Raw genomic sequence first — 57,671 nt, 5'->3', positions numbered from 1 at the left:
GTCTAAGCCGAGTGTGGAAAATAGAGACAAAATGTGCCTTTCAAATACAGGCCGTGTGGCCAGCCCCAAAATTGTTGTGGATGAGGGCGATGCGAAGTGCACGCGCCTCTGGAGGGATCAAGAATACTACAGGAAATCCGCGTTCCAATGGTGGCCTTTGGGCGTTTCTTTGCCGCTTATTTCGCCGCAAAGCACATCGGATGAATCTTTAACTACTTCGACGCAGCGATCCAACGGATGATTTTGCTGGCGAGGCGGTCAAAAGCGACCACGCAGGCCTCCAGATGCTCTTCCTTGGTGTCCTCGATCTTGTTGTGGCTGATGCCGCGCAGGCTCTGCACGAACATCATGATGGTCGGCACGCCGGAGCGGCAGACTTCCGCGGCGTCGTGCAGTGGACCCGAGGGCAGGCGGAATTGCGTGTTGGTGGTTTCCTTGATGGACTCGTCGCAGAGATCCAGAAGTTGCGGATGAAAAGGAATGGGCTCGATCTGCCAGAGTCGCTCCCAGGTCACGGTTACATCGCCTTCGCGGGCGAATCGCTCGCTGGCCTCGCGCGCCGCCTGCAGCATGGCGGCCAGCGCCACGGGATCAAGGTGCCGCTGGTCCAGCGTGATGCGACATTCCTCCACCACGCTGGTGACGATGCCGGGCTTCGTCACGCACGAGCCGATCGTGCAGACGCCGCCGTGCTTCGCGGTGATGTCGTAGATCTCCGGGCTCATCCGCGCCGCGGCAAGAAATGCGTCGCGCCGCCGGTTCATCGGCGTACTGCCGGAGTGCGCGGCCTGCCCGTGAAAGGTGATGGCGTGGCGCTCGACGCCGCAGGTTCCCAGCACCGTGCCCAGCACAAGGTCCTTGTCCAGCAGCACCGGCCCCTGCTCGATGTGCAGCTCCATGTAGGCCGCCGCGTTCTTCAATTCCACGCGGCTCTCCTTGACGCGCTCAAGGTCGATCCCGACTCCCTTGAGCGCCGCAGGAAGCGTGACGCCATCCTTGTCGACGAGTCGGCGCGCTTCTTCCATGTTCAACGAGCCGGCACAAGCCGAGGAGCCGAACAGACTTTTTCCAAATCGTGCACCTTCTTCGTCGGCCCAGTCCACCAGCCGCACGGTCACCGGCGGCTTGCCTTTGAACTCGACGTTGATGCGGCGCAGGATTTCAAGACCGGCCAGGACATTCAGGCATCCGTCGAGCCAGCCGCCGTTGGGCACCGAGTCCATGTGGCCGCCGATGAGCAGCTCGCGGGGCGATTCGCCGCGCAACGTGGACCAGAGATTGCCCGCGGCGTCGCGGTGCGTCACCACGGGTAGAGCCGCGAGCTTCCGTCCCAGCCAGGAACGCGTGGTGGACCACATCGGGGTGAAGGCGACCCGCTGAGCCCCCTCCGAGTCGCCGGTGAGAGCGCGGAGCTCCTTGAGTTCGTCGATCGTGCGTCGGGGTTGAAGCGTGTCGGCCATGCGCCCGAGTGTGACCGCGAAGCTCGCGTTCGTCGAGTCGGCGGAAGGGCCGACGCCCCGAATTCTTTTGCGTCCCTGCGGAGTCTGCCGATACTCTTTCCGTCGACACCGATCCCATGCCGCTCCAGCCCCTGCTCTCAGCCGAAAAAGCCGCCGCCAACATGGCGGAGATTCATCCGCCCATGCGTCCGCAGGAGGCGCTGGTGGAGGCCGAGCGCTGCCTCTATTGCTTCGACGCGCCGTGCATCGCCGCCTGCCCGACCGGCATCGACGTGCCGGCCTTCATCAAGAAGATCGCCTCAGGCAACGATGCCGGCGCCGCCCGGACGATCCTGACCGCCAACATCCTCGGCGCCTCCTGCGCCCGCGTCTGTCCCACCAAGGTGCTCTGCGAAGGAGCGTGTGTGCTGCACGACCGCGACGAGAAGCCGATCGAGATCGGGCGACTGCAGCGCCACGCCACCGACTTCGTCCGCGATCACCATTTGAAGGTGCTCCAGCCCCCCGCCAAGCGCAACGGCACCAAGGTCGCAGTGATCGGCGCCGGTCCCGCGGGATTGGGGTGCGCCGCGGAGCTGGCACAGCTGGGGTACAGCGTGACCATCCTTGAAAAGGAAAAGCTTCCCGGCGGATTGAACACCTACGGCATCGCCTACTACAAGATGACTCCGGCTTTCAGCCTGGAGGAGATCGAGCTGGTCAAGAGTCTTGGCGTGGAGATCCGCTGCGGCGTCGCCGTCGGACGCGACGTGAGCGGTGCCGATCTGCAGCAGGAGTACAAGGCGATCTTCGTCGGCATCGGACTCGGTGAAGGCCATCGACTGGGCGTACCCGGCGAAGACCTGCCCGAGGTGCTCGACGCGCTCGCCTATATCAAGCGCGTCCACGCCGAGCCGCTCGACCGCGTGCCCGTTGGCCGCCGCGTGGTGGTCATCGGGTGCGGCAACACCGCCATCGACGCCGTCTCGCAATCTCTTCGGCTGGGAGCCGAACACGCCTGCATTATCTACCGCCGCGGTGCGAGCGACATGACCGCGTACGACTTCGAGTACGAGCTTGCCAAAAAGGAAGGAGCCGAGTTCCACTTTCACGCAGCGCCCGTCGAAGTGCTCCATCGCGAGGGCCATGTCAGCGGCCTCAAGCTGGTGCGCACCCGCGTGACGGGCGCTGGAACACTTGAGCCGATCGCCGGCTCCGAGTGGATCGAGCCCTGCGACATGATCCTGAAGGCCGTCGGCCAGGAGAAGCAGGTTCCGCTGCTGAAGAAGCTCTTCCCGTCGCTCAAGCTGAACGATCGCGGCGCTGTCGCGATCGATCCGCTGACCGGCGCCACCAACCTGGCCCATGTCTTCGCCGGCGGCGACTGCGCCAATGGCGGTCGCGAAGTGGTGAACGCCGTCGGCGAGGGGAAAAAAGCCGCCCATGGCATCCACAAGTTCCTGAGCGGCAAGTCACAGCCTTACCCGGAGCAACCCTCAAGACTGGGCGCCCAAAGCGGAGCTTCGGGCTCGGGTCTGCTGCATCCGATACGCGCCCACGAACTCGAAGCGGAGCTCGCCCGGAAGAATCACGCACCGCGCAAGCCGGGGGCGCCGCAATAAATCATGGCCGATCTTTCCAGCAATCTTGCCGGCATCAAGTCGCCCAACCCCTTTTGGGTGGCTTCGGGGCCGCCCGCCAACACCGCCTATCAAAGTCACCGCGCCTTCGAAGCCGGCTGGGGCGGCGTGGTGTGGAAGACCATCGGCACGCCGATCGTGAATGTGGCGTCGCGCTACTCGGCCCTCAACTTCGGCCGGCAGCGCATGATCGGTTTCAACAACATCGAGCTGATCAGCGACCGCGCCCCCGAGACCAACTTCAAGGAGATCGCGGAGGTGAAGAAGCGCTGGCCCCACCACGCCGTCATCGCCTCGCTGATGGTGGAGACCCGCGAAGAGTGGCATGAATTCGTCAAGCGCTCCGCCGACTGCGGCGCCGACGGCATCGAACTGAACTATGGATGCCCCCACGGCATGTGCGAGCGCGGCATGGGATCCGCAGTCGGGCAGCAGCCGGCCGTGGCGGAGCGCATCACCGGCTGGGTCATGGAAGCCGCCACCATACCGGTGATCGTGAAGCTGACCCCCAACATTACCGACGTCACCGCCGCGGCGCGAGCCGCCAAGCGGGCCGGAGCCAACGCGATCTCGCTCATCAACACGATCAATTCCATCACCAATGTGAACCTGGACACTTTCGTGCCCGAGCCGACGGTGCGCGGCCAGTCGTCGCACGGCGGCTACTGCGGCCCCGCGGTCAAGCCCATCGCATTGAACATGGTCCAGAATTGCGCCGCCGACCCGGAGGTCGGCCTTCCCATTTCCGGCATCGGCGGCATCGCCAACTGGCGCGACGCCGCAGAGTTCATCGCCCTTGGCGCCACCAACGTGCAGGTGTGCACCGCTATCATGCACTACGGCTTCCGCATCGTGGAGGACATGAAAGAGGGCCTGAGCGCCTACCTCGACTCAAAGGGGATGAAGTCGATCGCGGGCCTGTGCGGTCTAAGCGTGAAAACCCTCGATCAATGGCAGAATCTCGACCTGAATTTCCAACGCGTGGCCCGGATCGACTACGACAAGTGCATCGGCTGCAACCTCTGCTACATCGCCTGCGAGGATGGAGCCCATCAGTGCATCGATCTGCTTGATCCCGCATCCCTGGGCGTGGGCTTGGGCCCGGGCCGCGTCCCGTTCAAGGTCGTCCCCAAGGTCCGCGAGGAGGATTGCGTCGGGTGCAACCTCTGCTCGCTGGTCTGCCCGGTCGATCAGTGCATCACCATGGTTGAGATCGACAATGGAAAGCCGAAAATGTCCTGGAGCGACCATCAGGCCAAGGTCGCCAGCGGGCAGATGAAGCCACTTCCTCCGCATCCGTGATCATTTGCGAATTCAATCAACAAGGGGTGGCCAAATGATTTTCAATAAAATTTGAAAATTGCTTTGACTCCGTATGTTTCAGTGTTATTAGTGGTTTGCGGGTCGAATCCGACCGATCCGGCTGTTCCCAGTTGTCGGACGAGTGAGCTGGTTTAAAGGGTATTGAAAAATTATTCGGGTTTGGAGTGCAAGGTTTGTGACTTTTTCTTTGAGTCACAGACACGACTTGTTCTTTCAATCTCAGCCGGAGTGCGTGTGGCTTTCGCCTTCTTAAAGGGAGAAGGTGATTGATATCGCTGTGCTATCGACTGGACTGAAAGACTTGGCGACGTAACAGAACTCCAGCACGCCGCTGCCGGAGATCTCAGTGAAAGGGACTGAGATCTCCGGCGATTGCGGTGCTGCTGAAAAAGTTTTGTTTCAGGCGCCGTCGGCTGCCTTCCAAATTCATCAAGGTTCACTTGCGGATCATTCCCCGATCCGCGCATCGTGCTTGGCAGACTTTCCCCCTGCCTCAATCCCCGCGAGTCTTTCGCGATTCGCAGTTCCCCTCACTCTTTTCCCAAAGGTTTCGATCATGAATAAGTTCCTTCTCAGCGCTTCCTTCGTTCTCGCAGCAACATTCGCACCGTCCTACGCCGACGACCTGACCCCGCCCACCTGGCGCGGAAATGCCGGCACAACCGTTCAACACTGGGATTTCAGCAGCGGCCCCACTGGCACCGCCCCCGACGCCGGCCCGTTCAACAATCCAAACGGCGTGCCGTTTCTCACCGCTCCGAATCCCACCAATTGGCTCTCGAGCTTCGCCGGCCGCAACGATGTCTGGGCGCTCAATGGAACCGATTCCCTCAGCTTCTTGGTTCCAAACTTCAACCAGCCAAACCATCAAAAAGAAGTTGTCGTCCAAATCACCTTCTGGGCACTTGCGGCGTTCCCGCCATCCATTGGAAGCACCCTCGCCGGCCCAGGCGGACTCTTCACGCCAATCAGCTCCAGCATGACCGCCCTTGGCAACGACTGGTTCCATGAAGTGACCGTGTGGCACACCAATGTCTGCCCGCCTTTCGAGCGGCTCACCATTTCGCCGCCAATCCCCGGGGTCACTTCGTGGGTTGATCAAGTCGTCATCGACACGCGCTGCTACCCGATCCCGACTCCGGGAGCACTGGCCTTGCTGGGCGTTGCCGGCGTCATGAGTCGACGTCGCAGGATGTGATCTCCAAGCCATTCCGTCTGCAATCCCGCGAATCCTTCCCGATTCGCACCTTTCCCTCACACTTTCCCAAAGGTTTCGACCATGAACAAGTTCCTTCTTAGTGCCACTCTCGTTCTCGCCGCAGCAATCACTCCGGCATTCGCCGACGATCTGACTCCGCCCACCTGGCGCGGCAGCGCCGGCACCACCTTCCAGCACTGGGATTTCAGTGCCGGTCCAGGTGGCGGTGCTCCCGACGGCCTGCCGCCCTGGATCAATCCCAACGGCACTCCGATTCTGACGCCACCGGCGCCATTCCTGTGGACGCCATCGATCGGTGGACGCAATGATGTCTGGGGCCTCACAGGTCCAAACGCCATCCTGACTTTTGACATTCCCAACTTCAACCAGCCCACGCATCAAAAGGATCTGGTCTTGCAGATCACTTACACGGATTTCACAGGTGCGCCTCCATCGATTGGCACCTTGGTCATGGGACCAAGCAGTTTTTTCACCCAGGTCGGCGCGTCGGTTCAAACCTTTCTTCCGGGCGGCTGGGTTCATGAGGTCAGCACATGGCACCTGAACACATGCCCGCCCTTCGAGCATGTCCAAATCTTCTCGACGTTGGTCGGGTCGACGACTTATGTCGATCAAGTTGTCATCGACACCCGCTGCTACCCGGTTCCAACCCCCGGGGCCCTGGTTTTGGCCGGCATCGGTGGATTGGCGGGCCGTCGTCGTCGATTGAGTCACTAATCGGTTATTGGCCGAGATTTTCAGGATTTTCAAAAAGGCGCCTCCAAATTTTGGGGGCGCTTTTTTATTGAAATTCCAATATTTTTGCTTTGACAGGGTGGTTTCCGGTGTTATAACTGTCCCTGAGTCGGGATCCCTTCCTGATTCGTTTCCCTAGTTTGTCCCTTTCTTTCCCTTTAACTCGAGAATAAAAATGAAGACATCGTCCCTTTCCGCATCGATTTTTGCTGCTGCCATTTGCGCTGGTGCATCTGCGGCAACCGTTGATCTGCAGTACACGGGCATGGGTGCCAACGAAATCGTCAACCTGATCTCCCCCGGATACAACGGCCAGGCCTACACCGGTGCGATCATGGTCACGGCCACCAACAGCAATGCCATTGGGATCCCAAATGGCAATTACCTGATCTATTGCGCTGACCTGTATCAGGACTCCAGCCCTGCAGTGAATACCTATTCCGTTGTTTCGATCTTGACGATCCCGACGTCAGCTCCAATGACTGCACTCGCGGCTGGCTTGCTTTCGAACATGTACGCATTCGCCGGCGGAGCGCAATACGGTGCCAATGCTGCCTTGAACTGCGGATTCCAGTTGGCAGTTTGGGATATCGTGACCGATGCCATCGCGGGACTTGGACTCAATGTCGGTGCCTTCCAGGCCAATGGAGAGTCGGCGGCAGCAGATGCCTTCTATAACGCCTTCATTGCTGCGGCTTTGGGTGGCCAGCAAGGTTCTCCGCTTGTCGGACTTTCCAACGGTGAGTACCAGGATTACATCTGGGATGGTGACCATATCGTTCCATCGCCAGGTGCCTTTGCCCTCATGGGTCTCAGCGGCTTGGTGAGTTCGCGTCGTCGTCGGGCCTAAGTCCGCCTGACATCTCATTGCAACCCTCAGCGAGAGGCGGTTCATCCCGCCTCTCGCTGTCTTTTTCCCCCTGGCTGACGACTGCCTACGACCCCTGGGCATTGACCCTATCTTTTACGCGGTCATGATTCGATCCGCTACGACAAACGACGCCCAGGGCATCTGCGACATCTACAACCACTATGTCGCCAGGACGGTCATCACCTTCGAGGAGGAGGCCGTGCCTTCCTCTGAGATGCAATCACGGATCAAGTCGGTGGTCCCCACCCTGCCCTGGCTGGTGGCAGAAATCGACGGGGTCGTCCAGGGATACGCCTATGCCTCTCCCTGGCGAGCACGATCGGCCTACCGCTACGCCGTGGAAAGCACGGTGTATCTGGCGCCGGAGCGGTCGCGCCAGGGACTGGGGAGCGAGCTCTATGCCTCGCTTCTGTCCAAACTCAGTGAGCGCCGCCTGCACTGCGCCTTCGGCGTGATCGCCCTGCCAAACCCAGCCAGCGTCGCCATCCACGAGAAATTCGGATTCCACAAGGTCGGTGAATTGAAGCAGGTCGGCTGGAAATTCGACCGCTGGGTTGATGTGGGCTACTGGCAGCTCATGCTGTGAGCCTCTCGCCGGGTCGCGACTTCCTGAATTGATCCCAGGATTCCTTTGACCCGACCCCATTCAGTGCCATAGTGATTTGCGGACAGCATTCCATGCGGCCTGTCCTGCGAGTCGATTCCCCTGCATATGAAGAAAGAACATTCCCATGAAGAACCCGATGTCGTGCCGTGCCTTGGTCCTGTTTGTGGTTGGCCTGACCGCCTTGACGGTCTTCACCCCCGCCGCATGGGCCAGGCCGAAAGTGCCGCGCAATATTCTCAAGACCTATTTTGAGACCGGCGATAAGCCGTCGTCGGCGCAATTCGCCGTCCTGATTGATTCGAGCGTGTTTCAATTTCAGATCACCAGCGGAGTCGGCGGGGCGCACACGATCGAAGGACTCGAGCCCGGCAACGGCATTCTCATGGACACATCGGGGATCAAGCGCTTTGGCATCGGCGACACCATTCCCACGGACTCGCTCTATGCACAGGCGGTCAATCTCTCCGCCTTTACACTTGACGACCGCTATCTCATTGGCATGCGGTTCATGCAGAACAACCAGGCGCACTTCGGATACATGGATGTCTCGGTCGATTCGCCCCTTCCCGGCCAGGACGGACACTTCGGACTGACGATCCATTACTGGGCCTACGAGGATCTGCCGAATACGCCCATCACCGTGGTGCCGGCACCAGGGGTGCTGAGCGGTGCTTTGGCGGGTGCGGGGTTGATGCGAAGGAGACGAAAGGTCTAGGCTCATGTCGTTCGCCTGCACATTGCAGGGAACGAGCATGACCATCACCGAAAAATCCATGTCGGGCAAGACCTGCCTGATCACCGGCGCCACCGCGGGAATCGGCGAGGCGACGGCGCGGGAACTCGCCCGGCGAGGCGCCCCTGTCATCATCGTTGGACGAAACCGCGAGCGGTGCGAATTCACTGCCGAATCGATTCGGCGGGCCACGGGCAATCCTCGTGTGGAATTCATCGCGGCGGATCTCTCATCGCAGCGAGAAATCCGGCGACTTGCGAGGGAGTTCCATGAGCGGCACGACCGATTGGATGTCCTGGTCAACAACGCCGGCGCGCTCTTTGCGCTGCGCCGGGAGAGCGTCGACGGCATCGAGATGACAATGGCGCTGAACCACCTCGCCTGTTTCCTCTTGACGAATCTCCTGCTCGACACGCTCAAAGCCAGCGCTCCTTCACGGATCGTGAATGTCTCATCCTCGGCCCACGATGATGTCAAGGGTTTTGACTTTGAAGATCCGCAGGTCCGGACGGGCGCATCCGGCCGGAAGTATGGGGACTCGGAGTTCATGAGCCTGATGTACACCCTCGCAATACCCATGAAGCATCCCGGTTTCATGCAGTATGCGCAAACGAAGCTTGCCAATCTTCTCTTTACTCATGAACTTGCGCGACGCCTTGAAGGGAGCGGTGTCACGGTCAACGCATTGCATCCTGGACTTGTGGCGTCAAATTTCACCTCTGGAAACGGCGCCTTCGGATTGTTCATGCGGGCCTGGACTCGCCTCCTGGGCGTGAGTGCGGAGGAAGGAGCGAAGACGCCGATCCACCTGGCCTGCTCGCCGACGATGGAGGGAATCAGCGGGCAATACTTCGTCAAGGAGAAGTCCGTTCCTTCATCACCGGCCTCGCTCAACGCGTCAGCCGCTCAGCGGCTTTGGGAACTCAGTGAAGCCTTGACCGCGAACTCCGGGAGCGGCCGTTCAATTTGACCCAGACATGATCCCTTCAAAGGCATTTGGTGCGCCATCGCATCTGCACGAAGGCGCCCCAGCAGACGATGGCGAGGGCGAAGTACACCAGGGCCGTGTTCGGGGACTCGATGATGAGCCAGTAGGTCTTGTCGCCGGTGTGCAGGAATGAAAATGGCACCATGGTGAAAAAAATCGCAAGGGCTTCAACCCACGAGCTGAGTCGCACGCAGCGCTTCGCTTTCCGGAGCGACTGCGCTTCCCCGAGGTCCGTAGCCTGTGGCGCCGTGCCTGGAATCGAGGCGTTCAAAATGCGCTTGAGCTCCTCGGCGTGTCCGGGGTTGAGTCGCAAATACTCCTCCACCAGCGCCTGGGTGTCGGCGCTGCATTCCATCTCGGCATAGAGCGGGTAGAGGTCGGTGATGACATTCTTGGTCACGTTCATGTTGATTCTCCAGCGTGCGATTTCAGGATCGCGGCAAGTTTTTCACGGGCACGAAACACTTTCACCTTGGCGGCGGTGACGGAGAGGCCCGTCACCTCCGAGATTTCCTGGTAGGAGAGCTCCTCCTTGGCGCGCAGCAGCAGCACCGCGCGGTCGATTTCCGGAAGGGCCTGGACCGCGGCCATCGTCCGCTGGAAGTCATCCCGATGCTCCGCGACTTCGTGGGGCGCCGCGGCGACCTTGGAAAGTCCTTCATCGAGCGCTTCGTATCGCGAGGCCCTGCGAAGCTGCTTGAGATGGAGATTCCTCGCGATCGCGAAGAGATAGGCCTTCACGGACTCCATCCGGGGCTCGCCGGGGGAGGTCCAGGCGCGCACGAAGGTCTCCGAGGCGATGTCCCGGGCGTCGTCGGCGTTGCCTGAAAGCCAGTGGGCGAATCGGTGCACATCCTCGGCGTACTTGGCATACAGCTCGTGGAAGGTCGTGGCCCGGGCGCTCATGCTGACAGTATCCCGCATCGGCGGATGGGTGACCGCGGACGCCGCCAGGTTTCGATCTTCAAGAGTTGGCGGGTGGCCGTCAAGATCGATCGTGGTCGCGCAGGTGCCCATGCCAACAAGATCCCGATGGTGAGAAATGGTTACAGACAGCCGCGAATTTCCCGCCCGCGGTCTTCAATCAAACGCCATATGGAACACATATTCGGTGATCGTGTGTTCGGAGGCGATGCAGCAGGCGTAGAGAATAAGGGCCACGGCGAGCGGCCAGAGATGCAGGCCGTGGTCTCCCGAGGGATCCGTGCTGTGCCTTACGCGGGTGCCCCCGATCCAATCACCGATGCGGCGGGAGTCCCGCGCATCCAAGAGCGAGCACAGACCCTCGACCACCACGAAGAACGGAATGAACAGCAGACTGTTGCGGACGATGCGCGACCACACGGCCGCGGGCGCATCCGTTCCCTGGCGCACCACGCGCAGTCCCATCAGCTTTTTGCCCCATGTGAGCCCGGGGATCGCATCACGCATAAGGAACCAGAGCAGATCGACACCCGCGTGCACGATGATTGCGGTGGTGGCGCCGATCAACTCGCCGCGCTCGCGCGTCCACGGGTCGTAATGGCGGATCGCCTGGGCGATCACCGGACCGCAGGCCACGGCGCCGATGAGTTGGATGGGCAGAACCTCGAATAAAAACGCCGCGGCGCGTGCGTTGAACAGGCCGATGCGCTTTCTCCAATGGCGGATTTTGTCGGGCGCCTTCATGCGTGTCACGATGCTAGGCCACCGGCGCAGACCGCAAAGTGCCGTGAGGAATGATTAATGTGGCTATAAATGAAATAATATTATTCCTTGACTCAGAATTATAATTGTGCTATAGTGGGCGTTCGTCTCTATTAAGCCATGCCGTCTCGTTGATTTTGAACGAGGCACACACAGCGCACTCATCGCTCACGCGCGAGGCGCACTACTGAAGGACAAAAAATGTATCAGAATATAACTTCTCTTCGAAGGTTGGTTGTCTCATGCGCTGGGATCGGGGCCCTGGCTCTGGTGTCGGTCACGGCATCGGTGGCACGAGCCGATGACGCCGGCATGGTCGCAGCCTGGGGTGCGGGAACCACGAGCTCGGGCGTCTGGGAGGAGTACGGTCAATCCGTGGTGCCGGAGACTCTCGGCTCCTGCAAAGCCATTGCCGTCGGTTACTACCACAGCGTGGCTCTCCAGGACAATGGAACCGTCGTGGCATGGGGCGCGACGGGCGATCAGAACTACGGTCAAACCGCCGTTCCTGAGACTCTTGAAACTTGCAAGTCCATCACCGCGGGCGATTACCACACGGTCGCTCTCCAGGACAATGGCACGGTCGTGGCCTGGGGTGCAGGAATGACCGACACCGCGGTGCAGCCGGAATTCGGGCAATCCATCATCCCCGTCGATCTTGGAGTCTGCAAATTCATTGCGGCTGGCGGCTATCACACGGTCGCCATCCAAAATGATGGAACGGTCGTGGCTTGGGGATTCAACGGTTACGGACAATGCAATGTGCCTGCCGACCTGGGCCCCTGCAAGGCAGTTTCCGCGGGCCTCTTCAACACCTTGGCTCTCAAGGAAGATGGAACGGTCGTGGCCTGGGGTTCAAACACCTACACGGAATGCAATGTGCCTGCCGATCTTGGCGCCTGCAAAGCCGTGGCTTCGGGTCGCTTCCACTCGGTGGCTCTCAAGGAAAATGGAACGGTCGTCGGCTGGGGAAACAACCAGTACGGTCAATTCGACATTCCTGCAAATCTCGGTGCCTGCAAATCCGTTTCAGCCGGCTATTACCACACGGTGGGTCTGCAGGAAAATGGTGTCGTTCTGGCTTGGGGCGCCAATCCCTTCAGTCAATGCGACATGCCACCCGACCTTGGCCCCTGCAAGGCGATTGTTTCGGCCGGCTCCCACAACATTGCGATTCAAAATTCCTGCCCGACCGACCTCGACGGCTCGGGTGAAGTGGACGGCGGGGACCTTGGTTTGATGCTGCTTGATTTCGGCCCCTGCAATGGCTGCGCTTCAGACCTGGACAACTCGGGTGAAGTGGATGGCGGCGACATTGGTTTGGCGCTGCTCAGCTTCGGACCCTGCTCCTGATGAACTTCTGAGATTGGTGCGAAGCTCGCTTGGTGATGGCACCAAGCGAGCTTTTTTGTGCGCCCCGGGAATGTGATTGCCGCCATGCGAACCGTTCAACCCGCGTTTTTCGTGTGGCGGCGATTGAAGTTAAACTGCCTCCTCGCATCTTTCGAGGATTTCCCATGTCAGCCACCATGACCGCGACGCTCACCCCCTGCCCGATGTTCCTGGACGGCCAGTGGATCAATCCGCGCATCGCCACCACGCCGGTCTTCAATCCCTCCACGGGAGACGTGATCGCCGAGTGCCCCGCGGGTGGAGCGGCCGAGGTGAATGCCGCCGTCGAATCCGCTGCGGCGGCGTTCCCCGCCTGGCGCGACACGCCCCCGATCGAGCGTGCCCGGGTCTTCTTCAAGTACCGCCAGTTGGTCGAGCAGAACTTCGACCGCCTCTGCAAGTGCGTCTCGCGCGAGCATGGCAAGACCTTGGCCGAGGCCCGCGGCAGCATCTACCGCGGCATCGAGAACATCGAGTACGCCTGCGGCATCCCCTCGCTGCTGATGGGCGACACCTTGGAGATCGCCCGCGGCGTCGACTGCGAAACCATGAACCAGCCGCTTGGAGTGTGCGTCGGGATCACCCCCTTCAACTTCCCCGCCATGGTCCCGCTGTGGATGTATCCGCTGGCCCTGGCCTGCGGCAACACCTTCGTCCTGAAGCCCAGCGAGAAGGTGCCGTTGAGCGCGGTGATGCTGGTGGAACTCCTTCACGAAGCCGGGCTGCCCAAGGGCGTGCTGAATCTGGTGCACGGCGGACGCGAGAGCGTCGACGCGCTGCTGCGACATCCCAAGGTGCGGGCGATCTCCTTCGTGGGATCGACCCCGATCGCCAAGTACATCTACGAAACCGGCACGCAGCACGGCAAGCGCGTGCAGGCCAACGGCGGCGCCAAGAACTACATCGTGATCATGCCCGACGCGGACATGCCCAAGACCGTCGAGGCGCTCTCGACCGCGGCCTTCGGCTGCGCCGGCGAGCGCTGCATGGCGGGCTCGACCGCGCTGACCGTCGGCGCGGCGGCGGACAAGCTCCTGCCCTCGCTGGTCGAGGCGGCAAAGAAGATCAAGGTCGGCCCCACGGACCGCGCGGCCCAGCCCGACATGGGTCCCGTGATCACGGCGCAACACCGGGACAAAGTCCTGAGCCTGGTTTCGGGGGGCGAAAAGCAGGGCGCCAAGGTGATCTGCGATGGCCGCGGCGTGAAGATCGCCGACGCCCCCAAGGGGTTCTACGTGGGCGCCACCATCGTCGACCATGTGGCCGCCGGCATGACCATCGCCGAGGAGGAGGTCTTCGGACCGGTGCTCAACGTGATGCGGATGCAGGATCTGGACAAGGCGATCGAGCTGGCCAATCGCTCGAGCTACGGCAACGGCGCCGCCATCTTCACCCAGTCCGGCGCCGCCGCCCGCGAGTTCAAGCAGCGCGTGAAGGCCGGCATGATCGGCATCAACGTGGGCGTGCCCGCCACCATGGCCATGTTCCCCTTCACCGGCTGGGACGAATCCTTCTACGGCGACCTGCACATCCAGGGCAAGGAGGGCGTGCAGTTCTTCACCCAGCAGAAGGTGGTCTCGACGCGATGGTTCGGCGGCGATGTGGGCGACGTGTGGCGCAAGTGATTCAAAGACAAGCAGCATGAATCTTCCGATGCGCGACCTGATGCGAAAGCCGACACCATGAGTCTCCTCATTCGCGGCGGAGAGATTGTGACGGACACGGGGCGGTCCGTGGCCGACGTGCTGTGCGAGGGCGAGACGATCTCCAAGATCGGAAAGGATCTGACGGCGCCCGCGGGCGCGACCGTCATCGAAGCCAAAGGCAAATTTGTTTTCCCAGGCTTCATCGACCCGCACGTCCACATCTACCTGCCCTTCATGGGAGCCTTCGCCAAGGACACCTATGAAACTGGAAGCCGGGCGGCGCTCATCGGCGGAACGACCACGCTGATCGAGATGTGCTGCCCGTCGCGCAAGGACGACCCGCTGGAGGCCTTCGACCTGTGGATGTCGCAGGCCGCGCGCAAGTCCGCCTGCGATTTCTCCTTCCACATGGGGGTCACCAAATTTGATGACTCCACCGAAGCCAAGCTGAGGAAGATCGTCGACCGCGGCATCAGTTCTTTGAAGGTCTTTTTGGCCTACAAGGGCGCCTTTGGCATCGATGACACCGAGCTCTACCGGACGCTCAAGCTCGCCAAGAGCCTTGGCCTGATCGTGACGGCGCACTGCGAGAATGAGACGCTGGTCTCCGAGCGCTGCAAGGAGTTGCTCGCCGCCGGCAAGACCGATCCCGGCATGCACCACGAGAGCCGCCCGCCGCGCGTGGAGGCGGAGGGCGTCCACCATCTGATGACGTTCGCCGAGCTGACCGGCGCCGCGACCTACATCGTGCATCTCAGCTGCCAGGAGTCACTGCAGGAGGCGCTGGCCGCCCGCGCTCGCGGCGTGAGGGTGAGCATCGAGACGCTCATCCAGTATCTGGTGCTGGACAAGACTTACGCCGAGCGGCCCGGCTTCGAGGGGGCCAAGTTCGTCATGTCCCCACCGCTGCGCGACGCGAAGAATCAGGCGGTGCTCTGGCGCGGCCTGCAGAGCGGCGACATCGACACGGTGGCCACCGACCACGCGCCCTTCGACTTCGCCAAGCAGAAGGCCATGGGCGAGAATGATTTCACCAAGATTCCCAACGGCATTCCCTCGCTGGAAGAGCGCATCAATCTGCTCTACACCTTCGGCGTGAAAGCGGGCAAGATTTCACTGGAGCAGATGGTGAAGGTTGCCAGCACCAACGTGGCGAAGAACTTCGACCTCTATCCGCGCAAGGGCGCCATCGAAGTGGGCTCGGACGCCGACCTGGTGGTCTTCGACCCCGGATATCGAGGCGTGATTTCCGCCAAAACCCACTCCATGAACGTGGATTACAGCGCCTTCGAAGGGTGGAAGATCGAGGGCCGACCCAGCGTGGTGACGGTGCGCGGAGAAGTCGCGGTGCGCGAAGGAAAGTTCGTGGGCACATCCGGCCGCGGGCAGTTCCTGAAGCGAAAACCAAGCCACTTCTAAACGCCGGCGCCGGCAAACGCCGATAGAAGCGCCTGCCGATGGCCCGTTCGACGAACGAATCCGAATTTTCGACCACGGGACTCGAGGACTCCCGCCTCTACAACATCGACCTGGCCCCCGTGCCGCAGTCGAAGCGCAAGTGGGGCCTGTGGAGCATCGCCGCGCTGTGGATCTCCATGGCGGCATGCGTGCCCACCTACATGCTCGCCTCCTCGCTGATCGAGGGGGGCATGAACTGGTCGCAGGCGATCTTCACGGTCTTCCTGGGCAATCTGATCGTGGTGATCCCGATGGTGATGAACGCCCACGCCGGCACCAAGTATGGCATTCCCTTTCCCGTCTTCTGCCGCGCGTCCTTCGGAATTCTGGGTGCCAACATCCCCGCGCTGATGCGCGCGATCGTGGCCTGCGGATGGTTCGGCATCCAGACCTGGATCGGCGGCGAGGCGATTTTCAAGATCACCTCCATCTTCGCACCGTCGCTGGCCGATCCGTCGTGGGCGCCGATGCTGGGCATCACCCTGCCGCAGTTCGTCTGCTTCATGCTCTTCTGGGGCATCAACATGTTCGTCGTTTACAAGGGAATTGACTCCATCCGGATCCTGCTGCAAATCAAGGCGCCGCTGCTGATCGTGCTGGGCATCGCCCTGCTGGTCTGGGCTTACGAAGCTGCCGGCGGCTTCGGACCGATCCTCGCGCAGCCCTCAGCGTTCGCCCCGGGACAGCCCAAGGACGGCCAGTTCTATTCATTCTTCTTTCCGGCGTTGACCGGCATGATCGGATTCTGGGCCACGCTCTCTCTGAACATCCCTGACTTTTCGCGCTACGCGCACACGCAGCGCGACCAGGTGGTCGGGCAGATCGTCGGCCTGCCCTTCACCATGGCGCTCTACGCCTTCATCGGCGTGGCGGTCACCTCGGCGACGACCATCATCTACGGCAAGGCGATCTGGGACCCGGTGAACGTGCTCATGCAGTTCAAGAATCCTGCGGTGCTGATCGTGGCCATGGTCGCGCTCTGCATCGCCACGCTCGCCACCAATCTGGCGGCGAATGTGGTGAGTCCGGCGAACGATTTCGCCAACCTCGCTCCGCGCCGGATTTCATTCCGCACCGGTGGATTCATCACCGGAGTCGTGGGCATCCTGATGATGCCGTGGAAGCTGATCGCCGATCCGTCGGGCTACATCTTCGTGTGGCTGGTCGGATACAGCGCCCTGCTGGGTCCGATCGGCGGCATCCTGATCTGCGACTATTTTGTGATCCGCCGCACCACGCTGAAGCTGAACGACCTCTACCAGCACCACGGCGCCTACCGCTACCACGGGGGCTTCAGCGTGACCGCCATCATCGCGCTGGTGGCGGGAATCGCCCCGAATATCCCGGGATTTCTAGGCACCATCAAGGTGCTCGACGCCGCCCGGGTCGGACCTTTCTGGATGGGGCTCTACAACTACTCCTGGTTCGTGGGCTTCGCCATCGCCTTCGTGGTGTACGGGCTGCTGCGCATGATTTCGCCGCTGCGCCGCAAGAACGCCTGAGCGGATTTCCGCAAGCCGCGCCGCTGAACTATCCTTGCCGCCGTGACCACCCAACTCTCCAACGCTCCCGTTCAGCTTCCCCCCTGCTCCTTCACACCCAAGCCCTACACCGGGCCATCGCCCGAGGAAGTGCTCGCGATGCGCAAGCAGTTCCTCTCGCCGGCGATCTTCCACTATTACAAAAATCCGATCATGATCGTGGAGGGCAAGGGCCAATGGCTCTTCGACCACGCGGGGCGGCGCTACCTCGACGGCATCGGCGGCATCGTCACCGTGAGCGTGGGTCACTGCCATCCGGAAGTCACCAAGGCTGCCATCGAGCAGCAGGAAACAATCGTCCACACCACCACGATCTACCTGAATCCGCAGATCGCCCTTTTCGCCAAGGAGCTCGCCGCCAAGATGCCCGGGGAGTTGAAGGTCTGCTATTTCGTCAACTCCGGCTCCGAAGCCAACGACCTGGCGATCACCATGGCCCGCGCCGCCACCGGCAACTACGACGTCCTTGCCCTGCGCAACGCCTACCACGGGGGCAGCCCCGGCTCGATGGCCCTGACCTCGCACCACACCTGGAAGTTCAATGTGCCCCATGGCTTCGGCGTGCAGCACGCGATGATGCCCGACCTTTATCGCGGCCCCCATGGAGCGAACGATCCCGAGGCGGGCCGCAAGTACGCCGATGACGTGAAGAACCTGATCCAGTTCGGAACCTCGGGCCAGGTGGCCGCCTTTATCGCCGAGAGCATTCAGGGCGTGGGCGGCTCGGTCGTCTTCCCGAACAACTATTTGAAACACGCCTACGAGCATGTCCGGGCCGCCGGCGGACTTTGCATCGCCGACGAGGTGCAATCCGGTTTCGGACGCACCGGCACGCACTTCTGGGGCTTCGAGACGCAGGGCGTGACCCCCGACATCGTCACCATGGCCAAGGGCATCGGCAATGGCTGTCCGCTCGCTGCGGTGGTGACCACGCCTGCGATCGCCAAGAGCATCGCCAACCGGATCCACTTCAACACCTTCGGCGGCAATCCCGTTTCCTGCGCCCAGGGCCGCGCGGTGCTGCGGGTGATCGAGCGCGAAGGGCTGCAGGCGAACTGCCTGAAGATCGGCCAGCAACTCAAGACGGGCTTTGCGCAACTGGCACAGAAACATTCGCTCATCGGCGACGTGCGCGGGCTCGGCCTGATGCTGGGCGTGGAGTTGGTCAAGGATCGCGCCACCAAGGTCCCCGCCAAAGAAGAATGCGCCGCCGTCTTCGAGAAGTGCAAGGACCTGGGGCTGCTCATCGGCAAGGGTGGTTTGTGGGGCAACACGCTCCGCATCAAGCCTCCCATGTGCATCACCAGCGCGGATGCGCAGTTCATTTTGGCCGTGCTCGATCAGGCGCTGGCCAGCGTGTAAGCCGGCACCACGGGATGGGCTCGGCGTCGGTGCACGCGACGATGTCGCGCCACCGGCCTCGCTCAGGGATTGCCGAAGTAGCGGCGCTGCAGCTCGTCGAGGTAGCCGGATTCCTGCAGCTTCAGCAGCTCGAAGTTGATTTCGTGGCGCAGGTCGCTCTGTTTGGGCAGGCCGAAGGCGTACTTCTCCTCGTTGAAGACCGCGCCGACTTCGGTGACCGGCACCTCGGGGTGGGTATGGTCGAAATACTGCAACTGCGGCGCGTCGGCCACGATCGCCTGGATCTGGTGGGCGACCAAGTCGTCGATGGCGGCGGGAAGCTGGTCGAAGGACTTCGTGAACATCTGGTGCGACTCGCAATACTCGTTCGCGGCGGAACCCTCGATCACGCCGACGGACTTGTTGGCCAGGTCGCGGACGCCGTGGATCTCGTGGAGCAGCTTGTTGGCGGTCATGATGCTGGTGACCGACGAGGTGATGTAGGCCACCACGCCGACCCCGCACACCAGCCAGATCCCCCCGAAGACCTTGCCCAGCGAGCCGACCGCCCCCTTGTAATTGGTCTTGCCGGTCATCACCACCGACATCACGTGGTAGAAGGACTCGGCGAGCCCGTGGTGCCATTGCCTGTGAAAGGCCGCGTCGACGCGGCGCAGCACCGCGGTCACGATCACCGTCAGCACGAGGATGATCAAGCCGCCGTACATGAAGATGTCGACGAAGCCGTACTGGTGCAGGCTGTTGAAGAACCGCGCGAAGCCGAAGCGATGGTCCTCGTTGATCATGATCCGCAGCCCGGTGTTGAAATAGGGGTGCGTGAAGTCCAGCAGCTTGAGACGCGAGCTGGTCACGGTGAAGTTGACCACGGCGATGTCGGCCTGGTTCGAACCCAGCTTCTGGATCATGTCCGTGATGGATTCGCACTTCTCGTAGGTGAACTTCACGTTCATCAGCGTGGCGATCTTCTCCCACAATTCAATGGAAAATCCGGTGTAGACCCCGGGCGCGTTCTCCATGACGAAGGGCGGACTCACGTAGACCGCGGCCCGAACTGTGCGCTCCTTGATGGGCGGCGACGTCTGCGGCGACGCTTCGCCGGCGGCCGGCGCCAGACCGGTGGCCAGTGCCAAAGCCATCGCCACGATGCCCTTTCGAAAAGTCATGCGGCGGATTCTACTGAGGTCGTTTCGGCGCACGGCGCCGACTGAATGGCGTCAGGCATGCCAGTGCGTGTCCCGGACTCCCTCGAGCTGGCCGATCCGCTGCGTGACCTCGACCGGGAATCGCACCAGATCCATCTTCTTGAACTTCAGATGAAAGGTGATGCGCTGGCGGGGCTGCTCCTGCGATGTCTGGATGTCGATGCTCTTGATCTTGATCGAGAAGGTCTTGAGCTCGCTCAGGATCCGGTCGATCGACGCGCCGCCCTCGTTCAGGTTGACGGAGAAGTCCGCGTACCAATCATCCTGGATCCGGGATTCCACCACGGGCAGCAGGTAGAGGATGATGAAGGAGGCCCCCGAGGTGAGCAGGCCAATGCCGATGGCGCCTGAGCCGAAGGCCAGGCCGATGACCGTCGCGGACCAGAGCGTGGCTGCGGTGGTTACGCCGCGCACGATGTGGCTGGTCTGGCGGATGATGACACCCGCCCCGAGAAAACCCATGCCCGAAAGGGCTCCCGCCGCAAGTCGAGCCGGATCGGGATGCGCGGCCTGGGTGACGCCGGTTCGTGCGACATCATTAAGGTAGAACGAATCGGAAATGATCATCACCGCGCAGGCCGAGAGGCTCACCAGCAGCGTGGTCCGAAGACCGGCGGCGCGGCCATGCCGCTCGCGCTCGATGCCCAGGATGAAACCCGCGGCCAGCGTGAGTCCGATCCGCAGCAATATGTCCGGTCGCAAATCAACGGCGATCTCATTCCAAATCATCGACATGCTGGAATATCGGCATTTTCAGGGCACAATCAACACACCCCATCCTGCGCGCCCGCGATTCCGCGGCCAACCGGCGCGTATGCGATCCGCCGAGGGTTACTTCGACTTCTGCGGCATCAAGAACCACAGAGCAATATAGATCAGGATTCCCGGAAACCCGGCGCTCATGACCGAGAGCAACGCATAGATCACACGGACCCGCGTGGAGGGCCAGCCGAGATGCGCGGCGATGCCGCCACACACGCCGGCGATGACCCGGTCATTGGTTCGGAGCATGGACATGGAAGATCCTTGGGTTGGAATGAGCAGTGGAGGGCATGCCCAGGAAAGTACCTCAATCGCCGGATTTTTTCCGCAGGAAGACCACGTTGGGTGATGGAATGTCGCACTCCATGTCGAAGCGCCGCGCGATGACCTGGAACGTCTCCTCCCGGTAGAAGGTGACATGGGTCGGGTCCCTCCGGTAGTGCCAATCCGCAAAGCGGCTGTCCTCGGTTTGAAAGTTGGTCATGATCGCCAGCACACCCCGGGGGCGAAGCATGCGGTGCAACTTGGTGAACTCCTCAAGCGGCTGGTGAAAATGCTCGGCCACTTCGGAGCAGGCGATGAAGTCGTAGGTCCGCTCCAGCGCCTTCCGGTCCGGGAAGAACGAGGGGTCGTAGAGATGCATCTCGTGCCCCGCCTGCGACAGCATCTGCGCCAGCGCGGGACCGGGGCCGCACCCATAGTCGAGGCCGGTCTGTCTCGGGCCGAGCCGAAGCAGCAGCGGCGCCGCCAGGCGGTTCAGGAAGGATCGGTAGCGTTGATCCTGCGGATCATTCTGATGCTGCCGATATTTTTCCAGTTCCACCATTGGAGTGGGCAGCTGGTCCGACGCCATCAGGGTCGCCGCGCACTCCCGGCAGCGCAGGTAACGGAATTCATCCTTGGCCAGAAATGGCATCAGCGACTCACCGCCGCACACGCGACAGCGCGCTTCCGAAGCGCCGCCCATCAATACTTCTCAGCCACGAACTTCCGCTTCCGCAGCGGGGCCTCGTCGTCGTAAGCGTGCTTCATCGAGCGCTTGGGCAGCTTCACCTTTTCGCGGGGCATTTTCTTGTGCGGAATCAGCTCCAGGATGTGATGGATGCAGTTCAGGCGGGCGCGCTTCTTATCGTCGGAGCGGAGAATGTGCCAGGGCGCGTGCTTGGTGTCGGTGGCCTCGAGCATCTTGTCGCGGGCCCGCGAATACTCGAACCACTTGCTGCGCGAAGGCAGGTCCATCGGGCTCAGCTTCCACTGGCGCAGTGGATCCTCCATACGGGCCTCGAAGCGGCGCTTCTGCTCCTTGTCGCTGGACTCCAGCCAGATCTTGATGAGCTGGATGCCACCGCTGACGATGTACTTCTCCATCACGGGACAGAGCTGCAGAAACCGCTGGTACTGCTCCTTGGTGCAGAATCCCATCACATGCTCCACGCCGGCGCGGTTGTACCAACTGCGGTCATAGATCACGACCTCCCCCGCCGCCGGAAAGTGCTGCATGTAGCGCTGCATGTACATCTGCGACTTTTCGCGGTCGGAAGGCGCCGGCAGTGCCACGGTCCGGAATACGCGCGGGCTCACTCGCTCGGTCAAAGCCCGGATCGTGCCGCCCTTGCCGGCGGCATCGCGACCCTCGAAGATGATGATGACGCGGAGCCCCATGTGCTTGACCCATTCCTGGAGGTGGCAGAGCCTGACCTGAAGATCATGGAGCTCGCGCTCGTACTTCTTGGCTTTCATCTTTCCCGGATCGCTTGTCTTTGAATGCTTGCTCATGGGCGAGTGCCGTTACCATTGCGCCGTGGAATCATTCCCTGGCAGTGTACTTGCCGGGCCCGCTCTCGCGATGCTACGATGCCGATCCCACTTTCCCGAGGACCTATGAGCCAGTTCTTCAATCCCACCGGTTACAACAAGGCGGACCTGCAGTTTCACGAGCATGATGAGCGGCTGCTGCAGGAACTGCGCGGCAGGCTGGACACGCATCGAAACGAAGTCGCGGCGAAGAATGCCAAAAGCGCGTACTGGATGAAGTGCCCCAAGTGCGGCCAGGACATGAAGGAGGTCCATCTTCATCTCAAGGAAGTGAAGTCCCGCGACGTGGTGGTGGACCAGTGCCCCAAGTGCGGCGGCGTCTACTTCGATGCCGGCGAACTGGCGATCCTGATCGGTCCCGATCCCCGTTCTCACAAGCTGATCGAGAGACTTTTCAGCTGGCTCCCCCGATACCAGGAAGCCGTGGATCTGCTGTGGCCTCGCAAAAAATAGCGAACTCGGGCTTGAATTCATTGACAATTTGGTTTGCGTGACCGGGAGCGCGCGGTCCGTTCACCCGCTTGAAAATCAGGGTTCAATGTCCGCATACTCGGGCTTTGCCCGGGTATTCTTTTGTGTTTTCGATTGTTTTTGCGGCATTTGGGGATATTCTTTCCGCAGAGTTTGGCCGATGGACCATCGCGAAAGGAATGACCCGTTGAAATTAAATAACCTCATCATCACCGCCGTCGCTTCCGCACTTCTGGTCGTCCTCGCCGGCACGGCCATCGCCGCGGGCCAGGGCTCGCCGGCGCGCGGCCCGGCCACCACCGGCGCCCGTCAGGTCGCGACCGCGCAGCTTCCCTTGGAGATGCTGCCCGTCCTTGATCGCTCGATCAAAATCGGCCATGCCGACCCCTCGACCAAGATGCATGTTTCGGTGAGTTTCCCCTACGCGGATCCCCAGGGCATGCAGGAGTTCGCCAACAGCGTCAGCGATCCCAAGAGCCCCAACTTCCGCAAGTTCATCACCCCCGAGGAGGTTGGCGAGCGATTCGGCATTCCTCAGGAGCGTGTGCAGGCCGTCGTCGACTACTTGAAGTCCCAGGGAATCAAGGTGACCTTGGTCTCCAAGAACCGATTGGGCGTCACCTGCGAGGGCACGCTGGCGCAGTTTGAAAGCGCCTTTGGAACGACGATCGACCAGTATGCGACCACGCCGGATGAAGCCGGCAACGCGAAGTTCGTGGCGCCTTCGAAGCCGATCAGCGTGCCGGCCCACATCGCCGGTGACATCACCGATGTCTTCGGCCTGGAAACCTTCACCAAGCCGATGTACCGCGCTCTGACGTGCACGCAGGCGCGAACCGCCTACAACTCCGCCCCCATCTACAACGCGGGACAGCAGGGACAGGGCCGGACGCTCGCCATCTCGAGCTGGGATGGATTCCGCCTGACCAATGTTCCGCTGTACTACAGCCACTTCGGCCTGCCGACCCCTGTGGGCGGCGTGGGCAGCAATGTCCACGTCGTGCCGATCAGCGGCGGCTCGGGCGCGGGCACGCCCAATGCCGAGGGCGACCTCGACATTCAAATGGTGCTGGGCATGGCGCCATTGTGCGAGTTCTATGTCTATGACGGCGGATCGAGCAACCTGATCGGCGTCCTTCAGCAGGAGGTCAACGACAACCTCGCCGATGTCATCAGCGAAAGCTACGGCTGGAACCTCACCACCTCCTCCGCCAACGCGGCCCACAACCTGCACGTATCGATGACCGCACAGGGCATCACCTACATGTGCGCCTCCGGCGACTCCGGCACCACGATCGAGCCCTACTCCTATCCCAACTCCGACCCCGAAGTTTTGCTGGTGGGCGGCACCCGGATTACGCTCAGTGGTTCGAGCGTTCGAACCGCCGAGGTGGGCTGGAGCGGAAGCGGAGGCGGCTGGAGCACCAAGACTCCCGCCTTCAATGTGCGACCGCCATGGCAGACGGGAACGGGCGTGAACCTGACGATCAACAAGCGCATGGGTCCGGATGTGTCGCTTCACGCGACCGGCAGCGGCACCGGCGCCTTTCAGTTCTACCTCAACGGAGTGCTGAACTCGGGATACTCCGGGACCAGTTTCTCCTCGCCGGTCCTCTGCGGCATGCTTGGCATCGGCGAGCAGAAGCTCATCAGCCTGGGCGGACTGCCCCCCAACGGCGCCGGCAAGCAGCGCTTCGGCCGCATGCAGGACGTGATCTACTCCCAAGACGGTCGGCCGGATGTCTGGTACGACATCACATCGGGCAACAACGGGACGCTTCCCAACGGATCCTCCTCGAGCTGCACGACCAAGTTTGACATGGTCACGGGATGGGGCGCGATGAACATCGACGCCTTCATCGCGACGCAGGTTCCCTGCTTCGGCGACTTCGACCTCTCCGGCGACGTCGATGGCGGCGATGTCGGTCTGCTGTTGCTGGATTTCGGCAACTGCCCCGGCTGCTCGACGGACCTGGATGGCGACGGCGTCGTGGATGGCGGCGACATGGGTCTGCTGCTGCTGAGTTTCGGCCCCTGCCCTTGATGATTCACAACTAACTAGGAAGTTCCCCATTGAGACTTGATAAATCGATCGTCGCCTCCCTCTCCGCTGTCCTTTGCGTTTCATTCGCCGGCCCGGTTCTTGCCGATGCCACGGGGCATGGCCCCCTGCTGCCGCTGAACGACCCCAAGCCCGTCGATGGCGCGCCCTCCCGGATGCTCGGTCTGGAGTTCATTCCCGTGCCGGCCATCACGCTGGGCGATGTGGACCTTTTCCAGATCTATCTGGAGGATGATCGGGCGCCGCAACCAGCGCCGCTTCGGGTGGGTGTCTCGCAGGCCGTGGAAGCGACCATCGGAGACGGTCAGTGGATCAACGTCGAGGGCGGCCGCCTCTGGCAGCTTGAGATTTCCGGAACGGGATCCATCTTCAACCGCCTCCATCTCACCGGCGTCATGCTCGGTCCGGGCGAAAAGCTCTGGCTGGTCTCCGGCAACGGCGCCGATGTCGCCGGTCCGATCGAGGCCCGCGGCGAGTTCGAGAATGGCGAGGCGTGGGGCGTCTTCGCGCTGGGCGAAACCAGCCGCATCGAGTGGTTCGTTCCCGACGCCGCCGATCCCCAGTCGCTGCCCTTCGAGAGCGTCGATTACACGCACGGCTACCGCGACCTTTTCAGCACTGAGGCCCAGGAAGCCGGCTGCGACCAGGATCCCGCATGCTTCGCAGCCTGGGCCAACGAGGCCAACGCCGGAGCCCGGATGCTCTTCACCAGCGGCGCCAGCAGCTACTACTGCTCCGGCCAGCTGATGGCGACCGACGCCGCCGATGAAACTCCGTACTTCTCCACGGCCAACCACTGCATCTCCATCCAGTCGGAGGCCAACAGCTGCCAGTTCCTCTTCAACTATCGCGCCACCACCTGCGGCGGCGCCACCGGCACGACCCACAACGCCGTCGGCGGCGACCTGGTGAGCACCTACGCCACCAGCGACTGCACGCTGCTGATGGTCCGTGCGACGCTTCCCTCCAACGCCTTCTGGGCGGGTTGGATGTCCACCAATCCGGCGACCGGCGTGGCTTCCACGGGCATCCACTTTCCGGGCGGACGCCGCGAGACCATCTCCTTCTGCAACAAGGCGGCGGCCTCGTCGCTCTGTGGAACCTCCTCGCAATGGTCGACCGTCTCCTGGTACTCCGGCGTCACCGAGGGCGGCTCCTCGGGCAGCGCGCTCTACCTGGACAGCGACCACAAGATGTACGGCGTGCTGACCTGCGGTCTGAGCAGCTGCACCAACCTGACCGGCAAGGATGGCTATGGCCGCTGGGACCGGGCGGTGACCACCGGAGGCTTCTCGGTGCCTCTGGCCGTGGGCAGCGACGACTCCCTTGAGCAGAACGACACCTGCGCCACCGCCAAGGCGGTCGCCCCCGGCACCTACTCCGGGCTGGTGGTCAAGCGCCTCGACGAAGACTGGTACGCCCTGACAGTTCCACCCACCGGCACGGTCACGATCACCGAGACCTTCGTCAACGGCAATGGCGACATCGACACGCAGCTCTTCGATAGTTGCAGCGGCGCAGCGCTGGTCACCCGCAATGGCCACGTCAACAATGACTCCTTCACCTACACCAACACCACGGCGAGCAGCACGATCCTGATGCGGGTCTACCTCTACAGCGACACCCGCAACGACTACTCCTTCAGCTACTCGGTCAGCGTGCCCCCGCCGGCCAACAACGAATGCGCCACCGCCACGCCCGTCGGCGTCGGCACCACCGCGTTCGACTCGACCTACGCCACCAACAGTGCGCTCGCAGTCGCGGCAGGCTGCGACGGCGGCACCTCGATGAACAAGGACGTCTGGTTCCGCTTCACGGCGCCGAGCGCCGGCAACGCAACAGCGAGCACCTGCGGACTCGCGAATTGGGACACCCGCCTGGTGATGTACCCCGGCAGCGTCTGCCCGAGCAGCTCGGCGGATTCGATCGCCTGCAACAACGACGCCTGCGGCTCGGCCAGCAGCGTCACCTGGCATGTCGACGCCGGCAGCCAGTGGTACATCCGCCTGGGCAGCACGGCCAACATCGGCGGGACCGGGTCGCTTCAGATCAGCGTGGCGTGCGACGGCGACTTCGATGGATCCGGCGAGGTCGACAGCGGCGATGTCGGGCTCATGTTGCTGGATTACGGCAATTGTCCGGGCTGCTCCTCCGACCTCGACGGCGACGGCGTGGTGGATGGCAGCGACATGGGATTGCTGCTGCTGGGCTTTGGACCCTGCTGAGTCAGTCGAAGTTCAAGAGGACCAGACCCACGTCTCCGCCATCGACCTGGCCATTGCCGTCCAGGTCGTAGTCGCTCTCGATCTCGCCGAAGGAGAGCAGCACGAGGCCCAGGTCTCCGCCATCGACGTCTCCGCTGCCGTCCAGGTCGTACTGGGCGGGCGGCTCCTGCGCGTCGAAGCTCATCCACCAGTTTCCGGTGAAGAAACCCTGCGTGGGAGGATTGTCGCCCCAGGGATTGTCCGGATTGTCCTCCATGCAGGGCTGACCGTAGCGCAGAGCCTGCATCGGCGTGGCCATGCCCACGGTGACTCGCCATTCACCCGGCTCGAGGATCCGGTCGATACGGCATTCCTCGCCCGCGGCCGCCAGTGACTCTGTGTAGGTGATCAGCGGCCCTTCGCAGGGACCTTGGGCCAGCACCAGTTGCGCCGGGAAATCGGCGTGCAGGCGCAATGAAATCATCGTGCGATCGGTCAGCGTCAGCAGATGCGCGTCAAGGTCGCGGGCGCCATCGCCATTGAGGGCGCCCTTGCGGATGTCGCCCGGCGCCACCGCCACATGGACCGGACTCGAGCGTCGCCCGCAGCCTTCACTGAGACGCTCGTAGCAATGCTCGTTCTCGTCGATCGCGTTGCCCGGCGCGATCACCTGCGGCGCCGTGTCGATGCACGCGTAGAGTGAAAGTTCCACGCAGAGCGAGTCCCAATTGGAGAGGCAACTGGGATCGAGCCTTGTCACCCGCGAACAACAATCAGGATCTTCGCAGCCGGGGCCGGCGTGCGCTTCGCCACAAGCGCCGCGGCTGGGGCAGACGATGCCTTTGCATTCGGTGCCGGCCAGGCTGACGCAATCCGCGTCCCAGGAGAGTTCGCAGCATTGCGGATCGAAGCCGCAGACGATTTCGCAGCATGGCGTGGTGAAGCAGTAGGGCGCCTCGTGCACGACCAGGCAATCCCCCGACGGCGGACCGCAGGTCGCGGAGTACGAGGAGGGCTCCATGCGGATGCCGCCCTGAGGCTCCGGCGCGAAGCCACGCGGCAGCGATGGGCCGACATTGGCCAAGGCGATCGCCAACTCCGGGCCGGAAGTGTCGTCGACCAATTCACTGGAAGTTTGAACCGTCGATGAAAGCGCGCCGGCGGTGTTCGCAAATGAAGCATTCAAATGAGAAGACGCTTGAGCCACGGCGATGGTGCCCGCGGTGACCGGAGCAAATCCCGCGTTGCGCAGCATGAACATCTTGTGTTTGGTCAGGTCGACCACGGCGATGTCGGGCCGGCCGTCGTGGTCAAAGTCGAGCACCGCGACATGCCGGGGAAAATCGCCGGTCAGAATCACCACCGGACCGGCAAGATCCAGCGGTCCGCCCGGCAGAGTGCGATTCTCGATGATGGAAACCTGTCCCGGAGTCACCGCCATCGCGATCAGGTCCTTGTCGCCGTCGCCATCCATGTCGGCGGCGGTGATGTTGAAGGCGGTGCCCACCGTGGCGCCGTCGAAGAATTGCGGCGCGTCAAAAAGACCGGTGGAGCCGCCGCGCCACACCGCCACCGGATTGGAGTGGTTGGTGGTGACCAGGTGCGCGATGACGTCGGGGCTGCCGTCGCGGTCGAGGTCGGCGATGTCACCGAAGGTGAATCCCGCGGTCGAGTTGGCCACTGTGGGCGCGCTCCACGCCTTCTCGCGGCCCAGCGAATCGCCCTTGTTCACCCGCGCGTTCAGTCGACCGCTGCCGGCGGTGAGGTCGATGATGTCGATGAAGCCATCCTGGTTGGTGTCCGCCAGCGCGGCCCAGTTGGGAAGCGCGGATCCCACGGTCCAGCGGTTCAGGCGAGTCTCGGCTCCGTGGATGAAATTGAGGCTGCCCGGGGCGCTGAGGTTGCGGAAGACCTGGATGGAGTTGGATCCATAATTCACCGCGACCAGATCGAGCTGGCCGTCGCGGTCCATGTCCGCCACGCGGACGCAGCGGGTCTCGCGCTCGGTCGGGAAGAAGACCGCGGGATCAAAAGTGCCGTCGCCATGACCGCGCAGCAGCGCGACGGCGCCGAAGGTGGCCCGCACAGCGAGGGCGATGTCCGCGTGGCCATCCCCGTCGAAGTCGGCGGTTTCCGCCCAATCCGTTTGCACGCCCAGGAGAATGGCGTTGTGTGCGTCGAAGCTGCCATCGTTGTTGCGCAGCACGAGGTAGACCAGTCCGTCGGTGTCGCGGCCGGGGACCACCAGGTCGAGCTGACCATCCTCATCAAAGTCCGCCACCGCGGGTTGGGTGGGAAAATGCTTGTTGGCGAAGGTGATCGTGATCGGCGGATCGAAGGTGGGCACGCCGCCTCCCGAGGCGACGATCATGGATGCAAGGAGTGTGGCCGCACCGGACATGGGTCCAGTTTATCCGCGTGCCCGGTCGATCCGGTTTGCAATTTCGGAAGTTTCCTCGCGATCGACCCAATCCCCGGACCCTGAGCTTGACCGATCCGCGCCGTGAATCCTGAGAAACGGCAGAATGGTCAGCGCCGCCACCGCGAATCCGCTGCTGATCCAAAATGCGATGGAGGGGTGGCCATAACTCCACAGGATTCCCGTCGCGACGCTGGCGATCAGCAGCGCGGCCCCCTGAAAAAATCCGAACAATCCCAGGGCCGTCACCAGCCGTTCCTTTGGGGCGTGGTCCACGATCAAGGCGCGGGCAATGCCATCGGTGCAGGCCATGCTGAATCCGAACAGGACGAAACAGATCCAACTCATCCACGCCGTTTCGGGTGTGAGCCAGGCAAAGCCCGCATAGCTGACGGCATAAAAGACCCATCCCATGAAGAGCACCGGCCCTCGGCCGAACCGGTCGCTCAACTTCCCCATCGGATAGCTGGCGATGGCGTAGGTCGCGTTGGACCCTGCATAGAGAAGGATGCTCGTCACCGGTGAAAATCCGAGATCCAGCACGCGCAGCAGGAGAAAAGTGTCGCTCGAATTGCCGAGCATGAAGATCAGCAGCGCACTGATGGCGATCCAGTACGACTTTCCCAGCGGAAGGCGAACCGACCGTGCATGGTCCTCGCGGCGCCGTCTCACCTGCTCCGGGGTGGTCCTGGGAATGAGGCAGGTCAGGCCAAAGGCGATGGCCGCCGCGGATGCGGCAATGAGGAACATGATCCGGAATTGCGGTGCGTCGGCGGGCGTGGCGGAGCGCGAGCCGATGAGCCAGGCCAAAACGCCGGCAGCGATCAGCGATCCGCCGGCGCCTCCGAACGCATTGCCGCTGCGGTGGAATCCGAACCCGCGCCCGCGGTCAACCCGGGCGACGCTCTCAGCGATGAGGGCGTCGCGCGGTGCCTCGCGGATTCCCTTGCCGATCCGATCCAGTGTGCGGCCGCCCAGCACCATCCCCCACTGCGTCGCCGCCATGACGCAGAGCTTTCCCAGGAACGCGATTCCGTAGCCCCGGCGAACCCAGCGCACCCTGTGGCCGGTGGCGTCGCTGTAGTAGCCCGTGAAGCCGCGCATGACGCTGACGATGGCCTCGGCGCATCCCTCGATCAATCCAAGGGCCATCGGGCTCGCTCCAAGGACACCCGTCACGAACAAGGGAAGCAGCGGATAGGTCATTTCGCCGGCCACTTCCGCGAAGAGGCTGATGGAGCTCAGGACCAGCAGCGATGTGGGAAGTGGGCGGCGTTGTTGTGGAACGGAAGGGTTCAATTCGATGTCCGGCGAGGTGGATGCACGCCGGCAGAGTTCATTTCAGGGGCGAACCACTTGGTTCCACAGCGCCGAAATCGAACATCTCCGAGCGGGCCCACTTGGACTTCCACTTGTTGACCAGGGCGACATGCTCGGGATTGATCTGGAACGCCTTGTAGTCCTCGACGCTGGCGAACTCCACCAGAATGCCCAGGGTGTAGTCGTGGCGCACGTTCTTGCGGCCGACGTCGATGTGCGGGCCGCATGCGTAGGCGCGGACGCCGGGGATCTTGGGAATCACCGCGTCGGATTCTGCCTTCATCGCGGCGGCCTCCTTGGGATGGATGAGGGTCACAAAGACCAGGTGCTGGATGCCGGGAGTCGGGCTCTTGGACACTGCGCCGCTGCCGGCACAGGCGGTGAGGATCGCGGCGAAGGTGCATGCCGGAAGAGCACGCCTCAGGAGCAACGACATCCATGTGAAATGATTCATAGGCGTAACGATATCAGAGGCGCACAACTTTCACGCACGCCGCGGCGCGAGTGGCCTTGCGACGCGCCTCGGCCACGGTGCGGCCGGTCGCCAACGCCGCTCCCATGCGGCGGAACTTGCGAGTCGAGGGCTTGCCGAAGATGCGGATTTCCGTGCCCGACGCCTTCAAGGCTTTGGCAATGCCGCGATAGCCGGGCGGGCAATCGCTCTCATAGTCGGCGAGGATGACGGCGCTGGCGCTTGGCCCTCGATAGGTGATCGCAGGAATCGGCAACGCCAGAATGGCGCGCAGGTGCAACTCGAACTCGCTGAGGTCCTGCGAAATCATGGTGACCATGCCGGTGTCGTGCGGTCGCGGCGAGAGCTCGCTGAAGATCACGCGGTCGCCCTTCACGAAGAACTCCACGCCGAAGAGACCGGCGCCCTCGGGACCGGCGATGCGATCGGTGACGCGCTTGGCCATGGCTTGGGCCTTCTTCACCAATTTCGGTTTCATGGAGCAGGGCATCCACGACTCCTGATAGTCGCCGCGCACTTGGCGATGACCAAGCGGCTGCACAAACACGGTCTTGCCGCCGACGGACTTTCGCTGCTTGACTGTGAGCAAAGTAATCTCGAAGTCGAAGTCGATGAATTCCTCGGCGATCACCACTTGCTTGTCGCCGCGCATGCCCGCGATGGCGTAGCGCCAGCTCTTTGCGAGCTCGGACGTGTTGCGGGCCACCGACTGGCCCTTGCCGGAACTGGACATGACCGGTTTGATGACACAGGGGAAGCCGATGGGCTTGCTGCGACCACCAACCGCACGCTTCAACTTTGCCCCGTTTCCAACAACCACACGCTCCAACTCGGCGGCGCCGGAGGCGTATGCGAACCTGGCCGTCGGCAATTTCAATTCATCGGCGGCAAGCGAGCGGATCGCGTCGCGGTTCATGGTCAGATGCGCCGCCAGCGCGCTGGGAACCACGGTGATCCCCCGCTTCTCCAGATCGAAAAGGGCCTCGGTGCGGATGGCCTCGATCTCCGGTACCACGTAGTGCGGCTTGTGCTTGGCGGCCACGCGCCGGATGGCCTTGGCGTTGAGCATGTCGATGACTTCGAAGTCGTCGGCGACCTGCATCGCCGGTGCGCCCGCATAGCGGTCGACCGCGATCACGCGGCAGCCGAGCCGCTTGGCGCAGATCGTGAATTCCTTTCCCAGCTCACCCGAACCCAGCAGGAGCAGCGTCGTCATTCGCTTATCCTACGGTTCCCAATGTCGCAGCAACCCACCACGACCAAACCCGACTATGTGCTGGGCACGCACGATGAAGAGCTCGCCCGCCTGGGTCGCCAGCATGCGCTCTGGCAAGCGGATGTGATGGAAGCATGGCGGCGCGCGGGCATCAAAGCGGGCAGCTACGTGATCGATGTCGGCGCGGGACCGGGATTCGTCACGACCGATCTTGCCAAGTTGGTCGGCCCTACCGGCCACGTCACCGCCGTCGAGATCTCGCCGAAGTATGTGCAGACTTTGAAGGAGCGGGTCAAGACGCAAGGCTTCACCAATGTCGACGCTCATGTCGTCGACTTGATGCACGATCCGATTCCGCTGGCGCATGGGCCCTTTGACGCAGCGTGGTGCCGATGGGTCGCCATGTTTGTCCCTGATCTTGCGGCGCTGGTCGGCCGCATCCACGACGCGCTCAAGCCCGGCGGCGTCGTCGTGTTCCATGAATATGTGCTCTACGAAACCTTTGGCGCATTTCCGCCCGACGAGGCGATCGCCGACTATGTGCGCGAGGTCGTGAAGAGTTTTCGCGCCAACGGCGGTGAGCCGAGCCCCGCCGGAAAATTGCTTGGCGAATTGCGCGGGCGGGGCTACCAGATCCTGGCGGCGAAACCGCTGGCCAAGGCGGCTCAACCCCACGAGCCCTTCTGGAGCTGGCAGGCGGAGTTCATCCGCACCTATGTGCCGCGGCTGCGCGAGTTCGGCCAGGTGGACGACGCCTGGTGCGCAAAGGTGTTGCGAGCGCTGGAAACAGCGGAGAAGAATCCCAATTCCGTGGTGATGATGCCGACGGTAATGGAAATTGCGGCGCGGAAGCAACCTTCAAAGTAGATCTTCAGGCCATGAATCACGGATCGCCAATTCACTTTCATCATTCATGAATTCGTGGATTGGCCGACATAGCATCCGCGTATGGGACTGCACCCAATGACACGCAAGATCCCTCGTGGGCTGCGCGCGGCCACAACTTGCGTGACTTCGATATTCCTTGGAGGCGCGTTTGGCGTGATCGCCAATTTTGGGATGAGCATGGGAGCATCGGTCGACATCGCGTTGATGTTCGGTGTCGCCGCGGGTTTCCTGTGCAGCCCGGCGCTGATGTTCGCCCTGTGGCACGGCCCCTGGCTCCTTGGCCTGGTGTGCATCGCTGCGCCCACCGCGACCGCCGCCTACATCGCAGGTCAATTGACCCCGACCAACGGCGGCCCGTTCCTGAGCATGGAAGTCTCGCTCGGTGTTTTCCTGATTGCGTCGATGGCCCGAGGGATCATCGGCATGAAATGCCACCGGCCCGCCCCGCCCGGGTCCTGCTCCCAGTGTCATTACGACCACTCCGGCCTCGCGCCGGGAACCAAATGCCCGGAGTGCGGAAGCACCACGATTGCGGCTTAACGGACAGCCTGGCCGTCCACGGTGAAAAGCTGGACCGATACACTGATCCCACTTTGAGCAGGGACATGCCCGCCACGACCGCTGCGCTCGAACCCGTTCAAGTTTCTCAGCGCATCGAAGCGATGGACATTGCCCGCGGCTTCGCGCTGCTGGGCATTCTCAGCGTGAACATCTCCGCGTTCGCCCAGCCCATGGGTCGTCTCATCGAAACCACCGTGCCGAGCGGCCAAGGAACGCTGGGCACACTCCTGCACTACGTCGTGCAACTTTTCTTCATGGGCAAGAGCTACCCGCTCTTCTGCATGCTTTTCGGCATGGGGCTCACCATCCAGCAAGTGCGGGCCAAGAGAGCGGGGCGCTCGGCCGATTGGCTGCAGGTGCGGCGGCTGCTGGTGCTCGCCGTCTTCGGCCTGTGCCACATTTTTCTGCTCTGGTATGGCGACATTCTGCTGACCTACGCGACCATTGGGCTGGCGGTGTTCTGGGCGCTGAAGTTCCCGGCGCGCGGACTGTTGAAGGCGGCGGTGCTCTTCATTCTCTTTGGTTCGATCCTGTGCGGCGGCTTCCAATCCCTGACCACGCCGGACCCCAAGGCCGAGGGCATGCACACCGCTGCGAGTTGGGTCGTGCCGCCCGTGGGCATGGCGCTCGAAGGCGGTCACCCCGTGACTCATCTCACGGCCGCGCTCGAGCGGACTGATCCGCCCTTCGATGGTCCGCAGGACAAGGCCTGGATGGACGCGGAAACGATCGCGTCGCGCGACGGCCCCTACCTCGATGCGATGGTCATGCGACTGGTGAACTACGCGGGCTATCTGATGTTCCTTGCGTTCGGCGGCTGGCAGATGGTGGGGTTGGTGCTGATGGGTTCGGTGCTGGTACAGACGCGCTTCCTTGACGCCGACCGACGCGCGTGGCAAGTACGGGCGGTGATCGCGGCGGCGCTGATTGGCGTGCCTGCGGCTTCCGCGGATTTTTGGCTGGGGAGCCATCCGAGCACGCTCATGCGGGTGTTGACCGCAGCAAGTGACATGTTCTTTTCGCCGCTCATCAGCCTGGGCTATCTGGGCGCGGCGGGTCTGGTGGCCAATTCGGGAATTCTCCGACACGCGATGAGACTGCTGGCCAGCGCCGGGCGGATGGCGCTGACCAACTACCTCATGCAATCCCTGATCTGCTCGATGATTTTCCAGCATTGGGGCTTCGGGCAATTCGCCTCATGGACGATTCCGCAGATGGCGGCGCTGGTCGCGGGGATCTACCTGGTGCAACTGCCGCTCTCCGCCGCGTGGCTGAGCGTCTTCCGATTCGGCCCGATGGAATGGCTGTGGCGAAGTCTGAGCTATATGCGGCTTCAGCCGATGCTGGGGCATGCCGCAGGCCGGTACGCCCCTTCCTGATCAGCACCCTTGACCGGTTCTTCAGCGAGCTGTGGGCCGGGCTGTTCGAGCCATAGATCCTTGGTGCGGAACTGGTGTTCCCGGCCATGGGAACTCAGAAGGTGATCAACGGCTTGATCATGTTGTCTTCCTTGGTCCGCATCATCTTGAACGCCTTCTCGATGTCGGCGAACTTGAAGCGGTGCGTGGTCATCGGCAAAGGATCGACGCGCTTGGTCTGGATGAGCCGCATCAGCCGGCCCATGCGCTCGGAGCCGCCCGGGCAGAGCGCCGTGCGGATGGTCTTGTCACTCATGCCCACGCCCCAGTCCAGCCGCGGAATGGGAACCGTGTCGCCGTCGCCGTGGTAGCCGACATTGGAGATGGTGCCGCCGGGCCGCGTTGCGCTGACGCAGGCCGCGAAAGTCGCGGCGCTGCCCAGGGCCTCGATGGCGACGTCGACGCCCTTGCCGCCGGTCAGCCGCTTGATGGCCTCGACCGGATCTTCCTTGGAATAGTCCACGATCGCGTCGGCGCCGTACCTTCGGGCCATCGTGATGCGGTTGGCCTTGCTCTCGACGCCAATGACGAAGCCGGCGCCGCAGAGCCGCGCCCCGACCGTGGCCATCATGCCGATCGGACCCTCGCCGAACACCGCCACGCTGCCGCCGATGGGAATGTCCCCCTGTTCGGCGGCGATGAATCCGGTGGAGAGCATGTCGCAGCAGTAGGCCGCCTGCTCGTCGGTGAGGTCATCGGGGATCGGCGCCAAGTTCGCCACCGCGTCGTTGACGTGGAAATACTCCGCCATTGAACCGTCCTTGACGTTGGCGAACTTCCAGCCGCCGAGCATGCCGCCGCACTGCGACGAATAACCGCGCTGGCAGTTGTCGCAGCCAAAGCAGGGCGTGATGGCGTTGACCGCGACGCGCTGGCCGATCTTGAAGAGGCCTGACGCGGCGACAGCCTCGCCGAGCTCGTGAATCACCCCCACCGCCTCGTGGCCGAGGGTCAGATCGTGGCGCGGTCCGATCGCTCCGGCGACGGTGTGGGTGTCGGAGGTGCAGATCAGCGCAGCGGTCGTGCGGAGGATCGCGTCGTTGGGCCCCGGACGCGGGATCGCCTTCTCGATGACGCCCACCCGGCCGATCTCGTGCATGACGAAGGCGCGCATGACCTGGCTCGATCCGGACCGCGACGCGGCCGGCTTCTTCAACGACGCCGGGGTCAATTGAGTCTTGGAGCTCATTCCTGGTCTCCCCGGAGCAGCTGCTCTCCGCGGTAGCGGGCGGCGGTTTCGCGCTCGGCCTGGAGCCAGTCGGAGAGCTCGTCCCCTGCGTCGTCCTGTCCGCCGCGCTCCCGGAAGATCTCATGCGCCCGCGCCCGGATCGCATCCTGAGTTGGAGGGGTGATCCGCGGGGCCGTGGGAGCGAGTTTCGGGACGGGCTGGTTGCGCAAAGGGTTTTCGACGGTCGATTTCATGATGTGGGTCTCCATGGGGTGAATTCTCTTGTCGAACAGTAGGCGCGCAAGTTGACCGACCGACGCGAAAGTTTGGGGGGTGCGCACCGTATAGAATCCACGGGTAAGTCCATGATGCGACCGCTCCATGCCATACTCGCGCTGCTCTTCTCGTTCGGGCTGTTGCTGCCTTCGGCCGAATGCTCGCCGTGCGGAGCGGGTGGCTGCGGCGGCGCGCCGACCAAGCAGACATGCTGCTGCTGCCAGGGCGAGAGCGCGTGCGACACGAACGACCCGACGGGGGCGAGCGACCGCGAGATTGCGAGCGACCGCCATCATGACGCGCTGGCGGCGGCTACGTTGGCTGCTTCCAACCCGAACCACGTCGTTCGCAGTTGCTGCTGCTGCCCGAGCGGCGAGAGGCCGTTAGCCGTTGCTGAGCGCTCGGACACGATCAACAAGCGAACTGTAAGAGAACTGCCGAGCCATGCCGGCGCCTTGATCGGCGTCGGCGAGTCGTCTCACGCGGACGCCGTGCTCGTCACGGCGGCGCAGAGCCAGCCGCCCCCGCTTCCGGCGTGGACGCGGCGCGCCGTGCTCTGCATCTACACCATTTAAATCCTTGCTGCCCCCTGTGCGCCTCGCACGTACCGTCGGATGTTCCGGCGGGGCTTTGTCGCACGAACCGATTTTTTCACAAGGAGATCAACATGATCAAGTTGATTTATGCGGCCGTCACGGCTGCGACACTGCTCTCGCCGGCACCGGCGAGCAATGTGGCCGACGACTCGGGAAGCTGCACCTGCTGCAAAGCCGGCTGCACTTGCCCGTCGCCGTGCACGTGCGGCAGTGGCTGCTCATGCGGCAGCAAATGCTCGTGCGGCAGCGACTGCAGCTGCTCGAGCAGCGCTTGCTCTTGCGGCGCCTGCGGCTGCAAGTAATGCGAAGTAGTTTTTTGGAAGCCGGCCGGGCGCGTCAGCGCCCGGCCGGTTGCTTTTTGCAGGAAGGATCACGCGGGCGTCACCTGGGCGCGGGCGGCAAAATGCCAGCGGGCAATGTGCGCGGTGATCGAATCCGCAACTGCTTGTTCACGCTGGTCCGGCCGAAGACCACTTCGACCGCGCTCTTGGAAACACCGAACTCCTTGGCGAGAAACCGCACCATGTGATCGGTGGCCTTGCCATCCTCCGGGCTTGCCGTCACGCTGACTTTCAGCTGCTTGCCAAGAACTTTGCCAATGGCGTCGCGCTTGGCACTGGGCTTGCCCAGGATGTTGAGCACCAAGGTGTCGCCATCCCAGGAGAAGAATGAAGACATGCTCGACTCCTTCATTGTGGCGCCGATGCGGATCGTTGCACCGCCGCGCGCGCCGCGTCGAGAATCTCCACCACGATCACGTTGTTTTCGAGACTCGACAGCGGATCGACCGGAGTCTTGCCGCGCACGACATTGGTCAGATATACCCACTCGTTCTGAAGCTCGGCGGGTTTTGCCTCGGGCTTGACCGTCTTCGCGGGCTGGTCGGGAGCGCGCGTCTGAAGGTCGTCCCAGCGCCCGGCGTGGATCGAACCCTTCTCGGTGAAGAGATCCATCTCCTTGTTGTCATGCGTCCATGCCCACGATGCCTGGATGACCGCCGTGGCAGTTGGATAGGAGAGCACGATGGTCGCGTCGTCGTCGACGCGCGGATACATCGCGGGCTTGAGCGTGCTCGCCGCCGCGGTCACGCGCGTGGGACGCTGGCCATCCATGAGCCAAGTCGAAAGCACGGCGCCGTAGCAGCCGAAATCCACGATCGCTCCGCCGCCGTTTTGCTCGGGGTCGGTGAGCCACGCGACGAACTCGGGAGAGCAGCCGATTTCCTTGGGGCCTTTGTGGCCGTGACGGAACGCCATGCGGCGGATCGGGGCCATTTCGCCGCGGTCGATCAGCCGCTTGGCCTCGCGGACCGATGCGTACCAGCTGGTTTCGTAATTGGTGAGCACGAGCACGCGGTACTTCTTGGAGAGCTCGGCCATTCGGCGGGCGTCGGCGTTGCTGAAGGCGAGGGGCTTTTCAAGCAGCGTGTGGATGCCGCGCGGGGCGCAGGCCTCGACGGCGGCGAGGTGATTCTTGATCGAACCCATCACGCTTGTGGCCTCGGGCTTGGCCGCATCGAGCATCGCTTTCAGATCGTTCGAATAGAGCGCTGGGTCGAGTTTGTATTTGGCGGCGAGACGGTCGAAGACGGCGCGGTCGGGCTCGTAGGCGCCGACGATCTTGATGTCGCTGTTCTCCATCGCATGCCGCAGCAGCCCTTCGACATGCCCGTGAGTCATGCCGATGATGGCGACCCGCAGCGGACCGGATTCGTGCGACACGTTGTAATCCTGGGACTTCGAGGCAATGGAAGCGGAATCGCCGTAAGGTTGAGTTGAGAACGCCATTGCAGGTATGAGAATGGTCAACGCAGCAATGGCGGAATGAACCATTCGAGGAAGTGTACTGGCGTGAAAACCTGGGCCGGCGAAAGTCGCACGATTCAGAGCGACGCGAGCAACTTGACCAGATCCAGGCTAGTCACGATGCCGACCGGAGCCTTGTTCGTGTCCACGACGATCACCCGGTGCACGCGGGCCTTGTGCATATTCTGCGCGAGATCCTTCAGGAGCGTTGACGGCTCCGCGGTCACCGGATCGCAGGTCATGAAATCTTCGATGGTGATCAGGCTGGCGGGCTTCAGGCCGGACTTGCCGTCGTTCTTGCCGCCGAAGAGCTCGATCAGCATCATTGGGTCGCCGTCGATTTCGCCGACGGCGTATCGCTTGACCAAATCGGTGCGCGAAACCACGCCGACCAGCTTGCCGCCCGCGTCGACCACCGGCGTGCCGGAGACCTTGTGCTCGTCGAAGATGCGGGCGACGTCGCGGATGGTCATGCCCACTCGGGCGCAGACCGGCTTGGCCGTCATGATGTCCTTGGCTTGACGATTGTCGCGAGTTGCAGTGCTCATGGCCCCAGAATGCTACTTCGCCGCCCGTGCCGCGTCGAGGATCGCAACCACGGTCACGTTGTGTTCAAGGCTTGAAATCAGATCGACGGGCATCTTCCCGCAAACGAAATGGGCCAGGTACACCCATTCGTTCTGGAGGTCGGCGGGTTTGGGCTCAGGCTTGATCGTCTTCGCGGGCTAGTCGTTCACATGTGTCTGGCCGAAAAGTACATCGATTGTGCTCATTACTACGTCGAACTCCGTAGCAAGAAACTCGCACAATGCAATCGGTGGCTATGCCTTCTTCGGGGCTCGCCGTGACGCTGACTTTCAGCTGCTTGCCAAGGAACTTGCCGATGGCATCGCGCCTGGCACCGGGCTTGCCCAGAACATGCAGCACCAAGGTGTCGCTATCCCAAGATCAGAGTTTTGTCACTTGAGCTATCTCATGACGAAGTCGTTTTTAAAAAACTTTCTGCCTTTTTATTTCGATTCGAGTTTTCGGTTACTTGAAAACTTGGCCTACGGCGAAGTGATTCAAGAAACTCTTGGTACATCAAGACCGCTCTTTTCAATTGCGATCGAACTGACGAAGAACATTTACACAACTCGGTGTGGTTGATTGCGAATGCCCACGCATGGGGCTCTTCTGAAAGTCGATCATGATCGACATATCTTCGCACACGGCGATGCCTGGAAACGATGTCGCGTGCAGGGCGTGCTCCCATCCCTTCGGTAGTCATGAGCCAGCGATAAAATTGGACATCAAGTTCTGTTTGTGTATCTGCCTTGAACTTCATCATTTTCGTGCCATTGCAAATGCGTCGCAAACCGCCGTCCCTACAAAACAAGCCAAAGCCACAGGTACTGCGTTGCCAATCATCTGCTCGACATCAGTCTTTGTACCAACCCATTGAAATCCACGCGGAAATGTTTGAATTCGGGACCTTTCAATTGTTGTAAGCGGTCGGAGTGATTTGGATTTCTTTCCGGCATCGCCTGGGTGGCCCGGATACCCCGCCGGAACAGGTCGATTTACCCCTCGCATAGTCGGTGCAGGCTCGTTAATCGAGTAGATGGCACGCCGTGAATAGTTTCGTGGATGGCGATAATAAAGCGTGACATCGAGTTCCTTATGCATGTACTCGCGAACGGTCATTTCTCGCTCAGACAAGCGGGAATCGAGCAAACCAGCAACTTCAGTCGCCAAAGATTTGGATCGCAATCCAATGCAAAAAAACCTCTTTCTAAGTTGCGGAACACCGCAAAGCGCGGCATTCAAGGTTCTTTCAACCAGGTGGTAACCGGCGTTATTAAAGTTCACTCTCGCGGCAGCGTACGCATTGCTGTTCTGCGCTCGATCCACATTCTCCATTATGAATACCTTTGGCTTCGAACGACAGACGATGTCGGCAAAGCAACCCGTTAGAGATGCTCTTGCGCCTTCTTCGCGCTTTCCGGCATGCGAGAAATCTTGACAGGGCGGGCCTCCAACAATCATGTTGAAGTCGATTGGATTAAGCCTTTTTAATGTTCCTTCGATGTCACTTAAATCCATTTGATTGCATGGGTGATCGAGATTGGCCTGATAAGTCTTGATTGCTGGGAGCCATGAATCAAAGGCGTGAACAATCTCAATACCAGATGCTTGCAGTCCGAGGCTGAGCCCGCCGCATCCCGAAAACATGTCGATCGCCTTCAATTGAATTCGCAATTTGGACTTTGACTTGCATCGACTAGAAATGGCCGGTTTCGATGGTGATAGGCGTGTCATTGGTGGCAAACATAAACAGGCCGAATTGTGGCGTCAAGTTATTGACGTCTTGAGCACGCAAACCGTCGACAACTTAGTGTTGCCGTAATGCCCACACCCCCCGAACCATCACTTTACGGGATCGGCCTCAGCAATCGACGCGGGGATGATTTATGGGGCAAGAATCAGTTCAACGGTTGTTTTCCTGCTGCGCTTGCCTGCTGGATGCGCGACAACCGCGTCAGCCTTCTCCAAGTGACTGCCGACGATGGAGTCCGCACGGAAATTGTGGAGGTGGATGCAGGCGAAGCCCTCGCTACAAAGCGCGCCGATCGACCATTTTACAATTTTGAGTCGCCATTCGAACCATATCGCGATTATCTCTACGACCCAGAGAATATTGAGAGAGCCGACCTTGTAATCGGGAACGCATCGGCATCTGGAACCGGCATAGGAGATCAATTGCGACCGTTTGAAATCAAGCTAACAACTGTTCCTGACAATACGACACTAACCAAACCAGAGTGTGAGTGGGCCCCCGAGTTGGTTGTACGGCCTTCAACCACGATGCACTGTGCCCTCGGCTTGTTCCACACGGCATCTGTAGATGCGAGGACTCAACTACGCGAAATTGTGGAACCGATCTGCCAAAACGTTAACGATTGGGGACACCAGCAGGAAATGCTCGCCCTTCTCCCCCGTGTAATAGAAAGAATGCAAAATTTGCAGGCATGCCTCGCTCCATTTCAGACACCATTAGTGCTGCAGCCTGTATGGAAAACAAAAGGCAAAAGCCCCCATCTGGCTGACAATGCGTTTGACATTTTCCTCTGGACGGATCTCGCTCTTTTGCGAGTGGTGGCAGATCGAGTCAACTCCCAAAGGAACCCGGGGGACATCTCCAGACATGCTCGCGCATTGCTGCGTGTCTGGCGAATACTCTTCGAGGTCACTCGTGTGGGAAGAGTGCAACTCGCAAATGTGTTCGAACAGATGACCTATGGACATCAAAGCGATAAGGAATTCGCGCTAAGTGGTGCAATTACGCATTCCTATCTTCATCATCCAAGGCTTCTGCGTCCAGCGGTCACAAAAGACCGCCTTAGGGTCATCATTCTCAATGGCGGCCACGAACGACTCTCGCCAGAACGCCGATTTGATCAGACGGTTGTCTTGGCAGCGGCTGAAATTTTCCCGCATTAGTCAAGCCCTCGAACAATTAACCAAACAAGCTCGCAAATGAGAGCTATCTCGGTTGTCAGCCTAAAAGCCAAAATGTCGATGTCTTACGCGCCCGCCGTGAAAACTCCCCCGACTGGACTTGAACCAGTGACCTAGCGGTTAACAGCCGCTCGCTCTACCAACTGAGCTACAGGGGAATCGGAGCGGCAAGCATACCCAAGTCGACCAAAACCGCCACTTTCGCACATTTGAAGCCGGAATCAGCCCCGAAGCCGCAAGCCAAACCACCCGCGCCCCGCACTCTTCAACCCCTTGAGCCGGCGGCCAAAACCCGCTAGGATTCTCGACCCCTCGGAGCAAGCCATGAAAAAAGAAACTCATCCAAAGTGGTACCCGGACTGCAAAGTGAACTTCCGCGGACAGCACGTCCTGACGGTCGGCGCGACGGTTCCTGAAATGAACGTCGAAGTGTGGTCGGGCTCGCACCCGTTCTACACCGGCCAGAAGTCCTTCGTTGACACCCTGGGCCGCGTGGAGCGCTTCCAGAAGAAGTTCGCCGGCGAGTACTTCAAGAAGGACGAGAAGCCCGCCAAGGAAGTCAAAGCTCCTGCTGCCAAGGAGAACAAGGAAACCAAGGCGGCCAAGGACACCAAGGCTTTCAAGGAATCCGCCAAGGCCAAGCCTGCCGACGACAAGAAGTAGTTACTCAATTTGAATGATGTTGCAGCCGCGCTGAACTCAGCGCGGCTGTTTCTTTTCTGATCCCCCACTTCGCAGGATCCATTCATGGAACCATCGCCCCGGCTTCTTGAAAAACTCGACGAGATCGAAGCCAACTTCCAAAGCGACGAGCGGAAGATGTCCGATCCCGACATCCTTTCCGACCACCGCAAGGTGACGGCACTGGCCCAGCGCCGCGCCGCCGTCGAGCCGCTGATCGCCAATTTGCGCCAGTGGCGGCGGCTGGATCGCGAAACCCGCGAGTGCGAGGCGCTCTCCAAGGACAAGGACGCCGAGATCGCCGCCATGGCCCGCGGGGAAATCCATGCGCTGCAGACCGCCCGCGATCAATCGTTGCAGTCGCTCATCAGCACGCTGGTCATGGCGGATGATCGGGCCATCGGCAGCCTGATCCTGGAGGTGCGCGGCGGCGTGGGCGGGCTCGAAGCCGCACTGTGGGCGGGCGACCTGTTGCAGATGTACCGAGCCGCGGCGGAGCGCAGCGGCTGGAAATGGGATGAGATGGAAATCAAGCATGGCGACGCCGGCGGCGTGACACACGCCATCGTCCGCATCGAGGGAACGGGCTGCTGGAACGCGCTCGGTTACGAAAGCGGCGTGCACCAGGTGAAGCGAGTACCGGCCACCGAGGCCGCGGGTCGCGTGCACACTTCGACCGCTACGGTGGCGGTGCTGAGCGAGCCGGAGAATGTCGAATCTGAAGTCGACCCCGCCGAGGTCCGCGAGATCCTGACCACGGCGCAGGGTCCCGGCGGGCAAAACGTGAACAAGGTCGCCACCGCTGTGAACCTGATCCACGAGCCCACCGGCATCGAGGTGCGCATGCAGGAGACGCGCAGCCAGCTGCAGAATCGCGACAAGGCGTGGCGGCTGCTGCGAGCGCGAGTGCATGAGCGGCGGCTAGCCGACGCGGCGGCCAAGCGCGGCGAGCAGCGGCGCAGCATGATCGGCGGCGGCGAGCGGGCGGAGAAGATCCGCACCTACCGCTACAAGGAGAACATCGCGGTCGATCACCGCGTGGAGCAGTCCTTCAATTTGCAGAAGCTGCTCGCAGGCGACCTGGATGAACTGGTGCGGGCCTTGGAAACTCGAGACATCGCGCAGCGCATCGAAGTACTGTGAACTGTGGCGCGGAGCGGCGACTTATTGTTTGCCGCGAAGGCGGCACACTCACCTAGTGCGGCAGCGGAAACTTTTCGCAGAACACGCGGATTTCCTCGCGCACCGTGTTGGCCACGGTGGCGTCGCCCTTTGAAATCATGACGCGGTCAAGCCACGCCGCCACTTGCTTCATCTGCGGCTCCTTCAAGCCGCGCGTGGTCAGGGCCGGCGTGCCCAGTCGCAGGCCGCTGGTCTGCAACGGCGGACGCGGATCATTGGGTATGCCGTTCTTGTTCACGATGATGCCGGCGTTCTCGAGCCACTTCTCCGCGTCGGCGCCAGTGAGCGCCGCGTCGCGCGGACGCAGATCGACCAGCATCAAGTGATTGTCGGTGCCGCCGGTGCACAATCGATAGCCATGCGACTGCATCGCCTCGGCCAGCGCCTTCGCGTTGGCGACCACCTGCTTGCAATAGGTCTTGAACTCCGGCTTGAGCGCCTCGCCGAACGCAACGGCCTTGCCCGCGATTACATGCATGAGCGGTCCGCCCTGGCTGCCGGGGAACACCTTGCGGTCGACCTTGGTGGCCATCTCTTCGTCGTCGGTCAGGATCAACCCGCCGCGCGGCCCGCGCAGCGTCTTGTGCGTGGTGGTGGTCACCACGTGGGCATGCGGGAAAGGACTTGGATGCACGCCGGTGGCAATCAGACCGGCGATGTGGGCGATGTCCGCCATCAGCAGCGCCCCCGCCTTGTCGGCGATCTTGCGGAAGCGGGCGAAATCGATCACGCGTGAATAGGCGGAGTATCCGCAGATGATCACCTTGGGCTTGACCTCAAGCGCGATCTTTTCGATCGCGTCGTAGTCCAGCAGCTCGCTCTTGGGATCGAGCCCGTACTCCGCGATCTTGTAGAAGGTGCCGGAGAAATTCGGCTTCAGGCCATGGCTCAAATGCCCGCCGCTCTTGATGGGCAGGCTCAGCACGGTGTCACCCGGCTCCATCATGGCCATGAAGGCCGCGACGTTGGCGTTGGCGCCGCAATGGGGCTGCACATTGGCGAACTTGCAGTTGAACAATTTCTTGGCGCGGTCGCGGGCCAGGTTCTCGATCTCGTCGTGATGCACGCAACCGCCGTAGTAGCGCTTGCCGGGATAACCCTCGGCGTACTTGTTGGTCAGCCAGGAGCCAACCGCATGCATGACCGCAGTCGAAACATGGTTCTCGCTTGCGATCAACTCAAGTGTTGTGGCCTGTCGCTCCGCCTCACGGGCCATGATCCCCGCCACGGCCGGATCCTGCCCCTGCAGCAGGTCAAGCAGCCCCTGCGAAAGTGCGTCCAGCGGAACGGAAGTTTTCATGTGCGAGGTGGCGGCGTGGCTCATTCGCCCATGGTAACTGGTGCCGTAGTGCTAACAACCGCAGCACATGCTCCGACTTTGGCGATGACCCGGCGAAATAGGGATATTTTGCGGATGAATCAACGTTCCGTCCTCGCTCAAGTCTGGATTTTGTTTGCCCTGGAGGTGTTTGGAGTTAGACTGCGAGCATTCCGGAAGTCATATGAAAACAACGCCGATTTCACTTCCCAACCCAGGCCACGCCCTGGTTCGACTCTTGACCCTAGCCGCGATTGTTTTCATGGTGGTGCCTGCATCAAGTGCGCTTGCCCGTGACGCCGGCACAGTTGTTGCCTGGGGGGATCCTCCTCTGTTTGTGAACTGCAAGGCAACCGCTGCAGGCAGCAACCACACGGTGGCCTTGCTTGAAAACGGATCGGTCGTGGCGTGGGGAGCAGGCTCGTCAAACATCATTTCCATTGGCACAGGCGAAGTCGGGCAATCCGTCGTGCCTCCCGGGCTTGGCCCCTGCCAGGCCATTGCCGCGGGATATGTCCACACAGTGGCACTGACCGCAAATGGAACCGTCGTGGCCTGGGGCGCGGGAATCACAAACTCCGGCACGGATCCTAATCTTGGTCAATCCATCGTGCCCGCAACGCTTGGACCATGCAAGGCGATCGCGGCAGGCCAATACCACACGGTTGCAATCCAGGAAAATGGAAACGTGGTGGCGTGGGGAGCAGGAATAACAAATACCGGTACGGATCCAAATCGTGGACAGTCCATCGTGCCCGCAACGCTTGGCGCCTGCAAAGCAATCGCCGCAGGCTGGAACCACACAGTCGCGATCAAGGAGAATGGGGTGGTCGTTGCATGGGGAGCGAATAGCCAAGGTCAATGCAATGTGCCTGTAACACTCGGACCTTGCAAAGCCGTTGCAGCGGGACAATTTCACACTGTTGCACTCCAGGAAGATGGCACAGTTATTGCATGGGGCGACAACACCTACGGCGAATCCACAGTCTCTGCGACTCTGGGTCCCTGCAGGGCAATTGCAGCGGGCAGTTTGCACACTGTGGCTCTTATGGAAAATGGCACAGTCGTAAACTGGGGTTACAACTTGTATAGCCAATGCAATATCCCGTCAGCACTTGGCCTTTGCAAAGCGATCTCCGCGGGCGCTTTGCATACGGTCGCCATCCAGGAAAATGGATCCGTTATGGCGTGGGGCCAGAACTACGCCAGTCAACCCTATGTGCCGGCAACTCTGGGTGAATGCAAAGCTATTGCCTCAGGCTACGACCACACTTTGGTCGTTAAAGATAGTGGCACTGTTGTTGCGTGGGGAAACTCAGCCAATGGGAAAACCACTGTGCCTCCAACACTTGGAGCCTGCAAAGCCATTGGAGGAGGCCGTTCATTCTCCATCGCTTTGAAGGAAGACGGCAGTGTGGCCGGCTGGGGATCGAATTTGAATGGCCAACTCACCGTGCCGGGGACTCTTGCACAATGCAAGGCCATTGCGGCTGGCAACGCCCACTCTGTGGCTCTCCAGAACAACGGCACAGTTGTGGCGTGGGGCTTGAATAGCAATGGCCAATGCAATGTGCCTCCAGCTCTCGGACCATGCATGGCCATCGCCGCCGGAAATGCCCATACCGTTGCACTCAAGGAAGATGGCACTGTCGCAGCGTGGGGGGAAAATGCGAGAGGTCAGTGCAATGTGCCTGCGAATCTAGGGCAGTGCAAAGCAATCGCTGCAGGCAACGCCCACACAGTCGCGATCAAAAGTGATGGCACGGTTGTGGCTTGGGGTGCGGGGTTGACCAATTCCTGGACCAATGAGAACTACGGTCAATCCCTTGTGCCGGCGACTCTTGGAGTCTGCAAGGCGATCTCAGCGGGCGTGTATCACACCGCAGCCGTTCAGGAAAATGGATTCGTCGTCGCGTGGGGCCGGAATGACTACGGTCAAACTTCAGTGCCCGCGACCCTAGAAAGATGTGAAGTGCTCGCGGCAGGCAACCGGTATACCGTCGCAATCCAAGCGTCGAATGCGTGTCTTGGCGATCTGGACGGCTCCGGAGAAGTTGGATCGGAAGATCTTGGCCTGATGTTCCTGGATTACGGCCCATGCGGCGGATGCGCTTCCGATCTGGACGACTCGGGCGAAGTGGATGGAGCCGATCTCGGCATGCTGCTGCTCAGCTACAGTCCGTGCTCGTGACGCGTTGCAGGTGGTGCGACGACCGACACCTTTCAGGACTTATCAGCCCATTTCCTCGGTGAATCCCGACTTTTTGTTTGCTTTCAGCGGGTTTACGGTCATACTGCGAAAGCCCGATGAAGACCCAATCACCAAATCAATCGTCCTCGATCCGGCGACGACCCGGTGTGGCTGCTGCATTGCGGCACCTCGCGTCTCTGGCTGTTGTTGTCTGCATGTCGTTGTATGCCCCCGCGGCCTCGGCCAGCGATACCGGTTCGGTCGTCGCCTGGGGAGGCGAAGATCCGCCCTCCACTCTCGGCCCTTGCACGACCATTTCCCTGGGCTGGGTTCACATGGTCGCGCTGCAGCCGGATGGCACAGTCGTGGTCTGGGGTGCCGGCACCATCAGCGCGGATGAAACTGACGCGTGGCCGAGCTTCGGACAAATCCTAGTTCCTGAGAACCTTGGTGATTGCAAAGCAATCGCCGCGGGTCTGCTGCACACCGTCGTCCTTCAACAGGATGGAACGGTCGTGGCCTGGGGCACAGAAGGCATGGCACCCGGCAACTGGCCCAACATGGGTCAGTCGGAAGTTCCGGCGGATCTTGGTCCCTGCAAGGCGATCGCCGCCGGCTGGGCTCACACCGTTGCTCTGCGCGAAGATGGCACTGTGGTGGCGTGGGGTTCCAACGAGTACGGCGAATCCACTGTGCCCGCGGACCTGGGTCCGTGCAAGGCCATTGCCGCCGGTGCCGCCCACACCGTGGCGTTGAAGGATGACGGAGCTGTCGTGGTGTGGGGCAATGATGACGATGGCCAGTGCACTGTGCCGGCGGATCTTGGCGCGTGCAAAGCGATCTCGGCGTGGGGCCAGCAGGTCGTGGCGCTGCGCGACAATGGCAGCGTTGTGGTGTGGGGTTCCAATGACTACGGCGAAGCCAATGTGCCTGCTGATCTTGGCGCCTGCAAGACCATCGCCGCCGCCGGCGATCACACGATGGTCATTCTGGAGAATGGAAGTGTCGTCCTCTGGGGCAACAACGCCTACAGCCAGTCCACGCTTCCGCCCAATGTCGGCGCCTGCATTTCGATTTCCGGCACCACCGGCCAATCCGCACTGGTTCTGGAGAATGGCGATGTCCTGGCATGGGGCCGCAACATCAATAGCCAATGCATCGTGCCGGAGGAGCTGGGTTCATGCAAGGCCGTTGCCGCAGGCGACTATCACACAGTGGCGCTGAAGGACGATGGAACCGTTGTGGCCTTTGGCGGCGGAGCCAACAACGCGGGCACCTTCTATGAATTCGGCCAGTGCGATGTGCCGGTGGATCTGGGAGCGTGCAAGACCATCGCAGCCGGCGCCTTCCACACCATGGCGATCCGCGAGAATGGCACCGTCATCGCATGGGGCCGCAATGACTATGGTCAGTGCAATGTGCCGGCGGACCTGGGCCCCTGCAAGGCGATTGCCGGCGGCGGAAATCACTCCGTTGCGATTCGCGAGGATGGAACGGTCGTGGCCTGGGGCTCGGGAAGTGTTGACATGGGGACTTACCCTGACTTTGGTCAGTCCATCGTGCCGGCGGATCTGGGTCCGTGCAAAGCGGTCGCCGCGGGACTCTTCCACACCGTTGCTCTTCTTGAAAATGGAACCGTCGTGACCTGGGGCGAAGGATCCGGCGGCGCAAATGCTTGGCCGGACTACGGTCAATCCGTCGTGCCGGCAGATCTCGGCCCATGCACGGCCATTGCCGCGGGCAATCTGCACACGCTCGCTCTGCGCGAGGATGGAACGGTCGTGGGCTGGGGCGCCGGCGTCGAGGACTCCGATGACGATGCCGGCGACGATTGGCCGCAATATGGCCAGGTGCTCGTGCCGGCGGATCTGGGACCCTGCAAGGCGATTGCCGCGGGTTCATTCCACAGTCTCGCGATTCAGGAAAACGGAACACTCGTGGCGTGGGGTCTGCGCGACTATGGTCAATGCAGCCTTCCTGCGGGTCTCGGCGCCTGCATCGCGATCGCCGCCGGCGAGGTGCATGATGTGGTGATTCAGGCTACGCCATGCCCATCCGATCTGGATGGCTCGGGCGAAGTGGATGGCGGCGATGTCGGACTGATCCTGCTGGACTTTGGTCCCTGCGACGGCTGCCCGAGCGACCTCGACGGTTCCGGCGAAGTGGATGGCGGCGATGTCGGACTGATCCTGCTGGACTTTGGCGCTTGCCCGTAACGTGGCGCTGCAAACAATGTGAATAGGCGTGGTGTTATGGACCCAAGATTCCTTGGACACGGGGTTTATTGTTTGCTTCAAGTGTGATTTCGGTCATACTGAGGCGTCCTCCTCATGAACCGGTTGTTCCCTAGGTTTTTCCCCAGTTTTTTCCGAGGCGCAGCGCTGGTCGCGATTGGATTTTTCGCGATCACGACGCGCGCCTCCGATGTCGGACAGGTCGCGGCATGGGGCGCGGGAGATCCCCCCGCTTCGCTCTATGCCTGCAAGTCGATCGCCGCGGGCGACGATCACATGCTCGCCATCCAGGAAGACGACACGGTCGCGGCCTGGGGCAGCAACTACTCCGGCCAATGCAATGTGCCGGGTTTTCTTGGCCCCTGCAAAGCCGTGGCGGCCGGATATCGCCACTCCGTGTCCCTCTCAATGGATGGAACAGTCTTCACCTGGGGCCTGAACAGCTACGGCCAGACCACGATTCCCGCGACACTGGGGCCCTGCAAGGCGATCGCCGCCGGCGACGACCACACCCTTGCGCTTGAGGAGGATGGCCATGTCGTGGCCTGGGGCTACAACGGCAATGGTGAATCGAATGTGCCCCTGTCGCTCGCTCCCTGCAAGGCGATCGCCGCGGGCTTTTATCACAGCGTGGCTCTTCAGGAAGATGGAACGGTGGTGGCCTGGGGCAACAACTCCTATGGCCAGTGCCAGGTGCCGCCGACACTGGGCGAATGCAAGGCCATCGCCGCGGGATACCGACACACGGTGGCGCTGCAGGTCGATGGAACCGTCGTGGCCTGGGGCTACAACTATTACGGTGAATCCACGGTGCCTCCGACGCTCGGTCCCTGCAAGGCGATCGCCGCGGGCAACTTCCGCACGGTCGCGCTGCAGGTGGATGGAAGCGTCGTCGCCTGGGGCTACGACAACGACGGACAGATCACCATGCCCGCGTCGCTCGCGGCCTGCACGGAAGTTTCGGCGGGCGGCAACAGCTTTGCGGCGCTCCAAGAGGATGGCATCGTCGTCGTTTGGGGCATCAACGCCTGCGGCCAGGCGGTCGTGCCCGCGGACCTTGGCGATTGCAAGACCATGGCCGCGGGATGCAAGCATTCGCTGGCCGTCCGTGAGAATGGAACGGTTGCGGCCTGGGGTCTCAATGACTTTGGCCAGTGCTCCGTGCCCGCGGAAATGTCTCCATGCAAGGCGGTTTCCGCGGGCTTTGCGCACAGTGTCGCACTCACCGAGGATGGAAATGTCGTGGCCTGGGGGGATGACTTCTACGGTCAGGTCACTCTGCCCGAGGAACTCGGCGTCTGCAAGGCGATCGCGGCGGGGCAATTTCACACGGTCGCGCTTCAGGTGGATGGAACGGTCATGGCGTGGGGCTGCAACAACTACGGTCAGACCAATGTGCCGGCAAATCTCGGCGCCTGCAAGGCGATCGCCGCGGGTCGCTACCACACCGTGGCGCTGCGCGAAAATGGAAGCGTGGTGGCCTGGGGATGGAACGCCCATGGTCAGTGCTCGGTGCCGGGAAATCTCGGCCCCTGCACGGCGATCGCGGCGGGCTATGGCCACACCGTGGCGCTGCAGGACGATTACATCGTCAAGGCCTGGGGCTACAACTACAACGGCCAGTGCAATGTGCCGGACACGCTGAGCCCCTGCGTGGCGATCGCCGCGGGTTACTACCACACCATCGCGCTGCAGGAGAACGGCGTGATCGTGCCCTGGGGCTACAACGGCTACGGCCAGGCCAATGTGCCGGCGCACCTCGGCGCCTGCAGGGAGATCGCGGCGGGCTACGTGCACACCGTGGTGCTGCTGAAGACGCCGTGCCCAGCCGACTTGGATGGCTCCGGCACGGTGGACACCGGAGACATCGGCATGGTCCTGCTCGACTTCGGCCCCTGCCCCGGTTGCGTCGTCGACCTGGACGGCTCAGGCGAAGTCGACGGCGGCGATGTTGGTATGGTGCTGCTCGACTTCGGAACTTGCCCTTAAAACACATGAACTGGAATTCAAGTGAACCTCACATCGATTTCGTTTCGAAACCATTTCACATGCTTAACCATGGCCGTCATTGCGTTGTTCACGGCTGGGGAAGCCGCGCACGCCGAAAACGCGGGTGACCTGGTGGCCTGGGGGAGCAACAGCAATGGCCAAACCACATTGCCGGTGAACACGCACCGATGCAAGGCCGTTGCCGCCAGCGTTTCTCACTCCTGGGCGCTGGACAAAAATGGAATCGTCGGAGGTTGGGGCATCAACACCTACGGTGAGTCCACCGTGCCTGCGACCCTAGGAGCATGCCAGGACATTGAAGCCGGTCGTTACCACACTGTGGCGCTCAGGGAAGATGGAACGGTCGCCGCCTGGGGCGCGGGTACGACCAACACAGGAAGTACCCCCCACTATGGTCAATCCATAGTCCCTGCAAACCTGGGAACATGCACGGCGATTGCGACCGGCCGATACCACACGGTCGCGATCCAAGCGGCTGGGACCGTCGTCGCCTGGGGGGCGGGAACCACAACAACCGGCAGCGACAACTTTGGACAATCCATTGTTCCTGCATCCCTTGGGGCCTGCAAGGCGATCGCCGCGGGCTACTACCACACCGTGGCTATCAAGGCGGATGGAACCGTCGTGGCGTGGGGGGCGGGAACCACGAATACCGGATCCAGCAGCAACTACGGTCAATCCATGGTCCCGGCCAATCTGGGTCCTTGCAAGGCGATCGCGGCAGGCGGCTACCACACGGTGGCCATCAAGGAAGATGGAACGGTCGTGGCGTGGGGTGCGGGAACAACGAACACGGGCTTCTCCTTGAACTACGGTCAATCCATGATTCCTCCGACTCTTGGTGCCTGCAAAGCCGTTGCGGCGGGCACCTACCACACCATCGCACTTCTTGAGAATGGATTGCTCGTGGCCTGGGGTCGGAACGACGATGGACAAACCACCCAGGGCGGCATTCTTCTTGGGCCATGCATTGCCATCGCCGGCGGATTAAGCCACACCCTTGCGGTTAAGGAAGATGGAACCGTCGTGGCCTGGGGAAGCAGCATCGACGGACAAACCACGGTGCCGCCCGGCGGCTATCTCAAGGAAATTGCAGCGGGCGGCTTCCACTCCGTGGCGATCACGGAATCCGGGATGGTCGCAGCCTGGGGGGCCGGAACCACGAACACCGGCACGAACAACAATTTCGGACAATCCCTCGTGCCGGCAAGTCTTGGCGCCTGCAAAGCGGTCGCGGCGGGCTCCTACCACACCGTGGCCCTCAAGGAGGATGGAACGGTGGTGGCATGGGGCGCGGGAGCCACCGACACGAACACAAGCCCTCATTACGGCCAATCCATCGTCCCGGCAAACCTTGGCGCGTGCACGGCCATCGCGGCCGGCGCTTTCCACACCGTGGCCATCAAGGCCAATGGAAGTGTGGTGGCGTGGGGAGCTGGAACTTCAAATCTCAACACAAACAATCACTACGGCCAATCGATGGTCCCGGCGTCCCTTGGACCCTGCAAGGCCATTGCCGCCGGAGAGCGTCACACCTTGGCCATCCAAACCAGCGGTCTCGTCAAGGCCTGGGGGAACAACTCCTTTGGACAATCCACCATTCCGGTGTCCCTTGGTTTGTGCACCTCGGTCGCCGCGGGGGCCTTTCACAGCGTAGTGATTCGCGACACCGGATTCGTTCTGGCGTGGGGCGCGGGCACCTTCAACACAGGCGTGAGTCCCCAATATGGGCAAGCCATCATTCCTGCGAATTTATCCACTTGTGCCACCATCTCCGCCAACGGCTACTACACCGTGGCTCGACGTGATGGCGGATCGGTTGTTGCCTGGGGAAGAAACGACACGGGTCAAACCAATGTGCCCGCGACTCTTTCGAGCAGTTTTGCAATTGCCGCCGGCTTCGGCCACGCGCTGGCCATTCAATACCCTGTCATCGAGTGTCCGGCCGACATCGATGCATCGGGCGAGGTGGATTCGGGCGACATCGGGCTCATGCTGCTCGATTTCGGACCTTGCAGCGGCTGCTCCACCGATCTGGATGGCTCAGGCGAAGTGGATTCCGGCGATGTCGGATTAGCGCTGCTCGACTTCGGCACTTGCCCCTGACAAATTTGCCGATGCGCAGTGAGCAAAGTGCTATCACCAAGCGAGTTTAGCGCAGGGGCGAGTCTGCGAGCCCCGGAGCGTTGTCTGAGCGACTGATAGCACTTTGCTCACGGAGCGATCGGTTGTCTGAGCGACTGGGGCTACTTCTTTTCGCAAAGCGCCTCAGCTTCGTCGAGAAATCAACGCGCACATGGCGGCGTGGTATAAATCTTGAATGAAGCACAAGGTTCGAACTCCCGCCGGCACCATTGACATCGATGCATCACGCATGGATGCGAAGGATGCCGACCGAGCCGCACTTCTGATCGCCAGACATCTCAAGGGCAAGCGCGTGAGCTTCGCATCGATCCCCACGCCCAGGGCGAGCCCCTTCTTCGAGAAGTGCTGGCGCGCCTGCCGGAGCATTCCCGCGGGGCAGACGCGCACCTATGGATGGCTGGCCGCGGCGGCCGGGAGTCCCTCGGCGGTGCGAGCCGCAGGACAGGCCATGCGGCGCAATCCCCTGCCGGTCATCGTGCCCTGCCACCGTGTGGTGGCTTCGACCGGACTTGGCGGATTCGCCGGCAGCGACAACCCGCGCGGCGGCACCTTGAAATTGAAGGTCTGGCTGCTCAAGCGCGAGGGCTGGCGGGAGTCGAATGCGCAGGCCTCAGGCAGGCCGCCTTCGCGGATCGCCTCAAGAACCGCCGCCAAGCGGTAGCTATCCTCTGGGTCTCATGCAAGGAGCGACGCGATGAAACTCACCATGGTCGGCACGGGATATGTGGGCTTGGTCACAGGGGCCTGCTTCGCCGACACCGGCAACGACGTCCTTTGCCTGGACGTGGACGAGAAGAAGATCGCCAAGCTCCGCCGCGGGGAAAGCCCCATTTATGAGCCGGGATTGAGCGAAATGCTGGCCAAGAACATCGCCGCCAAGCGGATCCGCTTCACCCTGGACAAGGCCGAAGCCTACCGCCACGCCGACGCCATCTTCATCTGCGTGGGCACGCCCAGCGGCGACGACGGCAGCGCCGATCTGCAGTTCGTGCTCTCGGTGGCCCGCGACATCGCCGACGAGTTGGAGCGCATCGGCCCCACCGCCAAGCCCAAGATGGTGGTGGTCAAGAGCACGGTGCCGGTGGGGACCAGCCACAAGGTGCGCGACGCCATCCGCGCCCGCACCAAGGTCGCCTTCCACATCGCCGACAATCCGGAGTTCCTCAAGGAAGGCGACGCGATCGGCGACTTCATGAAGCCCGACCGCGTGGTGTGCGGCGTGGAGAACGAGCACGCCGGCGAGATGATGCGCGAGCTCTACGAGCCCTTCGTGCGCCAGGGCAACCCGATCTACATCATGGACGTGCGCAGCGCCGAGATGGTGAAGTACGCCAGCAACGCCATGCTGGCCTGCAAGATCAGCTTCATCAACGAGATCGCCAACCTCTGCGAGAAGTATGGCGCCGACATCAACAACGTCCGTGAGGGCATGTGCTCCGACCGGCGCATCGGCAATCAGTTTCTCCATCCCGGGCTGGGCTACGGCGGCAGCTGCTTCCCCAAGGACACGCTGGCGGTGGTGGGCATGGGCAAGGCCGCGGGCTTCGACTGCAAGCTCAATGCCGCCGTGCACGAGGTGAACCAGGACCAGCGCGCCCACTTCTGGCAGAAGATCGAGGCGGAGTTTCCCGGCGGTTTGCGGGGGAAAAAGCTGGCCTTCTGGGGGGTGGCCTTCAAGCCGCGCACCGACGACATCCGCGAGGCGCCCTCGATGGCTCTGATGCAGCTGGCGCTGCGGGCCGGCGCCCGCGTGCGCGCCTTCGACCCGGTGGCTCTGCCCAATCTGGCGCAGGAGATGCCGCAGGTGGAGATCGCCACCGACATGTACCAATGCCTCGAGGGCGCCGACGCGCTGATCGTCTGCACTGAGTGGAGCGAGTTCCGCTCGCCGGACCTGGATCGCGTGAAGAGCTTCCTCTCGGCGCCGCTGGTCTTCGACGGGCGCAACCTCTACCGCGCCCACACCATGCAGGAGCATGGCTTCGACTACATCTCGATCGGCCGCGAAACCGTGCGCGGCGCCGCCAAGAGCCGCTCGTGACATGCAGAAATTTTCCGGTTGTCAAGAGCAAAAAAGCCTAATTTTTGCGAGTTTTTGACTGGGTTTGAACCAAAAGAGTCAAAAACATCGGTGAAAACAGTCGTTTTTGCCCTTGCTCACCCTTGCCGACGGGCGAGCGCCCTGTACTATCACTGCTGCTCCGCCGATGTCGGCGGACATTCGCAACACCGTCAATCGGCGGACGCCGCTTGACTCTTTGATCCTGGAAAGGATTTCCACATGTCCAAGACCGCAACCAAGAAGAAAATTTTCAAAGCCACTCCCGCGACCAAGCGTCGCTCGAAGGGCGAGATCGTGAAGCAGATCGCTCTCGGCACCGAGCTGAAGAACAGCAAGGTGAAGGAAGTGTTCGAGGCTCTCACGGCGATCATCGCTGCTGACCTGAGCAAGAAGGGCTGCGGCGAGTTCAACTTCATCGGCCTGATGAAGCTGAAGACCGTCAACAAGCCTGCCACCTCCGCACGCAAGGGCCGCAATCCCTTCACCGGCGAGGAAATCATGATCAAGGCCAAGCCCGCGAGCCGCAAGGTCCGCGTCCGCGCTCTGCGCACGCTCAACAGCCTGATCTGAATCGATCTTCCCGGCGGCGGCGCAAGCCCCCGCTGGCATTGACTTCCACGCGACCTCGTCCCACGACGAGGTCGCGTTGTTTTTGTCCCGATGAAAGTTTTGCGTGAGTCCGGGTGCGCGACACGTCGCGCTCACCGCGCGCTTCGCTCAGCCAATGATGCGTCGGAGCGAGTTGTGCGCGTCGTTCAATTTCTTCTCGGCGGCGGCGCGGTCCACCTGCAGGCGGGCCATCACGATGGCCACCCGCAGCTGCCCCCCCGCCTGGGTCAGCAGCGCCAGCGAATGCTCGCGCGAGACTTCGGGGGCGATGTGGGTCAGGATGCGCACCGCGCGGTCGACCAGCTTGTCGTTGGTCGCGGCCAGGTCGACCATGACCTGGCCGTAGACCTTGCCCAGTTGCGCGAAGGTGGCGGTGGTGATGGCGTTGAGCGCCAGCTTGGTGGCGCTTCCCGCCTTCAGTCGCGTGCTGCCGGTGAGCAGCT

Annotated in this window: 52 protein-coding genes, 1 tRNA gene and 1 pseudogene (1 of these 54 running past the window's edge); 30 read left to right on the top strand and 24 right to left on the bottom strand. The window is 61.9% G+C overall.

What is annotated here, in order from left to right; all coding sequences use genetic code 11:
• Positions 1–212 precede the first annotated feature (212 nt).
• On the bottom strand, positions 213–1,460 hold the full coding sequence (locus K8R92_01910; protein ID MCE9618647.1) for a hydantoinase/carbamoylase family amidase: 1,248 nt from the start codon (positions 1,458–1,460) through the stop codon (positions 213–215).
• Between the two features lie 116 nt (positions 1,461–1,576).
• On the opposite strand from K8R92_01910, the gene K8R92_01905 reads away from it, so the two are divergent.
• The 8 genes from K8R92_01905 to K8R92_01870 all read left to right on the top strand — a co-directional run bounded on the left by K8R92_01905 (position 1,577) and on the right by K8R92_01870 (position 9,537).
• A complete protein-coding gene (locus K8R92_01905; GenBank protein MCE9618646.1) occupies positions 1,577–3,061 on the top strand; it encodes an NAD(P)-dependent oxidoreductase in 1,485 nt (494 codons plus the stop codon).
• Between the two features lie 3 nt (positions 3,062–3,064).
• On the top strand, positions 3,065–4,381 hold the full coding sequence (gene preA / locus K8R92_01900) for an NAD-dependent dihydropyrimidine dehydrogenase subunit PreA (GenBank protein ID MCE9618645.1): 1,317 nt from the start codon (positions 3,065–3,067) through the stop codon (positions 4,379–4,381).
• 367 nt (positions 4,382–4,748) lie between these two features.
• Positions 4,749–5,600 (top strand): hypothetical protein, encoded by an 852-nt coding sequence (locus K8R92_01895; GenBank protein MCE9618644.1) that lies wholly within the window; start codon positions 4,749–4,751, stop codon positions 5,598–5,600.
• Positions 5,601–5,681: 81 nt separating this feature from the next.
• Positions 5,682–6,338: a hypothetical protein gene (locus K8R92_01890; protein MCE9618643.1), complete on the top strand. Its 657-nt coding sequence runs from the start codon at positions 5,682–5,684 to the stop codon at positions 6,336–6,338.
• Between the two features lie 193 nt (positions 6,339–6,531).
• Positions 6,532–7,206, top strand: a complete 675-nt coding sequence (locus tag K8R92_01885; protein MCE9618642.1) for a hypothetical protein — start codon at positions 6,532–6,534, stop codon at positions 7,204–7,206.
• Positions 7,207–7,330: 124 nt separating this feature from the next.
• Positions 7,331–7,813, top strand: coding sequence for a GNAT family N-acetyltransferase (locus K8R92_01880; GenBank protein MCE9618641.1), 483 nt, complete (start codon positions 7,331–7,333; stop codon positions 7,811–7,813).
• A 145-nt stretch (positions 7,814–7,958) separates the two neighbouring features.
• Positions 7,959–8,549 carry a hypothetical protein gene (locus K8R92_01875; GenBank protein MCE9618640.1) on the top strand — a complete coding sequence of 197 codons (591 nt, stop codon included), beginning with the start codon at positions 7,959–7,961 and terminating at the stop codon, positions 8,547–8,549.
• Between the two features lie 37 nt (positions 8,550–8,586).
• The gene (locus tag K8R92_01870; protein MCE9618639.1) at positions 8,587–9,537 is read left to right on the top strand and encodes an SDR family oxidoreductase; all 951 of its coding nucleotides are present in this window, start codon (positions 8,587–8,589) and stop codon (positions 9,535–9,537) included.
• Positions 9,538–9,553: 16 nt separating this feature from the next.
• Here K8R92_01870 and K8R92_01865 read toward each other — a convergent pair whose 3' ends face one another.
• The 3 genes from K8R92_01865 to K8R92_01855 all read right to left on the bottom strand — a co-directional run bounded on the left by K8R92_01865 (position 9,554) and on the right by K8R92_01855 (position 11,223).
• Positions 9,554–9,961, bottom strand: a complete 408-nt coding sequence (locus K8R92_01865; GenBank protein ID MCE9618638.1) for a hypothetical protein — start codon at positions 9,959–9,961, stop codon at positions 9,554–9,556.
• Positions 9,958–10,572, bottom strand: coding sequence for a sigma-70 family RNA polymerase sigma factor (locus K8R92_01860; GenBank protein MCE9618637.1), 615 nt, complete (start codon positions 10,570–10,572; stop codon positions 9,958–9,960). Before K8R92_01860 ends, K8R92_01865 begins: the two co-directional genes overlap by 4 nt.
• Before the next feature lie 63 nt (positions 10,573–10,635).
• On the bottom strand, positions 10,636–11,223 hold the full coding sequence (locus K8R92_01855) for an RDD family protein (protein ID MCE9618636.1): 588 nt from the start codon (positions 11,221–11,223) through the stop codon (positions 10,636–10,638).
• A 288-nt stretch (positions 11,224–11,511) separates the two neighbouring features.
• On the opposite strand from K8R92_01855, the gene K8R92_01850 reads away from it, so the two are divergent.
• From K8R92_01850 to K8R92_01830, 5 genes are all read left to right on the top strand, one after another.
• Positions 11,512–12,594 carry a hypothetical protein gene (locus K8R92_01850; GenBank protein MCE9618635.1) on the top strand — a complete coding sequence of 361 codons (1,083 nt, stop codon included), beginning with the start codon at positions 11,512–11,514 and terminating at the stop codon, positions 12,592–12,594.
• Positions 12,595–12,770: 176 nt separating this feature from the next.
• Positions 12,771–14,258: a CoA-acylating methylmalonate-semialdehyde dehydrogenase gene (locus K8R92_01845; GenBank protein ID MCE9618634.1), complete on the top strand. Its 1,488-nt coding sequence runs from the start codon at positions 12,771–12,773 to the stop codon at positions 14,256–14,258.
• A gap of 57 nt (positions 14,259–14,315) precedes the next feature.
• A complete protein-coding gene (hydA, locus tag K8R92_01840) occupies positions 14,316–15,698 on the top strand; it encodes a dihydropyrimidinase (protein MCE9618633.1) in 1,383 nt (460 codons plus the stop codon).
• Positions 15,699–15,736: 38 nt separating this feature from the next.
• Positions 15,737–17,239, top strand: coding sequence for an NCS1 family nucleobase:cation symporter-1 (locus K8R92_01835; GenBank protein MCE9618632.1), 1,503 nt, complete (start codon positions 15,737–15,739; stop codon positions 17,237–17,239).
• A gap of 138 nt (positions 17,240–17,377) precedes the next feature.
• Positions 17,378–18,640 (top strand): aminotransferase class III-fold pyridoxal phosphate-dependent enzyme, encoded by a 1,263-nt coding sequence (locus K8R92_01830; GenBank protein ID MCE9618631.1) that lies wholly within the window; start codon positions 17,378–17,380, stop codon positions 18,638–18,640.
• Between the two features lie 62 nt (positions 18,641–18,702).
• On the opposite strand, the gene K8R92_01825 is transcribed toward K8R92_01830, so the two are convergent.
• From K8R92_01825 to ppk2, 5 genes are all read right to left on the bottom strand, one after another.
• Complete coding sequence (locus K8R92_01825) at positions 18,703–19,803, bottom strand: transporter substrate-binding domain-containing protein (GenBank protein MCE9618630.1); 1,101 nt, start codon at positions 19,801–19,803, stop codon at positions 18,703–18,705.
• A 51-nt stretch (positions 19,804–19,854) separates the two neighbouring features.
• Positions 19,855–20,577 (bottom strand): MgtC/SapB family protein, encoded by a 723-nt coding sequence (locus K8R92_01820; protein ID MCE9618629.1) that lies wholly within the window; start codon positions 20,575–20,577, stop codon positions 19,855–19,857.
• Between the two features lie 96 nt (positions 20,578–20,673).
• Positions 20,674–20,859 carry a PspC domain-containing protein gene (locus tag K8R92_01815; protein ID MCE9618628.1) on the bottom strand — a complete coding sequence of 62 codons (186 nt, stop codon included), beginning with the start codon at positions 20,857–20,859 and terminating at the stop codon, positions 20,674–20,676.
• Positions 20,860–20,911: 52 nt separating this feature from the next.
• Positions 20,912–21,571 carry a class I SAM-dependent methyltransferase gene (locus K8R92_01810; protein ID MCE9618627.1) on the bottom strand — a complete coding sequence of 220 codons (660 nt, stop codon included), beginning with the start codon at positions 21,569–21,571 and terminating at the stop codon, positions 20,912–20,914.
• Positions 21,571–22,344, bottom strand: coding sequence for a polyphosphate kinase 2 (ppk2, locus tag K8R92_01805; protein ID MCE9618626.1), 774 nt, complete (start codon positions 22,342–22,344; stop codon positions 21,571–21,573). The genes K8R92_01810 and ppk2 overlap by 1 nt, the downstream gene beginning before the upstream one ends.
• 141 nt (positions 22,345–22,485) lie before the next feature.
• On the opposite strand from ppk2, the gene K8R92_01800 reads away from it, so the two are divergent.
• The 3 genes from K8R92_01800 (at position 22,486) to K8R92_01790 (ending at position 27,177) form a co-directional block, all read left to right on the top strand.
• Positions 22,486–22,872 carry a zf-TFIIB domain-containing protein gene (locus K8R92_01800; protein ID MCE9618625.1) on the top strand — a complete coding sequence of 129 codons (387 nt, stop codon included), beginning with the start codon at positions 22,486–22,488 and terminating at the stop codon, positions 22,870–22,872.
• A 205-nt stretch (positions 22,873–23,077) separates the two neighbouring features.
• Positions 23,078–24,934 (top strand): S8 family serine peptidase, encoded by a 1,857-nt coding sequence (locus tag K8R92_01795; protein MCE9618624.1) that lies wholly within the window; start codon positions 23,078–23,080, stop codon positions 24,932–24,934.
• Between the two features lie 29 nt (positions 24,935–24,963).
• The gene (locus tag K8R92_01790; protein ID MCE9618623.1) at positions 24,964–27,177 is read left to right on the top strand and encodes a hypothetical protein; all 2,214 of its coding nucleotides are present in this window, start codon (positions 24,964–24,966) and stop codon (positions 27,175–27,177) included.
• Position 27,178: 1 nt separating this feature from the next.
• Here K8R92_01790 and K8R92_01785 read toward each other — a convergent pair whose 3' ends face one another.
• Genes K8R92_01785 through purT form a run of 4 tightly spaced genes read right to left on the bottom strand, consistent with a single transcriptional unit; the run spans position 27,179 to position 32,583 of the window.
• A complete protein-coding gene (locus K8R92_01785) occupies positions 27,179–29,557 on the bottom strand; it encodes a VCBS repeat-containing protein (protein ID MCE9618622.1) in 2,379 nt (792 codons plus the stop codon).
• A gap of 9 nt (positions 29,558–29,566) precedes the next feature.
• Positions 29,567–30,874, bottom strand: coding sequence for an MFS transporter (locus K8R92_01780; protein ID MCE9618621.1), 1,308 nt, complete (start codon positions 30,872–30,874; stop codon positions 29,567–29,569).
• 37 nt (positions 30,875–30,911) lie between these two features.
• A complete protein-coding gene (locus K8R92_01775) occupies positions 30,912–31,331 on the bottom strand; it encodes a Dabb family protein (protein MCE9618620.1) in 420 nt (139 codons plus the stop codon).
• Positions 31,332–31,362: 31 nt separating this feature from the next.
• Positions 31,363–32,583 (bottom strand): formate-dependent phosphoribosylglycinamide formyltransferase, encoded by a 1,221-nt coding sequence (gene purT / locus K8R92_01770; protein ID MCE9618619.1) that lies wholly within the window; start codon positions 32,581–32,583, stop codon positions 31,363–31,365.
• Positions 32,584–32,604: 21 nt separating this feature from the next.
• Between purT and K8R92_01765 the strand changes: the two genes are divergently transcribed.
• From K8R92_01765 to K8R92_01755, 3 genes are all read left to right on the top strand, one after another.
• Positions 32,605–33,450, top strand: coding sequence for a class I SAM-dependent methyltransferase (locus K8R92_01765; GenBank protein MCE9618618.1), 846 nt, complete (start codon positions 32,605–32,607; stop codon positions 33,448–33,450).
• Positions 33,451–33,642: 192 nt separating this feature from the next.
• Complete coding sequence (locus K8R92_01760) at positions 33,643–34,011, top strand: hypothetical protein (protein ID MCE9618617.1); 369 nt, start codon at positions 33,643–33,645, stop codon at positions 34,009–34,011.
• A gap of 65 nt (positions 34,012–34,076) precedes the next feature.
• Positions 34,077–35,411, top strand: a complete 1,335-nt coding sequence (locus tag K8R92_01755; protein ID MCE9618616.1) for a DUF418 domain-containing protein — start codon at positions 34,077–34,079, stop codon at positions 35,409–35,411.
• Between the two features lie 94 nt (positions 35,412–35,505).
• Here the strand turns inward: K8R92_01755 and K8R92_01750 are convergent, their stop codons facing one another.
• Together K8R92_01750 and K8R92_01745 are read right to left on the bottom strand one after the other, a co-directional pair.
• A complete protein-coding gene (locus K8R92_01750) occupies positions 35,506–36,564 on the bottom strand; it encodes an NAD(P)-dependent alcohol dehydrogenase (GenBank protein MCE9618615.1) in 1,059 nt (352 codons plus the stop codon).
• Positions 36,565–36,635: 71 nt separating this feature from the next.
• On the bottom strand, positions 36,636–36,872 hold the full coding sequence (locus K8R92_01745; GenBank protein MCE9618614.1) for a DUF2934 domain-containing protein: 237 nt from the start codon (positions 36,870–36,872) through the stop codon (positions 36,636–36,638).
• 111 nt (positions 36,873–36,983) lie between these two features.
• Between K8R92_01745 and K8R92_01740 the strand changes: the two genes are divergently transcribed.
• Positions 36,984–37,469, top strand: a complete 486-nt coding sequence (locus tag K8R92_01740) for a hypothetical protein (protein MCE9618613.1) — start codon at positions 36,984–36,986, stop codon at positions 37,467–37,469.
• Positions 37,470–37,575: 106 nt separating this feature from the next.
• Here K8R92_01740 and K8R92_01735 read toward each other — a convergent pair whose 3' ends face one another.
• The 6 genes and pseudogenes from K8R92_01735 to K8R92_01710 all read right to left on the bottom strand — a co-directional run bounded on the left by K8R92_01735 (position 37,576) and on the right by K8R92_01710 (position 41,509).
• A complete protein-coding gene (locus K8R92_01735) occupies positions 37,576–37,788 on the bottom strand; it encodes a hypothetical protein (protein ID MCE9618612.1) in 213 nt (70 codons plus the stop codon).
• An 83-nt stretch (positions 37,789–37,871) separates the two neighbouring features.
• A complete protein-coding gene (locus K8R92_01730) occupies positions 37,872–38,183 on the bottom strand; it encodes a DUF167 family protein (GenBank protein MCE9618611.1) in 312 nt (103 codons plus the stop codon).
• Complete coding sequence (locus K8R92_01725; protein ID MCE9618610.1) at positions 38,180–39,211, bottom strand: Gfo/Idh/MocA family oxidoreductase; 1,032 nt, start codon at positions 39,209–39,211, stop codon at positions 38,180–38,182. The genes K8R92_01730 and K8R92_01725 overlap by 4 nt, the downstream gene beginning before the upstream one ends.
• Before the next feature lie 161 nt (positions 39,212–39,372).
• On the bottom strand, positions 39,373–39,843 hold the full coding sequence (locus tag K8R92_01720; GenBank protein ID MCE9618609.1) for a CBS domain-containing protein: 471 nt from the start codon (positions 39,841–39,843) through the stop codon (positions 39,373–39,375).
• Between the two features lie 177 nt (positions 39,844–40,020).
• Positions 40,021–40,225: pseudogene (locus K8R92_01715) on the bottom strand (DUF167 domain-containing protein).
• Positions 40,226–40,621: 396 nt separating this feature from the next.
• Entirely contained in the window at positions 40,622–41,509 is an 888-nt protein-coding gene (locus K8R92_01710) for a DNA cytosine methyltransferase (protein ID MCE9618608.1), read from the bottom strand.
• Positions 41,510–41,683: 174 nt separating this feature from the next.
• On the opposite strand from K8R92_01710, the gene K8R92_01705 reads away from it, so the two are divergent.
• Positions 41,684–42,778 carry a HindVP family restriction endonuclease gene (locus tag K8R92_01705; GenBank protein ID MCE9618607.1) on the top strand — a complete coding sequence of 365 codons (1,095 nt, stop codon included), beginning with the start codon at positions 41,684–41,686 and terminating at the stop codon, positions 42,776–42,778.
• Between the two features lie 103 nt (positions 42,779–42,881).
• On the opposite strand, the gene K8R92_01700 is transcribed toward K8R92_01705, so the two are convergent.
• Positions 42,882–42,954 (bottom strand) — tRNA-Asn (locus tag K8R92_01700).
• 166 nt (positions 42,955–43,120) lie between these two features.
• Between K8R92_01700 and rpmE the strand changes: the two genes are divergently transcribed.
• Together rpmE and K8R92_01690 are read left to right on the top strand one after the other, a co-directional pair.
• On the top strand, positions 43,121–43,459 hold the full coding sequence (gene rpmE / locus K8R92_01695) for a 50S ribosomal protein L31 (protein MCE9618606.1): 339 nt from the start codon (positions 43,121–43,123) through the stop codon (positions 43,457–43,459).
• A gap of 84 nt (positions 43,460–43,543) precedes the next feature.
• Entirely contained in the window at positions 43,544–44,620 is a 1,077-nt protein-coding gene (locus tag K8R92_01690) for a PCRF domain-containing protein (protein ID MCE9618605.1), read from the top strand.
• Positions 44,621–44,672: 52 nt separating this feature from the next.
• Here the strand turns inward: K8R92_01690 and K8R92_01685 are convergent, their stop codons facing one another.
• Complete coding sequence (locus tag K8R92_01685) at positions 44,673–45,959, bottom strand: serine hydroxymethyltransferase (GenBank protein MCE9618604.1); 1,287 nt, start codon at positions 45,957–45,959, stop codon at positions 44,673–44,675.
• Positions 45,960–46,314: 355 nt separating this feature from the next.
• Between K8R92_01685 and K8R92_01680 the strand changes: the two genes are divergently transcribed.
• From K8R92_01680 to K8R92_01650, 7 genes are all read left to right on the top strand, one after another.
• Positions 46,315–48,168, top strand: coding sequence for a hypothetical protein (locus tag K8R92_01680; GenBank protein ID MCE9618603.1), 1,854 nt, complete (start codon positions 46,315–46,317; stop codon positions 48,166–48,168).
• A gap of 215 nt (positions 48,169–48,383) precedes the next feature.
• Positions 48,384–50,384, top strand: coding sequence for a hypothetical protein (locus K8R92_01675; GenBank protein ID MCE9618602.1), 2,001 nt, complete (start codon positions 48,384–48,386; stop codon positions 50,382–50,384).
• Between the two features lie 114 nt (positions 50,385–50,498).
• Positions 50,499–52,391: a hypothetical protein gene (locus tag K8R92_01670; GenBank protein MCE9618601.1), complete on the top strand. Its 1,893-nt coding sequence runs from the start codon at positions 50,499–50,501 to the stop codon at positions 52,389–52,391.
• Between the two features lie 69 nt (positions 52,392–52,460).
• Positions 52,461–54,518 (top strand): hypothetical protein, encoded by a 2,058-nt coding sequence (locus tag K8R92_01665; protein MCE9618600.1) that lies wholly within the window; start codon positions 52,461–52,463, stop codon positions 54,516–54,518.
• A 214-nt stretch (positions 54,519–54,732) separates the two neighbouring features.
• The gene (locus K8R92_01660; GenBank protein MCE9618599.1) at positions 54,733–55,218 is read left to right on the top strand and encodes an MGMT family protein; all 486 of its coding nucleotides are present in this window, start codon (positions 54,733–54,735) and stop codon (positions 55,216–55,218) included.
• Positions 55,219–55,251: 33 nt separating this feature from the next.
• On the top strand, positions 55,252–56,598 hold the full coding sequence (locus K8R92_01655; protein ID MCE9618598.1) for a UDP-glucose/GDP-mannose dehydrogenase family protein: 1,347 nt from the start codon (positions 55,252–55,254) through the stop codon (positions 56,596–56,598).
• A gap of 267 nt (positions 56,599–56,865) precedes the next feature.
• Positions 56,866–57,189, top strand: a complete 324-nt coding sequence (locus K8R92_01650; protein MCE9618597.1) for an HU family DNA-binding protein — start codon at positions 56,866–56,868, stop codon at positions 57,187–57,189.
• 147 nt (positions 57,190–57,336) lie between these two features.
• Here K8R92_01650 and K8R92_01645 read toward each other — a convergent pair whose 3' ends face one another.
• Positions 57,337–57,671: the 3' end of an N-acetylmuramic acid 6-phosphate etherase gene (locus K8R92_01645; protein MCE9618596.1), read on the bottom strand. It continues 574 nt past the right edge of the window; the window shows 335 of its 909 coding nt (coding positions 575–909); its start codon lies off the right edge, out of view; its stop codon occupies positions 57,337–57,339.

This window comes from Planctomycetota bacterium, from assembly GCA_021414025.1.
In the GTDB taxonomy this organism is placed as follows: domain Bacteria; phylum Planctomycetota; class Phycisphaerae; order Phycisphaerales; family SM1A02; genus SYAC01.
The sequence above is the reverse complement of the archived record's forward strand: the minus strand, read 5'-3'. Positions and strand labels throughout refer to the sequence as shown.

Excerpts from the sequence above, each read along its gene's own strand:
- K8R92_01910 (MCE9618647.1), bottom strand. The coding sequence starts at position 1,460 with ATGGCCGACACGCTTCAACCCCGACGCACGATCGACGAACTCAAGGAG.
- K8R92_01905 (MCE9618646.1), top strand. The coding sequence starts at position 1,577 with ATGCCGCTCCAGCCCCTGCTCTCAGCCGAAAAAGCCGCCGCCAACATG.
- preA (MCE9618645.1), top strand. The coding sequence starts at position 3,065 with ATGGCCGATCTTTCCAGCAATCTTGCCGGCATCAAGTCGCCCAACCCC.
- K8R92_01890 (MCE9618643.1), top strand. The coding sequence starts at position 5,682 with ATGAACAAGTTCCTTCTTAGTGCCACTCTCGTTCTCGCCGCAGCAATC.
- K8R92_01885 (MCE9618642.1), top strand. The coding sequence starts at position 6,532 with ATGAAGACATCGTCCCTTTCCGCATCGATTTTTGCTGCTGCCATTTGC.
- K8R92_01880 (MCE9618641.1), top strand. The coding sequence starts at position 7,331 with ATGATTCGATCCGCTACGACAAACGACGCCCAGGGCATCTGCGACATC.
- K8R92_01875 (MCE9618640.1), top strand. The coding sequence starts at position 7,959 with ATGAAGAACCCGATGTCGTGCCGTGCCTTGGTCCTGTTTGTGGTTGGC.
- K8R92_01870 (MCE9618639.1), top strand. The coding sequence starts at position 8,587 with ATGACCATCACCGAAAAATCCATGTCGGGCAAGACCTGCCTGATCACC.
- K8R92_01865 (MCE9618638.1), bottom strand. The coding sequence starts at position 9,961 with ATGAACGTGACCAAGAATGTCATCACCGACCTCTACCCGCTCTATGCC.
- K8R92_01860 (MCE9618637.1), bottom strand. The coding sequence starts at position 10,572 with ATGGGCACCTGCGCGACCACGATCGATCTTGACGGCCACCCGCCAACT.
- K8R92_01855 (MCE9618636.1), bottom strand. The coding sequence starts at position 11,223 with ATGAAGGCGCCCGACAAAATCCGCCATTGGAGAAAGCGCATCGGCCTG.
- K8R92_01845 (MCE9618634.1), top strand. The coding sequence starts at position 12,771 with ATGACCGCGACGCTCACCCCCTGCCCGATGTTCCTGGACGGCCAGTGG.
- hydA (MCE9618633.1), top strand. The coding sequence starts at position 14,316 with ATGAGTCTCCTCATTCGCGGCGGAGAGATTGTGACGGACACGGGGCGG.
- K8R92_01835 (MCE9618632.1), top strand. The coding sequence starts at position 15,737 with ATGGCCCGTTCGACGAACGAATCCGAATTTTCGACCACGGGACTCGAG.
- K8R92_01830 (MCE9618631.1), top strand. The coding sequence starts at position 17,378 with ATGCGCAAGCAGTTCCTCTCGCCGGCGATCTTCCACTATTACAAAAAT.
- K8R92_01825 (MCE9618630.1), bottom strand. The coding sequence starts at position 19,803 with ATGACTTTTCGAAAGGGCATCGTGGCGATGGCTTTGGCACTGGCCACC.
- K8R92_01820 (MCE9618629.1), bottom strand. The coding sequence starts at position 20,577 with ATGTCGATGATTTGGAATGAGATCGCCGTTGATTTGCGACCGGACATA.
- K8R92_01815 (MCE9618628.1), bottom strand. The coding sequence starts at position 20,859 with ATGTCCATGCTCCGAACCAATGACCGGGTCATCGCCGGCGTGTGTGGC.
- K8R92_01810 (MCE9618627.1), bottom strand. The coding sequence starts at position 21,571 with ATGGGCGGCGCTTCGGAAGCGCGCTGTCGCGTGTGCGGCGGTGAGTCG.
- ppk2 (MCE9618626.1), bottom strand. The coding sequence starts at position 22,344 with ATGAAAGCCAAGAAGTACGAGCGCGAGCTCCATGATCTTCAGGTCAGG.
- K8R92_01800 (MCE9618625.1), top strand. The coding sequence starts at position 22,486 with ATGAGCCAGTTCTTCAATCCCACCGGTTACAACAAGGCGGACCTGCAG.
- K8R92_01785 (MCE9618622.1), bottom strand. The coding sequence starts at position 29,557 with ATGTCCGGTGCGGCCACACTCCTTGCATCCATGATCGTCGCCTCGGGA.
- K8R92_01775 (MCE9618620.1), bottom strand. The coding sequence starts at position 31,331 with ATGTCGTTGCTCCTGAGGCGTGCTCTTCCGGCATGCACCTTCGCCGCG.
- purT (MCE9618619.1), bottom strand. The coding sequence starts at position 32,583 with ATGACGACGCTGCTCCTGCTGGGTTCGGGTGAGCTGGGAAAGGAATTC.
- K8R92_01765 (MCE9618618.1), top strand. The coding sequence starts at position 32,605 with ATGTCGCAGCAACCCACCACGACCAAACCCGACTATGTGCTGGGCACG.
- K8R92_01760 (MCE9618617.1), top strand. The coding sequence starts at position 33,643 with ATGAGCATGGGAGCATCGGTCGACATCGCGTTGATGTTCGGTGTCGCC.
- K8R92_01755 (MCE9618616.1), top strand. The coding sequence starts at position 34,077 with ATGCCCGCCACGACCGCTGCGCTCGAACCCGTTCAAGTTTCTCAGCGC.
- K8R92_01750 (MCE9618615.1), bottom strand. The coding sequence starts at position 36,564 with ATGCGCGCCTTCGTCATGCACGAGATCGGCCGGGTGGGCGTCATCGAG.
- K8R92_01745 (MCE9618614.1), bottom strand. The coding sequence starts at position 36,872 with ATGAAATCGACCGTCGAAAACCCTTTGCGCAACCAGCCCGTCCCGAAA.
- K8R92_01740 (MCE9618613.1), top strand. The coding sequence starts at position 36,984 with ATGATGCGACCGCTCCATGCCATACTCGCGCTGCTCTTCTCGTTCGGG.
- K8R92_01730 (MCE9618611.1), bottom strand. The coding sequence starts at position 38,183 with ATGAAGGAGTCGAGCATGTCTTCATTCTTCTCCTGGGATGGCGACACC.
- K8R92_01720 (MCE9618609.1), bottom strand. The coding sequence starts at position 39,843 with ATGAGCACTGCAACTCGCGACAATCGTCAAGCCAAGGACATCATGACG.
- K8R92_01710 (MCE9618608.1), bottom strand. The coding sequence starts at position 41,509 with ATGTTTTCGGGATGCGGCGGGCTCAGCCTCGGACTGCAAGCATCTGGT.
- K8R92_01705 (MCE9618607.1), top strand. The coding sequence starts at position 41,684 with ATGCCCACACCCCCCGAACCATCACTTTACGGGATCGGCCTCAGCAAT.
- rpmE (MCE9618606.1), top strand. The coding sequence starts at position 43,121 with ATGAAAAAAGAAACTCATCCAAAGTGGTACCCGGACTGCAAAGTGAAC.
- K8R92_01690 (MCE9618605.1), top strand. The coding sequence starts at position 43,544 with ATGGAACCATCGCCCCGGCTTCTTGAAAAACTCGACGAGATCGAAGCC.
- K8R92_01685 (MCE9618604.1), bottom strand. The coding sequence starts at position 45,959 with ATGAAAACTTCCGTTCCGCTGGACGCACTTTCGCAGGGGCTGCTTGAC.
- K8R92_01675 (MCE9618602.1), top strand. The coding sequence starts at position 48,384 with ATGTCGTTGTATGCCCCCGCGGCCTCGGCCAGCGATACCGGTTCGGTC.
- K8R92_01670 (MCE9618601.1), top strand. The coding sequence starts at position 50,499 with ATGAACCGGTTGTTCCCTAGGTTTTTCCCCAGTTTTTTCCGAGGCGCA.
- K8R92_01665 (MCE9618600.1), top strand. The coding sequence starts at position 52,461 with ATGGCCGTCATTGCGTTGTTCACGGCTGGGGAAGCCGCGCACGCCGAA.
- K8R92_01660 (MCE9618599.1), top strand. The coding sequence starts at position 54,733 with ATGAAGCACAAGGTTCGAACTCCCGCCGGCACCATTGACATCGATGCA.
- K8R92_01655 (MCE9618598.1), top strand. The coding sequence starts at position 55,252 with ATGAAACTCACCATGGTCGGCACGGGATATGTGGGCTTGGTCACAGGG.